The sequence below is a fragment of the Paenibacillus sp. J23TS9 genome (genome assembly GCF_018403225.1).
Taxonomy (GTDB): domain Bacteria; phylum Bacillota; class Bacilli; order Paenibacillales; family Paenibacillaceae; genus Paenibacillus_AQ.
Genome location: NZ_BOSG01000003.1, coordinates 1 through 57,671, shown reverse-complemented (window position 1 = coordinate 57,671; position 57,671 = coordinate 1). Strand labels below are relative to the sequence as shown.

The 57,671-nt window shown below is 49.4% G+C and carries 40 protein-coding genes, 1 rRNA gene, 1 pseudogene and 1 riboswitch (1 of these 43 running past the window's edge); of the genes and pseudogenes, 36 read left to right on the top strand and 6 right to left on the bottom strand.

What is annotated here, in order from left to right; all coding sequences use genetic code 11:
• The 12 genes from KJS65_RS18835 to KJS65_RS18780 all read left to right on the top strand — a co-directional run.
• Window positions 1-890 carry the 3' end of a class I mannose-6-phosphate isomerase gene (locus KJS65_RS18835; protein ID WP_213651422.1) on the top strand. Its footprint begins 910 nt before the window's first position, so 890 of the gene's 1,800 nt are visible here — the last part of the coding sequence; its start codon lies off the left edge, out of view; the stop codon is at window positions 888-890.
• Complete coding sequence (locus KJS65_RS18830) at window positions 883-1,803, top strand: ROK family protein (protein WP_213651421.1); 921 nt, start codon at window positions 883-885, stop codon at window positions 1,801-1,803. Before KJS65_RS18835 ends, KJS65_RS18830 begins: the two co-directional genes overlap by 8 nt.
• 55 nt (window positions 1,804-1,858) lie before the next feature.
• Window positions 1,859-4,303, top strand: coding sequence for a glycoside hydrolase family 38 N-terminal domain-containing protein (locus KJS65_RS18825; RefSeq protein ID WP_213651420.1), 2,445 nt, complete (start codon window positions 1,859-1,861; stop codon window positions 4,301-4,303).
• A gap of 209 nt (window positions 4,304-4,512) precedes the next feature.
• Complete coding sequence (locus tag KJS65_RS18820) at window positions 4,513-5,151, top strand: YhbD family protein (protein ID WP_213651419.1); 639 nt, start codon at window positions 4,513-4,515, stop codon at window positions 5,149-5,151.
• 3 nt (window positions 5,152-5,154) lie between these two features.
• Entirely contained in the window at window positions 5,155-5,874 is a 720-nt protein-coding gene (locus KJS65_RS18815) for a bactofilin (RefSeq protein WP_213651418.1), read from the top strand.
• A gap of 34 nt (window positions 5,875-5,908) precedes the next feature.
• A complete protein-coding gene (locus KJS65_RS18810) occupies window positions 5,909-6,652 on the top strand; it encodes a cytoplasmic protein (protein WP_213651417.1) in 744 nt (247 codons plus the stop codon).
• Window positions 6,653-6,676: 24 nt separating this feature from the next.
• Entirely contained in the window at window positions 6,677-8,203 is a 1,527-nt protein-coding gene (locus KJS65_RS18805; protein ID WP_213651416.1) for an MDR family MFS transporter, read from the top strand.
• A 99-nt stretch (window positions 8,204-8,302) separates the two neighbouring features.
• Window positions 8,303-8,458 (top strand): hypothetical protein, encoded by a 156-nt coding sequence (locus KJS65_RS18800; protein WP_202128829.1) that lies wholly within the window; start codon window positions 8,303-8,305, stop codon window positions 8,456-8,458.
• A 31-nt stretch (window positions 8,459-8,489) separates the two neighbouring features.
• Window positions 8,490-9,212, top strand: a complete 723-nt coding sequence (locus tag KJS65_RS18795) for a 4'-phosphopantetheinyl transferase family protein (RefSeq protein ID WP_374706198.1) — start codon at window positions 8,490-8,492, stop codon at window positions 9,210-9,212.
• A gap of 187 nt (window positions 9,213-9,399) precedes the next feature.
• Window positions 9,400-9,488, top strand: a riboswitch (cyclic di-GMP riboswitch).
• A 101-nt stretch (window positions 9,489-9,589) separates the two neighbouring features.
• A complete protein-coding gene (locus tag KJS65_RS18790; RefSeq protein WP_213651414.1) occupies window positions 9,590-16,459 on the top strand; it encodes a non-ribosomal peptide synthetase in 6,870 nt (2,289 codons plus the stop codon).
• 107 nt (window positions 16,460-16,566) lie between these two features.
• A complete protein-coding gene (locus KJS65_RS18785; RefSeq protein ID WP_136607098.1) occupies window positions 16,567-16,911 on the top strand; it encodes a hypothetical protein in 345 nt (114 codons plus the stop codon).
• A 64-nt stretch (window positions 16,912-16,975) separates the two neighbouring features.
• Entirely contained in the window at window positions 16,976-18,241 is a 1,266-nt protein-coding gene (locus KJS65_RS18780) for a methyl-accepting chemotaxis protein (RefSeq protein WP_213651413.1), read from the top strand.
• Between the two features lie 123 nt (window positions 18,242-18,364).
• On the opposite strand, the gene KJS65_RS18775 is transcribed toward KJS65_RS18780, so the two are convergent.
• Window positions 18,365-19,801 (bottom strand): VanW family protein, encoded by a 1,437-nt coding sequence (locus tag KJS65_RS18775; protein WP_213651412.1) that lies wholly within the window; start codon window positions 19,799-19,801, stop codon window positions 18,365-18,367.
• A gap of 210 nt (window positions 19,802-20,011) precedes the next feature.
• Here KJS65_RS18775 and ftsE point away from each other — a divergent pair, with 210 nt between their 5' ends.
• The 5 genes from ftsE to KJS65_RS18750 all read left to right on the top strand — a co-directional run bounded on the left by ftsE (window position 20,012) and on the right by KJS65_RS18750 (window position 25,928).
• Window positions 20,012-20,698 carry a cell division ATP-binding protein FtsE gene (ftsE, locus tag KJS65_RS18770; RefSeq protein WP_136607095.1) on the top strand — a complete coding sequence of 229 codons (687 nt, stop codon included), beginning with the start codon at window positions 20,012-20,014 and terminating at the stop codon, window positions 20,696-20,698.
• Window positions 20,688-21,602, top strand: a complete 915-nt coding sequence (ftsX, locus tag KJS65_RS18765; RefSeq protein WP_213651411.1) for a permease-like cell division protein FtsX — start codon at window positions 20,688-20,690, stop codon at window positions 21,600-21,602. The genes ftsE and ftsX overlap by 11 nt, the downstream gene beginning before the upstream one ends.
• A gap of 78 nt (window positions 21,603-21,680) precedes the next feature.
• Window positions 21,681-22,961: a murein hydrolase activator EnvC family protein gene (locus KJS65_RS18760; RefSeq protein WP_244864641.1), complete on the top strand. Its 1,281-nt coding sequence runs from the start codon at window positions 21,681-21,683 to the stop codon at window positions 22,959-22,961.
• 133 nt (window positions 22,962-23,094) lie between these two features.
• Window positions 23,095-24,513: a S41 family peptidase gene (locus KJS65_RS18755; RefSeq protein ID WP_213651867.1), complete on the top strand. Its 1,419-nt coding sequence runs from the start codon at window positions 23,095-23,097 to the stop codon at window positions 24,511-24,513.
• Between the two features lie 119 nt (window positions 24,514-24,632).
• Window positions 24,633-25,928 (top strand): PDZ domain-containing protein, encoded by a 1,296-nt coding sequence (locus KJS65_RS18750; RefSeq protein WP_374706204.1) that lies wholly within the window; start codon window positions 24,633-24,635, stop codon window positions 25,926-25,928.
• A 146-nt stretch (window positions 25,929-26,074) separates the two neighbouring features.
• Here the strand turns inward: KJS65_RS18750 and KJS65_RS18745 are convergent, their stop codons facing one another.
• Both KJS65_RS18745 and KJS65_RS18740 read right to left on the bottom strand, forming a co-directional pair.
• Window positions 26,075-26,887, bottom strand: a complete 813-nt coding sequence (locus tag KJS65_RS18745; RefSeq protein WP_213651409.1) for a flagellar motor protein MotB — start codon at window positions 26,885-26,887, stop codon at window positions 26,075-26,077.
• The gene (locus tag KJS65_RS18740; protein WP_213651408.1) at window positions 26,871-27,665 is read right to left on the bottom strand and encodes a flagellar motor protein; all 795 of its coding nucleotides are present in this window, start codon (window positions 27,663-27,665) and stop codon (window positions 26,871-26,873) included. The genes KJS65_RS18745 and KJS65_RS18740 overlap by 17 nt, the downstream gene beginning before the upstream one ends.
• Before the next feature lie 174 nt (window positions 27,666-27,839).
• On the opposite strand from KJS65_RS18740, the gene uvrB reads away from it, so the two are divergent.
• The 5 genes from uvrB to KJS65_RS18715 all read left to right on the top strand — a co-directional run bounded on the left by uvrB (window position 27,840) and on the right by KJS65_RS18715 (window position 36,652).
• On the top strand, window positions 27,840-29,831 hold the full coding sequence (uvrB, locus tag KJS65_RS18735; RefSeq protein WP_213651407.1) for an excinuclease ABC subunit UvrB: 1,992 nt from the start codon (window positions 27,840-27,842) through the stop codon (window positions 29,829-29,831).
• Window positions 29,832-29,958: 127 nt separating this feature from the next.
• Window positions 29,959-32,820 carry an excinuclease ABC subunit UvrA gene (gene uvrA / locus KJS65_RS18730; RefSeq protein ID WP_213651406.1) on the top strand — a complete coding sequence of 954 codons (2,862 nt, stop codon included), beginning with the start codon at window positions 29,959-29,961 and terminating at the stop codon, window positions 32,818-32,820.
• Between the two features lie 250 nt (window positions 32,821-33,070).
• Window positions 33,071-33,280 carry a hypothetical protein gene (locus KJS65_RS18725; protein ID WP_136607087.1) on the top strand — a complete coding sequence of 70 codons (210 nt, stop codon included), beginning with the start codon at window positions 33,071-33,073 and terminating at the stop codon, window positions 33,278-33,280.
• A 280-nt stretch (window positions 33,281-33,560) separates the two neighbouring features.
• On the top strand, window positions 33,561-34,697 hold the full coding sequence (locus KJS65_RS18720; RefSeq protein ID WP_213651405.1) for a S1C family serine protease: 1,137 nt from the start codon (window positions 33,561-33,563) through the stop codon (window positions 34,695-34,697).
• On the top strand, window positions 34,697-36,652 hold the full coding sequence (locus tag KJS65_RS18715; protein ID WP_244864640.1) for a copper amine oxidase N-terminal domain-containing protein: 1,956 nt from the start codon (window positions 34,697-34,699) through the stop codon (window positions 36,650-36,652). The genes KJS65_RS18720 and KJS65_RS18715 overlap by 1 nt, the downstream gene beginning before the upstream one ends.
• Before the next feature lie 70 nt (window positions 36,653-36,722).
• Here KJS65_RS18715 and KJS65_RS18710 read toward each other — a convergent pair.
• Together KJS65_RS18710 and KJS65_RS18705 are read right to left on the bottom strand one after the other, a co-directional pair.
• Window positions 36,723-37,900, bottom strand: a pseudogene (locus KJS65_RS18710) (MFS transporter).
• 70 nt (window positions 37,901-37,970) lie between these two features.
• On the bottom strand, window positions 37,971-38,249 hold the full coding sequence (locus KJS65_RS18705) for an ArsR/SmtB family transcription factor (protein WP_213651404.1): 279 nt from the start codon (window positions 38,247-38,249) through the stop codon (window positions 37,971-37,973).
• Window positions 38,250-38,523: 274 nt separating this feature from the next.
• Here KJS65_RS18705 and KJS65_RS18700 point away from each other — a divergent pair, with 274 nt between their 5' ends.
• The 13 genes from KJS65_RS18700 (at window position 38,524) to KJS65_RS18640 (ending at window position 55,594) form a co-directional block, all read left to right on the top strand.
• Entirely contained in the window at window positions 38,524-41,037 is a 2,514-nt protein-coding gene (locus KJS65_RS18700) for a U32 family peptidase (protein WP_213651403.1), read from the top strand.
• A gap of 339 nt (window positions 41,038-41,376) precedes the next feature.
• Window positions 41,377-42,120, top strand: a complete 744-nt coding sequence (locus KJS65_RS18695; RefSeq protein ID WP_213651402.1) for a sugar phosphate nucleotidyltransferase — start codon at window positions 41,377-41,379, stop codon at window positions 42,118-42,120.
• Window positions 42,121-42,149: 29 nt separating this feature from the next.
• Window positions 42,150-42,698 carry a dTDP-4-dehydrorhamnose 3,5-epimerase gene (rfbC, locus tag KJS65_RS18690; protein ID WP_213651865.1) on the top strand — a complete coding sequence of 183 codons (549 nt, stop codon included), beginning with the start codon at window positions 42,150-42,152 and terminating at the stop codon, window positions 42,696-42,698.
• A gap of 15 nt (window positions 42,699-42,713) precedes the next feature.
• On the top strand, window positions 42,714-43,733 hold the full coding sequence (gene rfbB, locus KJS65_RS18685; protein WP_213651401.1) for a dTDP-glucose 4,6-dehydratase: 1,020 nt from the start codon (window positions 42,714-42,716) through the stop codon (window positions 43,731-43,733).
• Window positions 43,733-44,605: a dTDP-4-dehydrorhamnose reductase gene (gene rfbD, locus KJS65_RS18680; RefSeq protein ID WP_213651400.1), complete on the top strand. Its 873-nt coding sequence runs from the start codon at window positions 43,733-43,735 to the stop codon at window positions 44,603-44,605. Before rfbB ends, rfbD begins: the two co-directional genes overlap by 1 nt.
• Window positions 44,606-44,782: 177 nt before the next feature.
• Window positions 44,783-45,655: a phosphatidylinositol-specific phospholipase C/glycerophosphodiester phosphodiesterase family protein gene (locus KJS65_RS18675; protein ID WP_213651399.1), complete on the top strand. Its 873-nt coding sequence runs from the start codon at window positions 44,783-44,785 to the stop codon at window positions 45,653-45,655.
• A 184-nt stretch (window positions 45,656-45,839) separates the two neighbouring features.
• On the top strand, window positions 45,840-46,517 hold the full coding sequence (pcrB, locus tag KJS65_RS18670) for a heptaprenylglyceryl phosphate synthase (RefSeq protein WP_374706203.1): 678 nt from the start codon (window positions 45,840-45,842) through the stop codon (window positions 46,515-46,517).
• Between the two features lie 44 nt (window positions 46,518-46,561).
• Window positions 46,562-48,892 (top strand): DNA helicase PcrA, encoded by a 2,331-nt coding sequence (gene pcrA, locus KJS65_RS18665; protein ID WP_213651397.1) that lies wholly within the window; start codon window positions 46,562-46,564, stop codon window positions 48,890-48,892.
• 76 nt (window positions 48,893-48,968) lie between these two features.
• Window positions 48,969-50,987, top strand: a complete 2,019-nt coding sequence (gene ligA, locus KJS65_RS18660; RefSeq protein ID WP_213651396.1) for an NAD-dependent DNA ligase LigA — start codon at window positions 48,969-48,971, stop codon at window positions 50,985-50,987.
• A 152-nt stretch (window positions 50,988-51,139) separates the two neighbouring features.
• A complete protein-coding gene (locus tag KJS65_RS18655; protein WP_213651395.1) occupies window positions 51,140-51,847 on the top strand; it encodes a response regulator transcription factor in 708 nt (235 codons plus the stop codon).
• A 20-nt stretch (window positions 51,848-51,867) separates the two neighbouring features.
• A complete protein-coding gene (locus KJS65_RS18650) occupies window positions 51,868-52,980 on the top strand; it encodes a sensor histidine kinase (RefSeq protein ID WP_213651394.1) in 1,113 nt (370 codons plus the stop codon).
• 125 nt (window positions 52,981-53,105) lie between these two features.
• On the top strand, window positions 53,106-53,729 hold the full coding sequence (locus tag KJS65_RS18645) for a hypothetical protein (RefSeq protein WP_213651393.1): 624 nt from the start codon (window positions 53,106-53,108) through the stop codon (window positions 53,727-53,729).
• Between the two features lie 14 nt (window positions 53,730-53,743).
• Entirely contained in the window at window positions 53,744-55,594 is a 1,851-nt protein-coding gene (locus KJS65_RS18640; RefSeq protein WP_244864639.1) for a transglycosylase domain-containing protein, read from the top strand.
• A 27-nt stretch (window positions 55,595-55,621) separates the two neighbouring features.
• On the opposite strand, the gene KJS65_RS18635 is transcribed toward KJS65_RS18640, so the two are convergent.
• On the bottom strand, window positions 55,622-56,869 hold the full coding sequence (locus tag KJS65_RS18635; protein WP_213651391.1) for a molybdopterin-dependent oxidoreductase: 1,248 nt from the start codon (window positions 56,867-56,869) through the stop codon (window positions 55,622-55,624).
• Between the two features lie 440 nt (window positions 56,870-57,309).
• Between KJS65_RS18635 and KJS65_RS18630 the strand changes: the two genes are divergently transcribed.
• Window positions 57,310-57,671 (top strand): 16S ribosomal RNA (locus KJS65_RS18630); the annotation flags it as partial.

Here is a 57,671-nt window from a genome sequence, read left to right as displayed (position 1 = left end):
ATGCCCATATGGACATGATCGGCGCCCGTAACGTTCAGTTGTTCGGCGATTATTTTCCCGTCCGGTTTGACTTTTTGGACACGATGGATGGTGATAACCTCTCTTGTCAGGTCCATCCGAAACAGGCTTATGTCCGGGAGCGATTCAATGAATTTATGGAGCAGCAGGAGTCGTATTACATTATGGAAAAACAAGGCGACGCCAAAGTATACCTCGGATTGACCGAGACCTGTGCGCCTGAGTCGTTCCAAGCAGCTGCAGAGCAGTCCCAAGCCACCGGAGAACCGATAGCATTTACGGACTATGTGCAGGAATGGACAAGTGAGAAGGGAGATCTGTATCTCATTCCGACGGGGACGGTCCACTGCTCGGGGAAAAACAATTTCGTGCTAGAAATTTCGGCGACGACATGGTGGTTTACATTCAAAATATACGACTATGTGCGAAAGGATTTGGATGGAAAGCCGCGTCCCATGAACATCGAGCACGCCTTCGAAAATATTGATTTTACGCGTAAAGGAGATTGGGTTCGGGATCACCTGATTCCGGGGCCGAAACTTCTGAATCAGCAAGGAAGCAATATGGAGTACGTACTTGGGGAAAGAGAGGATTTGCTTTTTTATGTCAATCGCATCCATCTGACCGATCGCTGGGAGGATGAAACGGATGACGAGTTCGTTCTGCTTAATCTGGTTGAAGGGGAATGCGTGCGTATTGTTTCGCTTGATGATGAAACGGTTTATGTCGAATTCCGTTACGCAGAGTCGTACATCATCCCTGCCTCGTTTGGTGCGTACGCCATTGTGAATCTTGGGAGCATGCCATGCAAACTGATTAAAGCAGGCGTTTCGAAAAAATGGAACATCAGCTTGGTCGACATACATGCGTGATAGCGTATTGGCCTTTGACGTCGGAGGCACTTATGTTAAAGCAGGTATTTTTGAAAGCAGCGGGAGCCTCCTTGAACCTGTTGCCGTCTATCCCGCCCGTTCGGGGGAAGAGAAGGAAGTGCTGCTGCGGCATTTTACCGATCTTGTCGAGGTTCAGGGAAAGCGGGTTCCGGCCGGATACGCGATCCGGGGTGTCGGGTTGGGGTTTCCAGGCCCTTTCGATTATGAAAGGGGAATTTGCCGGACACGTGGCTTGAACAAGTTTGAAGCGTTGTACGGCGTCAATCTCAAGGAAGAACTGACCGCCAGGATCGCGGGCATTCCTGAGCTGCGGGCAAGATGGAGTTCTCTGCCGGAAGTTGCCATCGAAAATGATGCAGCATTGTTCGCTCTCGGCGAATGTGCCTTTGGTGTCGGGCGAGGGTATGAGAAAACGATTTGTCTGACGATTGGCACGGGCTTCGGCTCAGCCTTCGTTAGCAGCGGACAGTTGGTCAAACAGGGCAAGGGGGTTCCTGAAGGTGGATGGCTGTATCGTTTGCCATACCTGGAGGGAATTATGGACGACTACATCTCGCGTAGAGGAATCGTTCGTCTTGCCAGAGAGATGGGGATTGAGAATGTAGCTGCAGGAGAAGAGGATGTGAAGAATTTGGCGGATCGGGCACGCTCCGGCGAAAGGCAGGTGGCACAGCTGTTCCGTAAATTCGGCGAAAGGCTGACGGAGGTGCTGCTCCCGTTTATCCGATCCTTTCAACCTGGCGCCGTCGTCATTGGGGGGCAGATTGCCCAAAGCGCCGATCTATTCGTTACTGATTCGATGGATAACATTCCGGTCCGCATCTCATCGGATATATCGGTGAGTGCGCTTAGGGGAGCATGTCAGCTTTTTACTGGAGATCAGGGCTGCTAACCGTTTTGGGCGCGTTGTTCCTTTCTTTTATTAATTGATGCTGGGAGATGTATTTATGAATGAACTTAGCCGTAAATGGCGTATCTTTGTGATTCACCATTCGCATACGGATATTGGTTATACGGAAAGACAGGAGCGAATTGAGCAATACCACATTGATTTTATTCGCCAAGCCGTCATGATTTCCAAGGCCATGCGGTCCGGAAAACGGGATGAATGGAAGGGGTTCAAATGGACCTGCGAGACATTTTGGGCGGTTGAGCAGTTTCTTCGCGAAGCTACTGATGATGAGAAAAGTGACTTTGCGGAAGCGGTTCGGCAAGGTGACATTGAATTATCGGGCACGTATCTCAACATGACGGAGCTCGCCGATGAAGACCTGCTCCGCTCCATTCATGCCAAAGCATCCGCATATGGACGTTCTATCGGCTGTCCCGTGGACTCTGCCATGACAGCCGACATTAACGGCTACAGCTGGGGTTACGCGAAGAGCTTGCTGGATGCCGGTGTTCAGCATTTGTTCTCCTGCATCCATACGCATCACGGCATGTTTGCTCTGGGGCGCAAGCAGACTCCATTCTGGTGGGAGACGCCGGACGGAGAGAAACTGCTTGTATGGAACGGGGAGCACTACATGTTTGGCAATGAACTGGGCTTATGTCCGGATGGAGTCGGCAGCTATATGATCCGGGACGAATTCATTACGCCGGCAATCGTAAACAACCGCGAGGAGATCATGGCGACGCGCATTGAGCGTTATTTGCGCAAGCTGGAAGAAGAGGGATATCCTTACGACTTCGTTCCGGTGATGATTTCGGGTCTGGCAACGGATAACGGTTCGCCGAATGGGGATATTGCACAGGCGATTCAGACGTGGAACCGGGAGCATGGGGACATGGTTCAGATCGAAATGTCCACGTTAAGCCTTTTTTTCAGCCACTTGAAGCAGCAAACCGTGGAAATCCCGGTGTATCGCGGCGATTGGCCGGATTGGTGGTCGGATGGTGTAACCTCTACGCCAATGCATACACAGATCTTCAAGGATGCCCAGCGTACGCTGCGGAAGGTCAAACGTCTTGATCCGCAGCAGCAGATTATCAGCCGGCAGGAGCTGTCGGACATCGAGCGGCAGCTTGTGATGTATGCGGAGCATACATGGGGATTCCATGCCTCTATCCATTCTCCTTGGGACTGGAATGTGCAAATGCTTGAAGTGCGCAAGCTGGCTTATGCAGCTAATGGAAGCCGGTTGGCACACGGGGCTTTGGACAAAGTGCGAAACGAACAAGGCGGTTCACTGCTTCGTCCCGGACGGGCTTTCCGTTACCGCGTGGTTAATACGGAGCCGCATGCATCCAGGCAATTCGCCGTGCTCGAATGGGATGGCTTTGAGAATGAACGTTTCAAGGACGGGCTAGAGGTTATTGACGAGGACAGCGGACAGGCGGTTCCGCATCAAGTTGGTAATCAGAGCGTTACGATTGAAGCGGAGCTGAACCCTGGGGAGCAGAAGCAGTATATTCTCCGGCCTGTGCAAACAACGAAGGCAAACACGACGAGTAATCTCAAGCTGGTCGGGGTAGATACGGTTTATGATATAGAGGATATTTATCCATCCGGAAGTAAGAAGGACGCCGTTTCGATTTCGGAGCATGGTGCCGAATCACCTTATGTGAAGATTCACTGGAGCGAAGAGGGGATCATATCCTGGGTCAACAAAGAAACCGGAGAAGAGCTCATTCGCAAGGATTGGAAGCATGGCGCGTTTACGCCTGTGTATGAACGTACCCCAGCGGTTGATTCGACAAATCCGGGCAGCCAGTATGCAGTGCGCAGCGGAATGGGCCGCAACAGAAAAGGGGTTAACGTGCAGCGCACTTCAGGACGGCTGGTGAAAGCCAAGGCTGTCTCAAACGGTCCATTGTTCGGGGTTGTGGAACTGCAATTCGAAACGCGCGGGATGAGCTATTATTCTGTGTTCCTCAAGCTGCATGCAACTTGCAGCAGAGTTGATTCAGCCGTCCGGTTGCACAAGGACAGTGTCTGGGAACCCGAAAATGTGTATATTTCCCTGCCGTTTACTTCTGGATCACCTGATGACGAAACATTGTGGCTGGATAAAGCCGGCGCTCCGGTTCGGCCATGGATTGATCAACTGCCGGGAACGCTGCTCGACTATACCTGCATTCAAGAGGGGTTGGCCTACGTAGGGACAAACGGTTCCCTCATGGTTGCTACACCGGATACGCCGCTTATTCAATTAGGATCCTTGGAATACGGAAAACGACTGCTCCATACCCAACAAGGCGAAGAGACGGAGCGCCATTTATATGTCTGGGCCATGAGCAACTACTGGGAAACGAATTTTAAAGCCACATTGGGCGGATTCTATGAATTCCGTTACGTCGTTCAATGGAGTGAGGGCATTCGTACAGCGCAGCAGGCAATCGGACAATGTCAGGCGACGAGCTCCGGATTCACGGTTTGGCGCATGAGCTGACTCATCATTTCATTCGTAAAAAGCATACCCATGCTGATTTTGCCGGCATATCACGTAAAACCACCCTTCATATTGAGCGGTGGTTTTTGCGTATTCTTTAAAACCTCCCCCCGATGGATATCAATTCCATAAAATAGAAAAATAAGTGAGTGTTTTTTATTTACAACGTAACAATGTTATGTTACATTAGTTTTCGAGGAGGCGGTGTCATGAACGAAGAGGATCTCATTTCGAAGAAAGAATTGCTGGAGCTGACAGGTATCTCCTACGGACAGCTGTACCGCTGGAAACGCAAAAATCTCATTCCTGAAGAGTGGTTTGTCCGTAAGTCTTCCTTTACAGGACAGGAAACCTTTTTTCCAAAGGATAAAATATTGCAGCGTATTGAACGAATCAAGAACATGAAGGATGGGTTGTCCCTGGATGAGCTGGCGGATGTGTTTTCACCAAGCTCGAATATACAATCTTTGTCACCTGAAAATATTGTCGAACGTAACATTGTTACGGTTTTGGCGATGGGATTGTTTGAAGAGGAACTCGGAAGCCAGGAGACGTTATCCTTTAATGATATTCTGACGGTCTATGTACTGCAGAAGCTGCTGCAAAGCGGTGAAATTACTCGGGAAGAAGGCAAAATGCTGATTACCGTCATGCGTGAGCATTATGGCACTTTAGCGGCAAAACCCTGCGAAGTGGTGTTAATCCGTAAAATGGGAGTTCCCCTGTTATTTTTGGCTGAATCGGCGGAACAGATTTATTTTGACAAGGATGTAAAATGGATTTTCCGGCTGCCCCTGGCCGCTTCAATGGAAGAATTAAAACTAAAGATCAATGAAACGGAGGCATGACAAATGGATACGAGATCAGATCTGCAAATGTCCGGCATTGGACGTTCGCAAGGTGGCAGCTATTCGCATGTTAGGCTTGATGGGATGTCAAAAATCAACGGGGATACGGACTGTATTTCGCTCGACAGCAACGGGACCATGACGATCGATGGCGCATTACAAAGCGAGTCTGTATCGATCAATGGAACGGCGAAGGTGGAAGGCGGGCTGAACACAAACCGGATGACCCTTGACGGGATGGTAACGATTAAGGAACATGCGGTTTGTAATGAACTGCTGACCGTAAACGGCCGCTTATCCATTGGCAGAGGGCTGGACGGAGAAAAGATAGAGATATTCGGCAGCTTGAAAACGAGAGATGATGTGCAGTGCGAAGTGTTGTCTGTTCATGGTGGATTCAGTATCGACGGGCTGCTGAATGCCGGTTTTATCGACATCAAGCTGAACATGCCATGCAGAGTGCAGGAAATAGGCGGAGAAAACATCACCGTCAGACGGTTGAAGAAGTTCAGTGTCATCGAGCAGTTCGTACCTGTACTCTCAGCCAAGCTGCAGGCACATACCATTGAAGGCGATGAAATCAATTTGGAATATACGGAAGCGGAAATCGTCCGGGGCAATGATATAAGGATCGGCAGGGGCTGTAAAATCGGACGCGTGGAGTACAAAAACCAACTGCTCCGGGATGACGATGCAAGCATCGGAGCCGTTCATCAAATATAGATTCAACAGTGTCTAAAAAGGAGGAAAGAAGCATATGGTGACAAACGGGAACTCAAAAGGAAGCCGCGGCGACATGAAAATAACGGGTAGCGGCAGTTCAAACGGCGGTTCTTTCAATAATATCAAGATCATGGGCGACGCTGTTATCAACGGTGATGCGGATTGTGAAATGTTCAAATGCATGGGGAGTTCGAAGGTAAATGGCTCGCTGTTTGCAGGCAGTGCCTCCAGCAACGGAGCGCTGAGTGTTTCAGAAAAAATGCATGGCGGAAGTGTAAAGGTGCAAGGAGAGCTGAAGATAGGGAATGACCTTTCAGCGGGTCATGTATCCATCAGCGGCGAGCTGGCTGTTGGCGGGCGGATGTCGGCAGAAAAGGCTAAAATCAGCGGTGAACTGCGGGTCAATGCAGATTGCCAAATGGAAGAAATAGTGGTTAGAGGAACGCTGGAGGTCAATGGCATGCTGAACGCAGAACAGGTGGATATGAAGATGTACGGACCAAGCCGCCTGCGCGAGCTCGTTGGGAGCCACATTATGGTGAAGAAGAGCATGAGTCTGCCGCTGATCGGCAAATTCGTTCCAGGCTCGGAAGGTTCGCTCACCGCGGAGACCATCGAAGGGGATACCATCGTGCTGGAAAATACCAAAGCAGCTGTTGTCCGCGGCAGAAGCGTTACGATTGGCAGCGGATGCCGGATTGGCCTTGTTGAATATAAGGATGAATTCAAGCAGGACAGTGGATCATCGGTTTCGCAATCGGCGAAAATTAGACTTTAAGGATAAGGAGGATGGGAGAGAGTCATGGCTGTAAAGAAGAATAGATTGGGCTTCATTGTTGCAGGGCTTCTGCTAGGCATTCTGATCGCGGCCATCGATAACACCATTGTGGCGACGGCGATGGGTACGATTATCGGAGATTTGGGAGGGCTCGACCAGTTTGTGTGGGTGACCTCCGCTTATATGGTTGCCGAAATGGCGGGGATGCCGATTTTTGGCAAGCTGTCCGATATGTATGGTAGAAAGAAATTTTTTATATTTGGTGTGGTCATGTTCCTGATCGGCTCCATGCTCTGCGGTACGGCACACAGCATCACCGAGCTTAGCATCTATCGTGCTATTCAGGGTATCGGAGGCGGTGCACTGATTCCAATCACCTTTACGATCATTTTTGACATATTTCCACCGGAGCTCCGGGGCAAGATGTCAGGTATGTTCGGAGCGGTATTTGGCGTAGCGAACCTGTTCGGCCCGCTGATGGGTGCCTATATTACAGATTATTGGCATTGGCGCTGGATATTCTACATCAATGTGCCGCTTGGTATTATTGCATTCCTGCTCGTCGTATTGTTTTACCGAGAATCACATGAGCATTCCCGTCAGAAAATCGACATTTGGGGTGCGGCCACATTGGTGGGCGCCGTGGTCAGCCTGATGTTCGCGCTGGAACTCGGTGGCAGTAAATATGCTTGGGATTCCCTCGTTATTCTCGGATTGTTTGCGGCTTTTGCTCTGCTGTTCATCATCTTCCTGCTTGTCGAGCGTAGGGTGGCGGAACCGATCATATCCTATGAAATGTTCCGTAAAAGATTATTCGCCGCCAGCAGCGCAGCCGCCTTGTTCTATGGTGCAGCGTTCATCACAGCAGCGGTATACATTCCGATATTTGTGCAGGGTGTCATGGGTGGTAGTGCGACTAACTCCGGATTAATACTACTTCCGCTTACGCTTAGTTCGGTTGTGGCTTCACAGGTGGGCGGCATGCTCTCCTCCAAAATGACGTTCCGCAGAATTATGATCTTTTCCGCCATCGTATTTCTGCTGGGGATGTTTCTGCTGACCACAATAACGCCAGAGACTTCAAGGCTTGTCCTTTCCTTCTACATGATGATTACCGGTTTTGGCATCGGGTTCTCCTTCTCTGTACTGAGCATGTCAGCCATTCAGGGCATGGAGCTGCGGCAGCGCGGATCCGCGAACTCGACGATTTCCTTCCTGCGTTCGTTAGGGATGACGGTGGGAATTACGATTTTCGGTATCATTCAGCGCAATGACTTCAAAGGCCAATTGACGGAAAAGCTGGGCGGAGCGGGTCAAAGCATGCCTGCGAGCGCCGATCCGCAGCAGCTGCTGTCACCCGAGACAAGGGCGCTTATCCCGCCGCAGGTGATGGAAAAGATCAGCGCAGCGCTGTCGATTTCGGTGGATCACGCTTTTTTCTGGGCGCTTATCCCGGTGTTCTTTGCTCTCGTGTCGGTATCCATGATGGGAGCCGGCCGCATGCAATTCTCCAAAGGCCCTACGGCTGCGCAGACGAAAAGCCAAGCGTAGCGGGGAGCAAGAAATCATACATTCGAAGAGCATATACGCATCAGAAGACATTTTTTAGGGTAATGCTGAATAAGTAGCGAATCAGGGAGGCTGATATTCATGAAAGTGATCATTACCCAAGAAGAAGCAGTGGAAAAGGGAATCTGGTCTGATGTGATGAAAATGTTCGGCGTGGATGATGAGGATGAAGTTTGGCCAAGCGAGGAGTATATTTTAACAGAGGAACAGGCCCGCCGGCTCCAATTGATTCCTTAACCATGACCGCTTTCATTCACAGACCAAGAGGGTGACTTCAATCGCAACGATTTATACTGTAAATTTGCAACATGGACATGACGAGCAGACATTCAGACATGTGCTTGAGTATTTACCGCAGGATGTCAGAAATAAAGTCGCCAGGTACAGGCAGGAACCAGATGCAAGACGAGAGATGGCTTCGGCTGTTCTAAAGCGGATTATTGCTTGCGAAATAAACGGAATCGAGCTGCGTGAAGCGGATTTTCTCAGGGATGGTTTCGGTAAACCATCCCTGAAGGGATTTCCGGACTTTCATTTTAACGTGTCGCATGCCATGGATTGGGTGGTTTGTGCTGTCAGCGCAGAGGGACCGATCGGTGTGGACATAGAGAAGATGGGCGAGGCAGAACCGGAGGTTGCCCAGCTTTGCTTTTCACCAAAAGAGCTTGCCGAATGGAATGAGCAGCCGGGAATTCTAAGGAATGAATTTTTCTATGAATTGTGGACGTTGAAAGAAAGCTACGCCAAGGCCATCGGAAAGGGGCTTTCTCTTGATTTTTCCTCTATTGAAAAGGTAAAAACAGGAGATTGCATTTACATATCACACCAAGGAGTTATCGACCCAGAGTTGTATCTAAGATCCATTTCATTCGACACCGATTATAAGTTAGCTGCCTGCCTGTCCATTGAAGATAGATACATAGATTTCCAAAACTATACCTTGGCTGAGATTATAAGCCGTTTTATGGAATTAATAGACAGAGAGCTGTAAAAATTCACGCAATGTTCATAGTCCTCATATCCTGTGAGGGCTCTCAACATTTAGGGATATAGACACTTTTATTTCTGCTTCAAGGTATAAAGATACCTGTACTTTAAGCATGATTATGGTATATATTAGTAATAGTTTTGGATAAGTATGACAATGTCGCTGGGTATCATGATTACTGCACTATGAAAACTTAAAGTGGTAAACCTCCTCGAAAGAGAGGGACACAAAGCTAAAGGGGCTCAAAGCGATTTATCGCCATGCCAGCCAGCTGCCGGATGATGTATTCGTTATTGAACTAACTCTACTCTCGGCAAGTAGGGTTTTTTTGTTTTTTCAGCCTTTTTTAGCAACTATGAACATGCAAAGGAAAGATGAAGATGTCGGTGTTAACAACGGAAAAATCTAATTTAGGGGAATGGAAATCGTATATCGAACAACTGGAAGAACGCACGATACTGCGCAGTCATTCCGGTAAGGCGCCCTTCCCGCTGCAAAAATTTGTTTATACATGGTCGAAGGAATTTCAGCGGATGCTTCAAAAGGGTTGCGAATCCGCGCGGATAGCTCCGGACACGCTGCTCAGTGCTGCCTGGAGCATGCTGCTCATTAAATATTTAAGAAGAGAAGAAATTGCCTTTGTTATGACCGGTTCCCCTGAAGAGGCGTATCCGTTGATCATGACGGCGAAGGGGGAGACAACACTCAAGCTGCTGCTGCAGCAAACAGCCTCCGCCGTAGATGGACACAAGCTCAAATCTGTGAATTTGCAAGAGATTTCTGATATATGCGGACTTGAAGGGTCATTACCTGTATGCAATACGGCAATCTGGACAGGCAATGAATTTGCGCGTGAAGAACTGCAGGGCAAGTTCGATGTATCCGTTTCGTATCACGGGAAAGACGGAAGCGGGCTTGAAGTTTTGTATGCGAATGATATCTTTTCGAGCGATTTTATCCGCCGCATGTGTATGCATTTGCAAAAAATCATGACGGAATGCCTGACCGTTCCGGGGGCCATGATCAGTGAGATCAGCCTGCTCTCTCGGGAAGAGGAGGATTTGCTGTCGGCTTGGAACCTTACGGAAGAACCTTTTGATCTGGACCGCACGATTCACGGGATGTTTGAGGAACAGGCGGAAAAGACGCCAAATCATACTGCGGTTGTATATAAAGAGGAATCTTTGACTTTTCGCGAACTGAATGACAAGGCAGATAGGCTCGCCCGTGTATTGGCTCGTAAAGGTGCCGGCCCGGAACGTATCATCGGCATCATCGCAACCCCTTCGATTGAGATGATCGTGGGTACTTTAGCGATATTGAAGACGGGTGCTGCTTATTTACCGATCGATCCGGCTTATCCGGCGGATCGTATTCTTTACATGCTCGAGGATAGCGGCACGAAGCTGCTTGTAACGGAGCCTAACGTAAAACTTGATGGGCAGATCCGTTTTAAAGGAGAAACCATTTGCGCAGCCCGGGCTTTGGCCTCCGGGAATCATAACGAAGCACAAGATGAAGGAGAGCAATTCGGCAATCCGTATGCTCTTGAAGCTCCAAAATCGAAGGATCTGGCCTATATTATATATACTTCAGGATCGACCGGACGGCCGAAAGGCGTGATGGTCGAGCATCGTACGCTCGTCAATCTATGTGCCTGGCACATCAAAGAATTCAAAGTGACTGACCAAGACCGGTCCACGAAATACGCGGGCTTCGGTTTTGACGCATCGGTGTGGGAAATGTTCCCGTACCTTGTTTCGGGCGCATCCATATATGTAATTCCAGAAGAGATCCGGCTTGATTCCGGGCAATTACATGCGTATTTCATTCAGAACGACATTACAATAAGCTTTTTGCCAACGCAATTTTGCGAGCACTTCATGACGTTGGATAATCCGTCACTGCGAATCCTGCTTACAGGCGGGGACAAGCTGAAGACGTTCAGAAAGCAAAACTACGAGCTGTATAATTGCTACGGTCCCACGGAGAACACTGTTGTCACGACCGCCTACAGAGTTACGAAGCTGGAGGAGAACATCCCGATCGGTTATCCGATTGATAACTCCCAGGTACACATTGTAGATGCTTACGGCCATCCGCAGCCTATCGGCATCGCCGGAGAATTATGTATTGCCGGTCAGGGGCTCGCACGCGGTTACTTGAATCAACCGGAGCTGACGAATGAGAAGTTTATTGTCACTGCGTTAGCTGGTGGTGGACGGATGTACCGGACGGGCGACTTGGCGAGATGGACAGAGGATGGTGTCATCGAGTTCCTCGGACGGATCGATCATCAGGTGAAAATCCGCGGGTTCCGGATCGAAATCGGTGAGATTGAACACCGGCTGCTGCAGCATCCCCATGTCTCTGAAGTCATTGTCGTTGATCTTGACGACGCCTCAGGTGCGAAATACTTATGTGCCTACGTGGTTGCAGACGAACCATTTTCCTATGATGAAATGAGTGCGTTTTTGTCGGAGAACTTACCGGATTACATGGTGCCGGCTAAGCTGGTACAGCTGATGGAGCTTCCGCTGACTGCCAACGGCAAAGTGGATCGGCGGGCGTTGCCTGCTCCTGCGGCGGCTTCGTATGATGAGCAGAATTACGAGGCTCCGGCAGGCGTTTGGGAAGAGGGAGTCGCTTCACTGTGGGAAGAAGTACTTGGATTAAATCGTATCGATGCTTGTGAATCGTTTTTTATGGCAGGCGGAGACTCACTGAAGATTGTCATTTTGCAAACCAAGTTGCAGCGGCGTTTTGGCGTTTCCGTTCCGGTTAACATTTTGTTCGGGCGCTCAACCGTTCGCGAGCAAGCCGAGTGGATTGAACAAGCCGCACAGAATCGGCAGTCCGAAGGTGAACTGGCTGTAACAGCCGAGCTTCAAGCGGCAGATGCCGACAAAATGGTGAGAAGGCCTGTCCAGGATCATTATCCGGTTGCTTCAGCCCAGCGGAGACTATATTTTATCGAACAAATGGATCAGATCGGTACGGCTTACAATGCACCGTTTGCCTTCCGTATTGAAGGCTCAGCGGATCCGCAGCGTCTTGAACAGGCGTTTCGTTCAATGATCGTAAGACATGATGCGTTCCGCACGTCATTCCACTGGGAGAACGACGAGATCATACAGCGGATCCACAAGCAGGTTCCGTTTGAGCTGAACGTGATGGCGGCACCGGAGGAAGGATTACATGATCTGCTCCACTCGCTTATCCTGCCTTTCGATCTCACGAAAGCACCGCTGCTCAGAGCGTGGCTCATTCGGTGTGGATCTGAGAATAGCTCTGTACTGCTGGTCGATTTCCATCATATAGCTGTAGACGGGGTATCGGCTAATGTCTTTTTCAATGAGCTGTCGAGGCTGTATCGCGGGGATACATTGGAGGATCTGCCGATCGGGTTTGCTGATTTTGCCGTTTGGCAGTCGGAAACTGCGGGAAGCAGCGGCGAAGAGCAAAGGGCCTACTGGGAGAAAACATTATCGGGAGAACTGCCGATACTGCAGCTTCCGGCGGATCTGGAACGTCCTGCCAAGCAAAGCTTTCAAGGCGAGACGGTGACCTTGCGGCTTGACGCAGGCGCTGCCGAGCAGCTGAAAAAATTTGCCGTTACTACGGCGACAACGCCGTTTATGGTGCTATTCGCCGGTTACCACGCGCTGCTATCCCGTTACACGAATCAAGAGGATGTCATTACGGGCGTTCCGCTTGCGGGTAGGATGCACGAAGAAGTACAGTCCATTATCGGTATGTTCGTCAATACCATGCCAGTACGCTGCTATCCGGAGAAACGCAAACCGTTTGCTCAACTGCTGCAGGAAGTGAAAGCTGCATTGCTGGATACTTTTGAGCATCAGAATTACGAATTGGAGGAGCTTGTCCGTTCCCTGAATATCCCGCGTGATCCAAGCCGTAACCTGCTGTTCGATACCTTGTTCGTCATGCAAAATACAGGCAAGCTTGAGCTTCAGCTTGAAGGTACAGCCGCTTCGTATTATCCATACATTCATCCGATCTCCAAGTACGACCTGATGGTAGACGTAACGGAGGAAGAAAACGGAATCCGTATTGATTTGCAATATTGTACGGATCTGTTCGAGCGGCAGACGATTGAAGCGTTTGGCAGCCGGTTTTTACGCATGCTTTCTGACGCGATGATTCATCCCGGCAAGATGCTGTGTGAACTTGAAATGCTGAGTGCCGAAGAAGATGACTTCGTCGTCAATACACTGAATGCTACCGCCTCGGCTTACGCGGACCAGATGACGATTCACGGTCTGTTCGAGGAGCAGGTTCGACTTACGCCTGACAAGGCTGCGCTCGTCTTTGGCGATCAGACAATGGACTACCGCGAATTAAATGAACGGGCGAACCAGCTTGCTTACACGCTCCGGTCAAAAGGTGTAAAGCCGGATCAGGTTGTCGGACTGATGGTTGACCGCTCGTTTGAGATGATCATCGGGCTGTTGGCCATTCTGAAGGCAGGTGGAGCTTATATGCCAATCGACCCTGAGTATCCGCAGGACCGCATTGTCTACATGCTGGAGAACAGCCATACCACGCTGCTGCTGACGCAGGCCCATCTTGCGAGCAACGTTGTATTTGCAGGTGAAACGCTGCTTATCGATAAGGAAGAGGCATACAGCAGCTTCTCGGATAACCTGCCGCATGTGAACAGACCTGCTGATCTGCTGTATGTTATTTATACATCGGGTACAACGGGCAAACCGAAGGGAGTCATGATCGAGCACCGGAATATCGTGAATCTGCTCCATTATGAATACCGTGCCACGAACGTTGATTATAGCGGCAATGTGCTTCAATTCACCACAATCAGCTTCGATGTCTGCTCACAGGAAATATGGTCGACACTCGCTGCCGGCGGCACATTGCATATGATTCCAAGTGACTTGCGGATGAACGTTGGAGATCTGTTGGCCCATATCGAACGTATGGACATTCAAATTTTGTTCATGCCGGTCTCGTTCCTGAAATTCATTTTGAATGAAAAAGAGTATGCTGACCGTTTTCCGTCATCCGTGAAGCATGTGATTACGGCCGGGGAACAGCTGATCGTTCCTGAAAAATTCCGCGCGCATCTTACGCGGTACGGTGTGTATTTGCATAACCATTACGGGCCGTCGGAAACGCATGTCGTAACGACGCATACAATTGATCCATCCGGCGTTATTCCGGAGCTGCCGCCAATCGGGAAGCCAATCGCCAACACCCGGATTTATATCGTGAACGATAATCTGCAGCCTCAGCCGGTTGGTGTAGCCGGAGAACTGTATATTGCCGGGCATAACGTTGGCCGGGGATATTACAACAACGAAGAGATGACGCAGGAGCGTTACGTGCGAAGCCCGTTCATCCAAGGCGACCGTATGTACAAAACGGGCGATTTGGCAAGATGGACGAAGGAAGGAACGATCGAGTTCTTGGGACGACTGGATCATCAGGTCAAGATTCGCGGCTTCCGTATCGAGCTGGGTGAGGTTGAGAATTGCCTGCTGAATCAGCCGGCCGTGTCGGAAGCCATCGTCGTTGCCAAAGAGGATGGCAAAGGCGGGCACTACCTATGCGCTTATTTCACAGCAGGGGCCGAGCTGGGAATTGGGGAGCTGAGAGAGCATATAGGCAAGCAATTGCCGGATTATATGATTCCCTCTTATTTCATGCAGCTTCCGGAGATGCCGCTGACGCCAAACGGAAAAATAGACCGCAAAGCTCTCCCGGAGCCGGATGCATCACAAGCGCGGAGCAAAGATTATGTGGCTCCGCGAACCGATATAGAACAAGCAGTTGCTGACGTTTGGCAGGCTGTACTGCAGGTGGACAAAATCGGCGTTCAGGACAATTTCTTTGAACTTGGCGGACACTCGTTGAAGGCGACTATCGTCGTGGCAAGGCTGCAGAAGCAATTCGAAATCGGTATGAACGATATTTTCGAATACCAGACCGTTGCGGCGCTGGCGAACAAAATCAAACCGAAAACCAATCATCTGCACACCAGGCTGGAACAGGTCAAGCAGCTGTATGCCGGTTTGAAAAACATTGACTTTTCTAAGGAAGAAGCAAGCTATGCAAACCGGAACCAGTCCTATGACTCCTTGGATGTCACGGCTATGAACGGCTACCAGAATGTGCTGCTCACGGGGGCTACGGGCTATCTGGGTGCTCATTTGCTCTACGAAGCGATAGGCAGCAAGGATTGGAGCGTACATGTGATCGTCCGCGCCGGATCGGATCATGAAGCGGAAGCGCGTTTGAGACAAAAATACGCATATTACTTTGGTCCGGACTGGTTTGAGAGATATGAGGACCGTATCCACGTGTATGCAGGCGACATTACCAAGGATCACCTGGGTCTCCCGGATCACCGGTATCAGGAATTGCTGCAGCGCATAGATGCTGTATTTCATGCGGCAGCGAATGTGAAGCACTACGGAAGCTATGCTGATTTCGAGCTGCAGAACGTGAAGGCGACAGCGAACCTGCTTGATTTTGCTGCGGAAGGCAAGCCAAAGCATATGCATCATATGTCCACGCTAGGTGTGGCGACAGGAGTCGTGGAAGGGGAGCGGCATGTCTGCTTTACGGAATATGATCTCGATCTGGGACAGCAGTTTGAGAATTATTATGCCAAGACCAAGTTCGAAGCGGAGCGTCTCGTATTGGCTGCGCGGGATAAGGGAGTCGTCACCAGCATATACCGCCTTGGCAATATCGTTTTCCACTCCCGAACGGGCCGGTTCCAGGAAAATATTGCGGATAATGCGTTCTATACTACGTTGAAGTCATTCCTTGAGCTCGGGACTGTGCCGGGCGAGGACAACGACATTGATTTTACTTATGTCGACCAAACGAGTAAAGCGATTCTGCTGCTTGCCGATTGCGAGGCCTGCAATAATGAAGTGTTCCATATTACCAATCCGCATGAAGCCAATGTCGGTGCTGTGCTGCAGGACAACCCATTGGATATATCCGTTGAATTGCTATCATTCGACAAATTTGTCGATTATCTTCATGATCACTACGACGACGAGAATTTCAAGCATGTCATCGAACAGATTATGCTGCATTACGGATGGATGGAAGAAACCATTTTCACTACGTATTTCAAGGTTCTTTCTTCCAAAACGACACTTCTATTGTCACGGCTTGGTTTCGACTGGTCTCCGCTAAATCAAGAGATGATCCATCAAATGTTTGAACATTGTAAAGAAGAAGGATTTATGTAATTCGACATATTTCTACATAATTCGGTAAATAATTCTTTACAAATCTTTCTTTTTTGCTTATCCTTTTGCTAAACCAATATATTCTAATTACAGATAGGGGAAATAACATGTACACAATTACTTATGATGCTGCACTTAACCGACTTACTGTTAAAGTACAGGAAATTAACAAGGACAATGTGAATGATTACATCACTGACTTCACGAAGTCGCTTGAGAGTGTAAAACCTGGTTTTACCGGAATGACAGATTTGAGCGAAGGAAAATTGTTCACGATGGATGTGGCTGAGAAATTGAGTCATCTTGGACAGCTTTCCGTTGATAAGGGGCTTACGAAATGGGCCTATTATACGGGTTCAGCCGTATCCAAGCTGCAAATGAAGCGGATGTTTGGCGACGTAGTTGATTCCTTTGAAAAATTGGACGAAGCAGAAGCATTTCTACAAAACTAATAATTTATTATGCACCCGGTGTCCCAAGACATCGGGTGCAACCAGATAGGTGGAGAGATACACCATGAAAGACAACCATCCCAACATACATATGCAGTATAGAAAGATGGGCCTGCAAGGCGCAGGGTTGTTCTCAGGAGCTGTAGTCATTATCAATCTAGTTTGCTTTTTACTAGGGGTTCCTGCGTTAGTCGGATTGATCATTAGTCTGGTGCTGACTGTGCCGATCAGCTATGGGGTCGCTATGTGGCTGCTGCGGTCGGCCGGGAATCAATCGAAGCCGGATCAGACAGCAGATGTGGAAGATTTGCATATTTATAATAGTGGCAGCAATATAGAAAGCATTCAGAATAAGGATCTTTCGGATCAGGTAAGTGCCCACATTTCGAAAATCGCAGACACCATTGAGCAGGTCAAGTCAAACGCAGAAATGGGCTTCTACGTCTCCGATATGATTAAGGAAGCGACACTGGGCGTATCTGCAGATTCCAATGAGCAGACCGATATGATTCGTACCAGCTCGAATACCGTAAGCGATGTCGTCGGTGCAATCCGTCATATCTCAGGAAGTGCCGATGAAGCTGCTGAAGCAGCGAATGAATCTTCGGTAAAAGCGACCAAAGGTCAGGATTCGATCTTGACTGCCATTGAACGAATGGATGAGGCGAATACAACGGTCCATTCCTTGGTCGACACCATGAGCCGGCTGGATAAAAGTTCCCGGGAAGTTGTCTCGTTCGTCTCCATGATTAGAGAAATTGCCGAACAGACACATTTGCTGGCACTGAATGCAGCTATTGAAGCGGCGCGTTTTGGGGATGAGGGTCGGGGATTCTCGGTTATTGCCAGCGAAGTACGCAACCTGGCTGAACAATCATCGCAATCGGCCAAGCAAGTTACGCAGGTCGTTTCCGTGATATTAAAAGAAACCGCACAAGCGGTTAACTCCACGAAAGTAGTGGCAGGGCAAGTGGACGATGGTCTTAGAGTCGTTAATGAAGCCGGAGAATCGTTCGAATTCATTAAGCTTTCCATCGGCGAGGTGGCAGGTCAAATGCAGGAGGTGTCCTCGTCCGTTGAGGAGATCGCCGCAGGTGCCGAGCAATTGGTCGTTGCTATGCAAAAAACGGAGCAGATTGCCGTTAAAACAACAACAGAAATGAACAACGTAACGCAAGCGGTAGAAGAGCATCATGCCATTATGCAGCAGATTTCAAGTGCTACCGAATCTCTGAATGATTTTTCAGATGAACTTGGGCTTGCCATTAACCAGTATCGCGAATTGCTGCATGATTCTCAAGAGAACGAGACCCAAGAACAAACTCACTAGAAAACTACCCGATGGAACGAAACAAGCCAGGCGACCTCCTTTCCGCTGAGAAGCGAAAGACAGGTCGCCTGGCTTGTTGTTAAACGTTAGGCTGCTGTACGTGGGATAAACCGGTATTCCGACTCAGAAATTAGGTCCGCTCACACCGTCCTCGACGATTTGGTCTTTGCTGCCGGAGGAATCATTGCCGCTGCCAGGATCTACAGAATGAACGGCGATCAACCGACTCTGAGCACGGTAAGTGTCGCTGGAAATCCGTTTGCGTTCGACAATTTTACCGTTAACCTTTTTAATCTGATAGGTTTCCACAATATATCCTGGTTTGCCTTCCTGCAGCACTTCCTGTGCCCCAACCCGAATATCCTTGTTCTCGACGAGCTTCTCCGTTACGGGAAGAGTCTGGACGGTGCGTGATTCCAGCGAGTACTCCGTATTTTTAGGGAAGGTGCCGAAAAATTTTACGGTCAATGTGTTACCTTCTACAAAGGCACGGATGATGAGCGATTTGCCGGTTGTATTTTTAAAGCGGAAATTGATGGAGCCTTCGGCAAAGGTAGCATCCTGGCCTTTTGGCAGATAGCTGACCGGGAGTGAATGATTGCGCCGTTCCACAATTTGAAGCCCGGTTCGCAGTGCCGCGTTATATACGGTGCTCGATACCTGACAGATCCCTCCACCGATGCCGGGAACCAGCTTCCCGTTCAGAATAACGGGGGCTTCGCGGAAACCGTATTTCTCTTCGGCTTTGGCAATTACCTTGCTGTAATCGAAAATATCGTCCGGCTTCAATATCATCCCATCTATGGCCATGGCGGCAGAACTTACATTATATATGCGACCCGCTGCGCTTGAGCCGAGGCCGGTGTTGAATTCTATAATTTTACGGTCGATGCCCTCTTCCTTCAGGCTGCTTATCGTAACCTCTGGTTTCAATGTATATAAAGGAAGCTTTATTTTCAGGGGCGATGCGGACTCATCCGGATTGAGGAAACTCTTGGGAATGAGGTTGGTCATGGTTTGGATAAAAGTTTCCCAATCGATACGGAGAACGGATAGTTCCGGCGTATATACAACTTCATCTGCTTTGGTGATCCGGCGTGTGGCATCCACAGGCTTGCCGAAATTCTTTTCTTCCCAAGCAGGACCAAATCTTTGCTTGATCAAGGCTGTATTCCAGTGCGGGGTTATGCTCCATTCCTGCTGAAAATGTCTCCGTGCGTTCATCCGCTCAGACCAGCTTCCATCATACAAACGTGCAACCGCGCTGCGGAAGGCATCAGCTTCAAACATGATTCCGGCATTTTTCAACGTGATCGTAACGTCAGGCACATCCTTAGCTTCCACGGACAGTGTAAGAGGCTGCTGCTGTAGACCATTCAGCTTAGCGTCAAGTTCCTTCAAGGCATCATCTTTCTTCTTACCGCCCACATCCCAGCCACCCACCTGTACATGATCGGGGATGGTATTCTGGCTGATATAAAGATGGATCCATCCGGCGGTGACGGAACCGATCAGCATGATACTGGCGGTGATGATCAGAATAAAATGAAATTTTTTCATGGCTCCCACCTTTTTTGGCTTCTTATTAAACACGGTTGAGTCTATTTTTCATATATATGTAAAACATTTGGAAAAATTTCGGGTACTCAAAAGGTAACAAATTTGTTACAATAAAAAACATCGTGATGATTTCTAAAGTTTTTTAAAGGAATTAGCTGGAACGTGTCGAAATTATAATGGCTAATTATGTAATTAGGAAGTGATAATGAAGTGATTGAAATGCAGGATGTGTGGAAGACATACCCAAATGGAACCCATGCGCTTCAAGGGGTGTCCGTCAAGATTGACCGTAATGAATTTGTATATGTCGTCGGCCCGTCCGGCGCAGGTAAATCGACTTTTATGAAGCTCATTTATAGAGAAGAAGTACCAACGAAAGGGCAAATCTCCGTAAACGGGTTTAATATAGGCAAGCTGAAGCAGCGTAAGATTCCTTACGTCAGACGCAATATCGGCGTTATATTTCAGGATTTTCGTCTTTTGCCCAGGCTTACGGCTTTCGAAAATGTAGCTTTTGCCATGGAAGTTATTGAAGCCCCGAAACGGCAGATGAAAAAACGTGTGATGGAAGTGCTGGACCTGGTGGGACTCAAGTCCAAAGCAAATCGTCAGCCTGCCCAGCTCTCAGGCGGGGAGCAGCAGCGTATCGCCATTGCCCGTGCCATCGTGAACAACCCCTCCGTTATTATTGCGGACGAGCCTACCGGCAACCTTGACCCTGAAACCTCATGGGGCATCATGCAGCTGCTGGATGAAATCAATTTCCGCGGAACAACCATTGTTATGGCCACCCACAACAAAGATATCGTGAACACGATGCGCAAACGCGTCATCGCGATTGAACAAGGCAACATTGTGCGCGACCAGCTGAGAGGAGAATACGGTTATGACTTTTAACACCTTCTTGCGACATCTGCGGGAAGGAGCGAAGAACGTATTCCGCAATGGTTGGATGTCTGTCGCGTCCGTAGTATCCATTATCGTATCTCTATTCATTTTGGGCGTATTTATTCTGCTTGTACTGAATGTGAATGCTGTCGCCGACAAGGCGGACAAGCAGGTACAGATCCGGGCTTACCTGAATTTGAACGTGGATCAGAAGCTGCGCGAGGCGGTACAGAAGGAAATCGCCGCAATGCCTGAGGTCAGCAAGATCGATTTTATTTCCAAGGAACAAGGATTGGATGATTTCCGTAAGAGCATGGGTGAAGAAGGCAAGGATCTTCTCGAAGGCTTTGACAAGGACAACAATCCGCTGCCGGATGCGTTCAAGATCGAAGTATACGAACCAACGACCGTTCCTTTCGTAGCCAAGAAAATCGAAGCGCTCAACACCAGCCATGCCGAGCAGCAGCCGATTATGAAGGTGAAGTACGGCAAAGGAACGATTGAGACGCTCTTCAAGGTGACGCGTGCGGTGCGCAACATCGGCTTTATTTTCGTGGCCGGAATGGCATTGATGTCAATGTTCCTTATTTCCAATACGATCCGGGTAACCATCCTGGCGCGGCGCAGGGAGATCGGCATTATGAAGCTGGTGGGTGCGACGAACGCCTTTATCCGCTGGCCGTTCTTTGTTGAAGGAACGCTGATCGGATTGATCGGCTCAGTAATTACAGTATTGATTCTGTTCTTTGGTTACGACCGTCTGGCCGCATCTGTCGGCTCGGATATTTCACTGCAAATGTCACTGCTGCCTATCAACGAGATGTGGCAGTGGGGCGGACTTCTAATGATTCTCGGTATACTCATCGGTATGTGGGGAACGACCCTATCTATTCGCAAATTTTTGAAGGTATAGATCAATCACGGAGCAAGTTGTAACCATGTCGGGATGACTCCATACGGAAAATTATTTGAAAAGGATGGGGAGCGCAAGTTGAAAAAAAAGATAGCTTCTGTACTTGCCGTTATCTTATTGGCGGCCGCTGTTTTTCAGCCCACTGAAGGGTATGCCAAAAAGAGAACCGTTGACCAGATCGAACATGAGCTGAATCTCCTGCAGCAGCAAGCGAAGTCTGCCAAAGTGCAGAAAGAAAAGGCGGATTCACAAAAGCAGGAAGCGCAGCATTATAAAAATAAAACAACGCAAAATTTACAATATGTGCTCGATCAGATCAACCAGGTCAGCAATAAGATGACAAGTATTTCGGTTCAGATCGACGATACACAGGATAAGCTCCATACGACAGCGACCGAGCTGGATGCAACGGAGGACCGGATTCAGTCCCGGGAAAAAATGCTGGAGTCACGTGTTCGACTGATGTATACCGATGGCAGCGTTTCTTACCTGGAAGTGCTGATGTCTTCCACAAGCTTCTCGGATTTCCTGGAACGGGCGGATTCGCTCAAGAATTTTGTGGATCAGGACAAGGATCTGCTTGAGCAACATAAGAAGGACAAGGCGCTGGTGCTGGAACAGAAGAAAGAACTTGAGGGTCAGTATGCCAAGGCAAAGGATCTGTACGCCGAGATGGAGAGCCAAAAATCCATTTTGGACGAGAACGAGAAGCAAAAACAGATCCTGATTGCCAAGTACGATCAGCAGATTGAGGAAAACGATGACATCAGCGAAGAGCAGAATGAAATGCTCGTGAAACTGGTGAGCAAGCGTTCCGCGCTGCAGCAGGAGAAAAACAAGCTGAAAGCGGAAGCAGCGGCAAAACGCGCGGCTGCAGCTAAGGCTGCGGCGGCGAAGAAGGCGGCGGCAGCGAAGAAGAGCGGCAAAACGTCGATCGCAAGCTCCGGAGGGTTTAGTGGAAATGGCGGTCCATTGTATATGCCGGTAAGCGGAGCCCGCATTTCCTCGGGATTCGGACGAAGAGTTCATCCGGTTACGGGTGAAGTTGGAAAAATGCATACAGGCGTCGACTTGGCAGTTCCGCAAGGAACACCAATCCACGCCGCAGATGAAGGAACGGTGACCCTGGCTGAATGGTGGAGCGGCTACGGCAACTGTGTTATTATCGATCATGGAGGCGGTATGTGGACGCTTTATGGCCATATCCGCACCGGCGGAATCAAGGTTAAGGTTGGCGATCATGTCAGCCGCGGCCAGGTGATTGCGGAATCCGGAGCGACAGGACAGGTTACAGGTCCCCATCTGCATTTCGAAGTACGTGAGAACGGTACCGCTGTGAATCCGATGCCTTATTTGTAGGCGTATAAATATTCCGTACAAGCCGGACATATACTAGAATGGTTGGAATTGGTCCTGTAAGGCTTGGACGGAGACTAAAAGGCGGTGATCACACTTGAAAAAACGTACAGTCGTATTGTTGGTCCTTCTGGCCATGCTAGGCGGAAGCGTACTGACACTGGCATTGACAGGTTCAAGCTTTGCCACTCAGGCTACGGGGCAAGGAGTGCTTGCGAGCATAACCGGCGGTCTGAAGCAGGATGAAGCTAAAAAAATCGGTACAGCTCTGGATCTCATCCAGTCGAATTATTATCAGGATGTGGACCGCAGCAAACTGGTGGACGGTGCGATTAACGGGATGATGCAATCCCTTGATGATCCTTATTCCTCCTATATGGGCAAAAAAACAGCGGAAGAGTTCGAGGAAACCATTGAAGGCTCCTTCAGCGGTATTGGCGCTGAGGTATCCTCCGAGGACGGCAACGTTGTGGTGGTTTCTCCGATTAAAGGCTCACCGGCTGAGAAAGCCGGCATACGTGCGAAGGATGTTATCCTTACCGTCAACGGTGAATCGCTCCATGGTCTGGAATTGAATGATGCTGTATCGAAAATTCGCGGTCCCAAAGGCAGTGAAGCCAAGCTGACGATCAAGCGCAGCGGTTCGACTGCTCCGATCGAATACTCCATTGTCAGAGGGGACGTAGATGTAGAGACCGTTAAGGCTCATATGGAACCAGGCAAAATTGGAGTCATTGAAATTACCCAGTTTTCCCTGAATACGGGTGAACGCTTCAAGCAGGAGCTGTCCAAGCTGGAAAGCGAAGGCATGCAAGGCCTTGTGATCGATGTCCGGAATAATCCGGGTGGCGTTCTGTCGGTTGTTATCGATATTGCAGAACAGTTTGTGCCTAAAGGCAAGCTGATCGTGCAGGTCGAAGACAAGAACAAGAAACGTGATCAGAACTTGTCCAAGGGAAGCGGTAAGTCCTATCCGGTAACCTTGCTGATGAATAAAGGCAGCGCCAGCGCTTCGGAGATTTTGGCAGGGGCACTTCAGCAGTCCGCAGGGGCGAAGCTGATGGGTGAAAATTCCTTCGGCAAAGGCACCGTGCAAACAAGCTTTAGCAAGCAGCTGGGCGACGGCAGCTTGTTGAAGATCACCATTGCGAAATGGCTGACACCTAACGGCAGCTGGATTCACAAGAAGGGCATTAAGCCGGATATTGCGGTAGCACAGCCGGATTACTTCTCGGTGGCACCGATTAACAAAGAGAAAACCTTGAAGTACAACATGAACAATACGGATATCAAGAGTGCACAAATTATGCTCGATGCTCTCGGCTTCAAGCCGGGACGCAAAGACGGATTCTTTGACCAGAAGACGGAGACATCGGTTAAGTCATTCCAGAAAGCGCAAAAGCTGAGCGAAAGCGGTAGTGTTGACGCGAAGACAGCGGAAGCTCTGGAAACGGAACTGATCAAGCATATACGCGATCCGAAAACCGATAACCAGCTGAAGGCAGGGATTGCCGAGGTTCAGAAGGAAATCGCAGCTGCTGCGTCGAATCATTAAAGAAGGCTCTTGAGCCTTCTTTTTTTTCTTTGTTTCATCCATCGTTTGGCTTCGATCGATAACTAAAGTAACGTTTCATCAGGGAAGGGGAGTGACATGACTTGGAAGTCGCTTTGGAAATGCTTTGGCATTGGACGGATGCATTGGTACAGCTCCTGCTGCAGCCGTTTTACTATATCTCCATATTGTTTATGATGCTGGTGTACCGAAGGCAGGTGCTGCTGGAACGCAGGCTTTTCCATGTGCGGCTGCACAGCTGGGTACTGCAGACCTTGAGGACCTTCATCGGAGGCCTGCTTGCGGGGATAAGCGTATCCGTCGTCATTGCTTTTCTTGGTATTTCACTTTCACAGCAGGCTGTGTGGTGCATTTGGATTGTTGCAATCATTCTGCTGCTCTTCCGCGTACGTTATTTATGTTTTGCATATTCAATAGGTATTCTTGGCGTCATTCAGTTTGTTCTGGGCTTCTTTCCAGACTGGAAGCCGGAAGCATTGGCGGGGACGGCAGCAGACACCATTAGAGGTTTGGATATCCCGGCACTGCTGGCTCTTGTAGCCGTTTTGCATCTGGCTGAAGCACTTCTCGTGAAGCTGCAGGGCGCCGGATTCGCCAATCCCGTCTTTATGGAGAGCAAGCGGGGAAAGCTGGTCGGAGGCTATCAAATGCAGGCTTTTTGGCCGATTCCGCTCTTTCTGTTGATCCCGGCTCAAACAACGGGTGCGCTGCTGCCTTGGACTCCGCTGCTTGGTGGAGATGGCTGGAGCAGCGGCTTCAGCATGGCGGCACTGCCGGTTGTGATCGGCTTTAGTGAAATGACCCAGAGCATGCTGCCGCAGGTTAAGGCTAACAAAACCTTCAAGCGGCTCCTCGTGTACAGCATCGTACTGCTGGCACTCAGCCTGCTGGCAGCCTGGTGGAAGCCGCTGATCATTGCTGCGGCCCTCGTCAGCATCCTGGTGCATGAGGGACTGCTGTGGTACAGCCGCCAGGAAGAGCAGCAAAGCGGAGCGCTGTTTGTTCACCCGCAGCTGGGTCTGAAGGTGCTGGCTGTCATTCCTGGCAGTCCAGCTGAAAGCCTGGGGATCCTTGCGGGGGAGTCGATCGTGAAGATTAACGGTATTTCCATCCGTAGCAAGGAGCAGATGCATGCCGCTTTGCGGAAAAATTCAGCCTTTTGCAAGCTGGAGGTCCGCAATCTGCAGGGGGAAAGCAAATTCCTGCAGCGTGCGATCTACGCCGGAGAACATCATCAGCTCGGGGCGATTCTCGCGCCGGATCCGGATGCCGGAGTCGCACTGGTGATGAAGCCGGTCAGTATCTTTCAACTGATCGCTATGAAGGTACAGTCGAAAAATAAAACCAACGAGGCACAGCTCACTAAAGCCAAGGATGGCAATGCTGCTGAGATGTAGCCTGAATTGCAAAAGAAGCTTGGATCCATACCGGATCCAAGCTTCTTTTCGTGAATAAGAAAAGGCGGAAACCCTGGGGGGTGCCCGCCTTTTTAACATATCAAGAATGATTATCATTTGAAGATTTCAGCTTCTTCTTAACCTATCTATTCTTTGAGCTGACGCAGCACGATGATTTCTACGCGCCGGTTTTTCTGCCGCCCTGCTTCGGTTGCATTATCTGCAGCCGGACGGGTGTCAGCATAACCTGCGTACTGGAATTCCTCAGCATTCAAATGCCTTTGATCCAGGAAATAACGCAGAACCGAGAGCGCTCGTGCACCTGACAGCTCCCAATTGTCTTTATACTTGGAGGCATATACAATGGGCAGGTTGTCCGTATGCCCTTCAATGCTGATGATGGTATGCAGCTCTTTGAACAGACTGGCGAGCTTGTCCATTACCGGAACGGAACCGGTCTTTAGATCTGCTTTGCCGACGTCAAATAAAAATTTGTCACTGAGCGTGATTGAGATGCCCTGTGGCTGGTCGGCGACGAAGATTTGATCCTCCAGCTTGTTGTCCTTCACGTAATTCGAGATGACCTTCATCAGGTTCTGAAGCTCCTGCTCCTGCTTGCGGAAGGCAAGCTCCCGATCCGTCATCTGATTCACGTCTTTGCTTGGCTGCTGCTGCGGTTTCGCGGCAATATCCGGATTTTTGTGATTGTACTTATCCGCTGTGCCGGTAATGCCGGATCCTTGATCGAGAATAGAGTCGCCGCTTTTAAAAGTAAGCTGGAGAGACTGGGTAATCTCCTTGTACTTTTGAGTATCCAGCCGGCTCATGGCAAACATCATCACGAAGAAAATAAGAAGCAGGGTGATGAGATCTGCATAAGTGATCAGCCACCGGTCCTGTCCATTGTCGCCGCCTTTTCCTCGTTTGCGTCGCCCAAGGCGGTTAGTCCGCTGTCTCATTGAATCCCTCCTTCACCGCAGGGACATGATAGCGTTCCACGGGCGTGAAGGATATAAGCTTTTTGCGCACCAGATTCGGGTGCTCGCCGTTTTGAACGGCAAGAATGCCCTCAAGCAGAAGCTCCATATTCTGAATTTCATCGGCGCTGCGTGACTTAATTTTAGACGCAATGGGTAAAAAGATAATATTGGCGCTGGCAACACCATATAGCGTGGCTGTAAAAGCAACGGCTATGGAAGGTCCCAGATCCGTTGGCTCGGACAGGCTGCCAAGGACATGAATCAGCCCCATGACAGTACCGATGATGCCCATGGTGGGGGCGTAACCGCCGGCAGATTCAAATATTTTCGCATAGCCTTCATGCTTCTGTTCCACGGCGTCGATCTCGAGCTCCATGATCTGTCTCAGAAGGGTATCATCCGTTCCGTCGACGACCATTTGAATGCCTTCGCGTAAAAAAGAGTTCGGATGATCCTGCACCAGCCGCTCCAGGGATAATACCCCGCTGCGGCGAGCCGATGTTGCCATGTTGACCATTTCTTCAATCAGCTGCTCGGTATTATCCGGCTGCCGGGTAAAGGCAAAGCGCAGTGCCTTGGGAATTGTTTTGAGCCGTGTCAGCGGAAAGCTGATCACGACAGCGGCGAACGTGCCCCCAAATACGATGAGCGCCGCCGCTCCTTGCATAAGTCCGTTAATTCGACCTCCTTCCCATAAAAAGCCTCCTACCAGCGCAGCTAGGCCGGCCAGTATGCCGATGATGGTTGTTATTTCCATGTTGTTGATATCACTCCTATCCACGAGTTTGTGTTTGCATAGAGCAAACGATCAGAGTATAATAGACGGGAACAAATATTCCTATTTCAACAAGGATTTCCTATTCATATTATCGGGAAATCTCGACATATAGTTTAGAATATCTATTTTAGATGATAAGGGTGATGTTGGGCAATGAGTGATATTGTCGTCAGTACCGATCCGTTCGAACTTTTATCGGAATATACGCCTCAAGGCGACCAGCCCAAAGCGATTACGGAGCTGGTAGAGGGACTTGAGCAGGGGAAGCGTCATCAGACTTTGTTGGGAGCAACCGGCACAGGGAAGACGTTTACGATCGCGCAGACCATTGCCAAAGTAAACCGTCCGACGCTGGTCATTGCCCATAACAAGACGCTGGCAGCCCAGCTTGCGAGCGAATTCAAGGAATTTTTCCCGAACAATTCAGTGGACTATTTTGTCAGCTACTATGACTATTATCAACCTGAGGCATATATCCCTTCATCCGATACTTATATCGAGAAGGATTCAAGCATAAACGAGGAAATTGATAAGCTGCGCCACTCCGCGACCAGCTCGCTGTTTGAACGGCGTGATGTGATCATCGTAGCCAGTGTTTCCTGCATCTACGGCCTCGGTTCTCCAATAGAGTACTCCAGTTTGCTGTTGTCCCTGCGCGTTGGCATGGAGAAGCCGCGGAATCAGATATTGTCGCGGCTCGTGGACATTCAGTATCAGCGCAATGACATTAACTTCGTGCGGGGGACATTCCGCGTCCGCGGTGATGTCATTGAGATATTCCCTGCGTCCAAAGGCGAACAAGCCGTTCGCGTGGAGCTTTTCGGGGATGAAATCGAGCGGATTACCGAAATTGATGTGCTTACCGGCGAGCTTGTCGGCGAACGCGATCATATTGCCATCTTCCCGGCTTCTCACTTCGTAACGAAAGAAGAGACGATGCGGGTTGCACTGGTGAATATCGAGAGAGAACTGGAAGAGCGTCTGGAATATTTGCGCTCAGAAGGGAAACTGCTGGAGGCCCAGCGTCTGGAACAGCGTACCCGCTATGATATAGAGATGATGAAAGAGGTCGGTTTTTGCTCCGGGATCGAGAACTATTCCGGTCCGCTCACATTCCGTGAACCGGGAGCGACGCCTTATACGCTGATGGATTATTTCCCTGACGACATGCTGATCGTGGTGGATGAATCCCACGTCACGCTGCCTCAGATCCGCGCGATGTATAATGGTGACCGGGCGCGTAAGACAGTGCTGGTGGATCACGGCTTCCGTCTGCCATCAGCACTCGATAACCGGCCGCTGAAATTTGAAGAGTTTGAAGACAAGGTCAATCAGATCATCTATGTATCTGCAACGCCGGGTCCCTATGAGATGGAACATTGCGATACGATGGTTGAGCAGATCATTCGTCCGACAGGACTCCTTGATCCGGTGATCGAGGTACGCCCAACCGAAGGGCAAATCGATGACCTGATCGGTGAAATCCGTGAACGGATTAACCGGGACGAGCGGGTGCTGGTAACGACACTTACGAAGAAGATGTCAGAGGATTTGACAGATTATCTGAAGGAGATCGGCATTAAAGTCCGGTACCTTCATTCGGATATCAAAACGCTGGAGCGGATGGCGATTCTGCGTGATCTTCGTTTGGGTGTATTCCACGTGCTAATCGGGATTAATCTGTTGAGAGAAGGCCTGGATCTGCCGGAGGTATCTCTGGTTGCCATTCTGGATGCGGATAAGGAAGGCTTCCTTCGTTCGGAACGTTCCCTGATCCAGACGATCGGGCGGGCTGCGCGGAATTCCGAGGGCTATGTGCTCATGTACGGAGACAAGATTACCGATTCCATGGATAAGGCGATCAAGGAAACGGCCCGACGCCGCGCTTTGCAGATCGCGAATAATGAAAAGCATGGCATTACACCGCAAACGATCCGTAAAAAGGTACGTGATGTTATCGAGGCGACCAAGGTTGCAGAATCGAAGGCTGACTATCTGACCGGAGCCGCTGGCAAAATGTCGAAGAAGGATCGTCAATCGGTAATTCAGCGTCTGGAAGCAGAGATGAAGGATGCAGCGAAGAACCTGCAGTTCGAACGCGCCGCGGAGCTTCGCGATGCGTTGCTCGAGCTGAAGGCGGAATAAAGATAGATACAATACACAAGGGAACGGCCCGGATTTTAGGTCGTTCTCTTTGTGGATATTATAAACTAACCATGCCATAAAGCTCGGGAGATGTCGGCTTTATGAACTAAAAGGAGATGAACGAGCAGTGGCGAGTGAAAACATCGTAATTAAAGGTGCAAGGGCTCATAATCTGAAAAATATCGATATTACCATTCCGCGGGACAAGTTTGTCGTGCTGACAGGACTCAGTGGATCCGGTAAATCTTCATTGGCTTTTGATACGATCTATGCCGAAGGCCAGCGACGTTATGTGGAGTCCTTATCCGCTTATGCGCGTCAATTCTTGGGACAGATGGAGAAGCCGGATGTCGATTCGATCGACGGCTTGTCTCCGGCGATTTCGATCGACCAGAAGACAACCAGCCGTAACCCGCGTTCAACGGTGGGAACCGTCACGGAGATCTATGATTATCTTAGATTATTGTTTGCGCGAATTGGCCATCCCCATTGCCCGGAGCATGGCATTGAGATTACCTCCCAGACCGTTGAGCAGATGGTAGACCGGATTATGTCTTATCCGGAGAAGACAAGACTGCAGCTGCTTGCGCCGCTGATTTCGGGACGTAAGGGTGAACATAAAACATTATTTGCCGATGTAGCCAAACAGGGCTTCGTACGGGTGCGTGTGGACGGCGAGCTGCGCGATCTTTCTGAAACGATCGAACTGGAGAAGAACAAGAAGCATACGATCGAAGTTGTTGTAGACCGGATTGTTATTAAGGAAGGTGTAGAGTCGCGCTTGGCCGATTCCATTGAAACGGCGCTCAAACTTTCCGGAGGACAGCTGCTGGTGGATATTATGGGCCAGGAGGAGCTGCGCTTCAGCTCGAATTTTGCCTGCCCAATTTGCGGTTTCAGCATGGAAGAGCTGTCTCCGCGGATGTTCTCGTTCAACAGCCCGTTTGGTGCCTGCCCGGAATGTGACGGACTTGGCGTTAAAATGATCGTCGATCCGGATCTGCTCATTCCTGATACAGACAAGTCCATTGAAGAAGGAGCCTTCTTGGCATGGACCGGGAGTACTTCCAACTATTATCCGCAGTTCTTGAGCTCTGTATGCGAGCATTACCATATTCCGCAGGATGTGCCGGTCAGCCAGCTGAAGAAAGAGGATATGGACAAGCTGCTGTACGGAACAGGCAACCAGAAGGTGCGTTTCCGCTACGAGAATGATTTTGGCCAGAAGAAAGAGGCATACGTTGTATTTGAAGGTGTCATACCGAATCTGGAGCGTCGATACCGCGACACGGCTTCAGAAGGGATTCGCGAGTTTATCGAAAACTTTATGAGCGCCAAACCTTGCGAGGTATGCAAAGGGCATCGTTTGAAGAAAGAAGTGCTGGCGGTTACCGTGAACGACAGCAATATTGCTGATGTGACAAGCTTGTCGATTGGGGACGCCATGAAGAAGTTCGATTCACTCGAGCTCAGCGAGAAGGAACGTGCTATCGCACACTTGATTTTGAAGGAAATCAACAGCAGATTGGGCTTTCTGGTTAATGTCGGACTGGAATATCTGACATTGAGCCGAGCGGCAGGGACGCTATCCGGCGGAGAAGCCCAGCGGATTCGTCTTGCTACCCAGATCGGTTCCAGTCTGATGGGTGTATTGTATATTTTGGATGAGCCGAGTATCGGCCTGCATCAGCGTGACAATGACCGGCTGATTTCCACGCTGGAGCACATGCGTAATCTTGGGAATACGCTCATAGTCGTTGAGCATGACGAGGATACCATGATGGCAGCTGATTATATCATTGATATTGGACCGGGAGCAGGGATTCATGGCGGCCGGGTAATCGCACAGGGGACGCCGAAGCAAATTATGGAGGATCCGAACTCTCTGACGGGACAGTACTTGAGCGGACGTAAGTTTATCCCGGTTAACACCAAGCGCAGAAAGCCGGATGACCGCTGGCTTGAAATACGCGGTGCGAAGGAAAACAATCTTAAAAACCTGAATGTGAAAATTCCGGTAGGCGTCTTTACGGCTGTTACAGGCGTGTCGGGTTCCGGTAAATCCACGCTGGTCAACGAGATTCTATATAAAACACTGGCGAAGGAATTGAATAAGGCCTATAAGGTCAGACCGGGAGCGCATAAGGAGATCAGAGGGCTTGAGAACCTGGAAAAGGTCATCGATATCGACCAATCTCCAATCGGCCGTACACCGCGTTCCAATCCTGCAACCTATACGGGCGTGTTTGATGATATCCGCGACATATACGCACAAACGAATGAAGCCAAGATTCGCGGCTACAAAAAAGGCCGCTTCAGCTTTAACGTCAAGGGCGGACGATGTGAAGCCTGCCGCGGAGACGGCATCATCAAGATCGAAATGCACTTCCTGCCGGATGTTTATGTGCCTTGTGAAGTTTGCAAGGGCAAGCGCTATAACCGCGAAACTCTGGAAGTGAAATATAAAGGCATGAATATCTCCGATGTGCTGGAGATGACGGTGGAGGATGCGACGGAATTTTTCAAAAACATTCCGAAGATACACCGCAAGCTGCAAACATTGCTGGATGTAGGCTTGGGCTACGTTACCATGGGCCAGCCGGCCACCACACTCTCCGGCGGCGAAGCTCAGCGTGTGAAGCTGGCTTCCGAGCTGTACCGCCGCAGCACTGGTAAAACGCTGTATATTCTCGATGAGCCAACGACAGGTCTTCATGTGGACGATATCGACCGTCTGTTAACGGTACTGCATCGCTTGGTAGAATCAGGAGAATCCGTGCTTGTTATTGAGCATAATCTGGATGTGATCAAGACAGCCGACTACCTGATTGATCTGGGACCGGAAGGCGGCAGCGGAGGCGGAACGATCATCGCAACCGGTACGCCGGAGCAGATCGTGAAGGTGGAAGAATCATATACAGGCAAGTATCTGAAACCGGTACTAGAGCGGGATACAGCCCGTACTGAAGCGCTGCAGGTCAGCAGCTGATAGAAGCTGAATTGAATAAAGCCCCTCCATGGAGGGGCTTTTTCAAATGATAATAAATGTTAGATTCTTAAACATATTTATGTTGTTTTGGGTAAATACTATATGAAAAGATACAAAAACCATATCCAAAAATAGGCAATTTTATGACAATTTCAATTTTTTCTATGGGAAGTCTTGCATCTATCCCCGTGGAAGGATAACATGTAGAGAGATATGTAAAATTGAGCGAAGACATAGAGGAGGTCCAATCATGTTGCTTGCAGAAGCTGCTGCATCGGCTGCATCTAAATTCAATACCTTTGATATTTTTATGATCTTGTTTACGCTGCTTATTCTCATCGGGACGATTCGCCTCGTGACTCAACCGGTTAAGAACAAGTTTGCAATCGGATTCAGCGTGGTTTGCCTTCTGGTATTCCTTGCTTCTGATTTCGCAATGGTTCAGAACTGGATGAGCTAGGAAGACGCAGATAAACTGATGATACGACGAATGAAGACACCTTACGCCTTTCGGCGCCGCAAGGGGTCTTTTTTTATTGCCTGTTTGCATTCAAACGGAAGATCGAGCACAACCTGTTCCCGCAGTTCGTAAAGTTCGTCGAAAGATGTTTTCGTAAGCTCGAAAAGATAGGGCTTCGGAGCAATTGTGCAGTTACCCGGATGTGTGTTACAGTGGGCTAAGATTGAGGGTGTGTAACCCAGTATTGTGTATAAATAGAAAAATAAGGCTAGGTGAACATATGAAGCCTATGGGGAAAAAGAGGGTCATTTTGCTGTTTTGCAGTCTTATGCTGCTTGGCGGGGCTGCTGAAGCCGGTGCGCAAAGTGCGGTGAAAACACAAACGGCTGCCAAGACAAAAGCGACCACGACAGCTGCAGTGAAAAACCAGAAAAATACGGCCAGCACCAAAGTGCAGGTTCCTGTGGATCCAGTACCGCAGATCATAAAGGATGTCTCACCGTCGGTTGTCGGCATTATCGGCCGTTCAACGGATCCTGCGGATAAAGCAGCCGCAAACCGCAACAATCTGACGCATGGTACGGGTGTCATTATCAAGTCGAATGGCTGGATTGTAACGAATGCGCATGTCGTCAACGGGCTGCAGAGTACAGTTGTTGTAACAGCGGACGGCAAAACATATAAAATTACGGATACATATGTAGATGAAACAAGTGACCTTGCAGTGGTCAAAATCAATGCATCGAACCTGGTACCCGCTGTATTCGCTAAGTCGGCGCAAAGTGCGCAGGTCGGGGAAAAGGTCGTAGCCATCGGTACGCCCATCTCCTTTTCATTTCGCAATTCGGCAACGGTTGGTGTGGTCAGCGGTTTGAACCGGGCGATCAATGCCTCCTACCGTTTGATTCAAAGTGATACAGCCATCAATCCAGGCAACAGCGGAGGTCCGCTGGTGAACATGAAGGGTGAAGTGCTGGGCATTAATAGTATGAAGTTCGCGGCCGTAGGGGTGGAAAACATGGGTTTCTCCATTCCTGCAGAGACGGTTCAGTATGTCATCAATCAGCTTTTTAAATACGGAGAAGTAAAGCGGCCTAGCCTTGGACTCAATATGGAGGAAAGCTGGTCCGCCATTGTAGGTCTGCCAACGGATGATCCTTTAACCATTACCAAAGTCATCTCTGATGAAGCGAGGAAGGCCGGGATTCATGAAAATGACGTCCTGTACAGCATTGATGGCAAACGCGTAACCTCTGTCGTGGATATCAACGAGATGTTCAAGTCTTACATGCCGGGGCAAACCGTCAAGCTGTTGATGCAGAGTGATGGAGACATCGTGGTTCGTAAGCTTGTGCTTTCACAAGATAGCGGTGAGAACGATGATCTGCCAGCAGACGATTCCGGAGATGAATTTTAATGGGGAAGAAGGGACATGCACGGATGAAGAGAACTGCGATTCTCAAAATGGGCTCTGCGCTTCTGGCGTGCAGCGTAATATTCTCCGCGGCTGTACCCGCTTGGGCGGATAGTGCGGCAGCGGACAGGCTGACATTCAAAGTGAAAACAGGCAGCACATCGGCTTTCATGAACGGTAAAGAAGAGAAGATCATCAAGCCTTACAGTGATCACGGAGTCGTGATGGTACCGCTTGGCCTCTTCAAGCGAACCTTTGGCAGTGAAGTACGGCTCGAGAACAGCAATGTGGTCAAAGTGATGTATGGAGCGCATACGATTTCCATGACGATTGGCAGTCATATCGCTTGGGTGGACGGACGCAAAGTGAAGCTTGACGCTGCACCTGCCATGGTTTCCGGCACACTGATGGTACCACTAAGACTGGTTGCTGAAGGGATCGGAGCGAGCATAGCTCCAGAAAGCACCGGATCGCTTACCGTGAGTCTCACCCCGTCCGAAGATGCTGTGGATGATGAAGATGTAGGAATTGATGCGGATCTTGGTAAAACCAAAATCGGCAACAGCTTCTATCAATGGACGATGAATTATCCGAGCGGTTTGATTCTTGGCAGCGGAGAGCAGGATGAGAGCATTGTCTCGTTCAGCGATTCGGAGGATACCTACTATTTTGAGGTACATGCCAAGGATCAGGATGTGAAGCTGGGAGCAGACGAGCTTCTGGAACAGCTGGTAGAGGACGCCAAGGATGCCGGAGAAATAGTGGTGGACCGGGAGAGCTTCCCGCAAGCCAAGGTGCCTTATGCCCGCATCATCGCTAAAGATGGTGACGGAACGTTCTGGGAAAGCCGGATGTACTATAGCAATGATCGCGTGTATGAAGTGTATTTTGCCGATCTGAAGGCTGCGAACTATAAGGATCTCAAAAAATACGCCGGACTCCTGAATTCCTTCAGTCCCGGTTACAACGCTGCCGATAAAACGGTTAAGGACTTGTCCACCGTCAAAAACGGCATGTGGCGCGAATATAACGATGACTACGGTGTTTCGCTTGACGTGCCAGCCGGCTGGAGTGTGGACAACACGAATATGTATTACGAAAGCAAGGATGGAAGCTATCTGAAGCTGAATGTGTCCTCCTCTCCAAAAGGCTCGAGTCTGGAGCAGTGGAGCGAGGATATGAAGACATGGCTGAAGGAATCCTTCGTGCAGGATGCATATCAGATCGTGAATACATATCCAATGGAAATTTCCGGTGAAAAGGGACTTGTGAATGAGGTCAGATATAATTATGGTGACGGCTGGGCAACAGAATATGAGGTCATGATACTGCATAACGGATATCGCTACTATACCGAATACACTGTACCTGAGGATCAAAAGGGTGATTTGAGCAAGTTCAAGGATTTGATGAATTCCATTGATATTGACTTCAAGGTGGTCTCCGACACCTTCGGTAAGATGGAAGAGGACGCGTTCCTGATCAGCAAATCCAAGACAACGACCAAGACATCCAAGGCATTTCAATATCAAATCAATATCCCGCAATACTGGACGGCGAATCAGGATAAATTCGAAAAATCACCGATTGAGTATCAGTTTGTAGGTGGACGATTCCGCATAACGGCTGAAAAATCCACTTCACTGGAGGCAGCGGTCAGCCAGCTGAAATCTTACTATACCGAAGCGGCAAAATATCAAAAGGATCTCAAGCTGGAAAAGACGGAAAACATCACATTTGCAGGTGAGCCTGCCGTGTCGATTACACTGCATCAAGTGAAGGATGGCATACCATACAGCGCGCGCCAGATTTTGCTGCAAAAGAATGATATTGTCTATACGATCAGCACATCTCTGAATGATGCGAATGCAACGGCTTCGCAAAAGGATGCACTCGAGCAAACCCTGAAATCTTTTGCATGGACGCCGTCTAAGAGCGACTTAATCAAACAGCCGTAATCATAAAATAAATCATCAAAAAGCAGCTCGCTAATCCGAGCTGCTTTTTATATTGGATTATATAATTTATTTAATGGATTGGATCTGCCTTTTGAATCGCGGGCTGTCGCGGGGTTATACCCGATAACACAAACGTCGCAATTACGGCGATAATAACACCAGCAGCACCAAACCAGGTGATCGAAGCCAGAGACACATGTCCGATGACAAGTCCCCCAACCGCCGCTCCGACAGCCATGGCAAGCTGCATCGTGGACTGGTTAAGGCTCAGCATAACGCCCGAGGATTCGGGAGCAAGAGAAATCAAGTTATACTGCTGGGTCGGCCCAGAGGACCAGGCGGCGAAAGACCAGAGAATTAGAATAGCAAATATGGCAACCACGGAATGGCCTGCAAACGACAGCAGAATCAGGGAAATGATATGGAGCACCATGCCGGAAGCAAGTGTGAACAGGACTCCCCGTTTGTCTGCGCTGTAACCTCCAACCTTGGAGCCAATCAAACTGGCAATACCGAAAACAAGCAGCGCGGCACTCAGCAAAGAATCATTTAAATGCGTCACTTCAAGCAAAAAAGGCGAGATGTAAGTATACGCAAGTGAATATCCCCCCAGCCAGAAAAATGTAATTCCTAACGCAATTGCGACTTGCGGTCTTTTTAACAAAGCAAACTGCTTCATCAGTGGAATCGGCTCATCACCCTTAATGCGTGGAATGGACAGGGCAATGACAACCATAGCCAAACTCCGACAAGAGCGATGGCCAGGAATACCGCTTTCCAGCCCAATGCTGTGGATATCATTCTGCCGAGCGGGACGCCGATAATGAGCGAGGCGGTAAAGCCCATCGTTACAGTGGCAATAGCTCCGGCTTGTTTGCCGGGTGGAGCGATTTTGGCGGCAATGCTGAGCGCAGTAACGACAACCATGCCAGCTCCTAGAGCCATGATGATTCTGGCCGCGATAAAGAGCTCAAACCCAGGCAATGCGAATGAGAGCAGATTCGCCACAATAAAGAGCCCAAGCGAATAGAGCAGCAGCTTGCGCCGATCTATTTTTGCGGTTGCCGCCATCAGGATAGGGGTCCCAATCGCATAAGCAAGAGAAAAGACCGTGATCAGCTGGCCGGCAGCGGCTACACTGGTACCCAGAGTCACAGCAATCCGGTCCAAAATTCCGGAAATAATATATTCAGATGTTCCTACCAAAAAACTAATCAGTGCAAGGACATATACTTTCCACGTTCCCATGTTTCCACTCTCCCAGTATGTTTGTTAAAAACTATATTTCTAAAAATATCGAAATATAAATTAAAAAAAATTAATCAAGCAGGTATGGAGCGTACTTAGCAGCGACTTCCTTGTCTAAACTATAGTATATGAAGGTTCCTTCTTTGCGGAAGGTCAGCAGTCCGGATTCTGCCATTTGCTTTAGGTGGTGGGACAAAGTCGAGATAGCAACGGTTTGCAGCTTGTCACCTAAGACGGAGCAGCATTGATCGCTTTCTTCTCTCAAGAGCAGAGCGATTTTGAGACGGGTAGGTTCACCAAGCGCTTTATATATTTTCACGGCCTGCTGCTGATCATTAGGTGCTTTCACTTGGTTCGAACCTCCTGAATAATTTATATTTCGATATTTGTAGAAATAATGTATCACAAGGATATGGATTCGTAAACCCTTATTTGCCTCATCATCAAGAGTACTTCTGCACCGAATGAGATGTTAGACCTTTCCTTTAGTTCAATTTATATTAGGTAGAAGGATCGCTGGATGTCTGGTAAACTAGTTAAGTTACGGCGGGGATTATAGATTCCTGCGTTTTAACGATAGAGATTCAAGTACAGCCGGCCGCGGCCGGTTTGGGAGGATATAGATGAACACGAAAGATTTACGTAGGGAAGATGTGGAGCTGCTGGCACCTGCTGGTGATTGGGACTGCATGCGGGCGGCGGTAGCGAACGGAGCGGATGCCATCTTTTTCGGTGTGGAAAAGTTTAACGCCCGGGCACGTGCCAACAATTTTCTGATGGCCGAGCTCCCGGAGATTATGTCATTTTTGCACAGCTATGGAGTAAAGGGCTTTTTGACGTTTAACATTTTGGTGTTTGAAAACGAACTTGAGGATGCCAAGGAACTGATCGATGCTTGCGTTGATGCAGGCGTCGATGCTGTCATCGTTCAGGATTTGGGATTGGTCAAGCTGATTCGTGAGATTTCACCGGACTTTCCGATTCATGGATCGACACAAATGACGATTACTTCCCCGGAAGCGGTGGAGTTTACGAAGCCTTGGGGCATGGAACGCGTTGTTTTGGGACGCGAAAACAACCTGAAGCAAATTCAAAAAATCGGCGAGCAGGCCAAGCTGCCGATGGAAGTATTCGTTCATGGAGCGCTGTGTGTATCCTATTCGGGTCAGTGCCTGACCTCGGAAATGTGGGGCGGACGCTCGGCAAACCGCGGCGAATGCGCGCAGGCCTGCCGCCTGCCGTATGACCTGATGGTGGACGGCGAACAAAAGCCGATGGGAGACGTCGCTTATTTGCTTTCCCCTAAGGATTTGGCCGCCATTGATCTGATGCCGGAACTGATTGAAGCGGGCGTCACTTCATTCAAAATTGAAGGCCGTTTGAAGACCCCGGAATATGTTGCAAATGTAGTGAGCAAATACCGCAAGGCGATTGACCGTTATTTTGAAGGGGATCAGACGAAGCCAAGTGAGGAAGAAATGCGTGAGCTGCAGCAGAGCTTTTCACGCGGATTTACGCATGGATTCCTGGAAGGCACGAATAATAAAAAGCTGGTGGACGGAACATTCCCGAAAAGCCGTGGTGTCTATGTCGGCCGTGTAGAGCAAATTTTGCGTGATGGCGTGGTCTGCAAGATTGAAGCCCCGCTTAAGCGTGGCGACGGTATCGTATTTGATGCAGGAGATCCGACCAAGAAAGAAGAAGGCGGACGTATCTATGATCTTCGCCGTAAAGGCGTGAAGCTCGAAGGTGAAGCAGGCGAAGGCTGGATCGTTGATATCGTTCCTGGCCGCAGCGATGTGGATCTTCAGAAGCTTCATGTAGGAGACCGTATCTGGAAGACGAATGATCCGGCGCTGGACAAACGCCTGCGTCAAACTTTCGAAACGGAGAAGCCATACCGGGTTTTCCCGGTGCATGTGAAGGCATTCGGCCATGCCGGCGGCCTGCTGACCACGGTTTGGACCGATGTGCAAAAAGGCACGACGGTCCAGGTGGACTCGGAGCTGGAACTGGAAATCGCCAAGAAACGGCCGATGGACTATGCACTCCTGGAGGAGCAGTTCGGCCGTTTGGGCGGCACCTTGTTCCAGCTGGAGCAGCTTGACGTCGACCTGCAGGGCGACGTCATCGTGCCTATGCGCGAGCTGAACAGCATCCGCCGCCGTGCGGTGGAGCTGCTTGAGGGCGAGCGTCCGAAGGCGCCCGTATATGTGAAACGGGCGGCAACGGTGTACAGCGATGCCGCGCATAGCGCATCGCCAGTGCCACGCGGTGAGGCGAAGCTCACCGCGCTGTGCCGCAGCCTCCCGCAGGTGGAGGCTGCGCTGGAAGCCGGCGTCGAATTCATATACGCCGACTTCGAGTTCATCAAGCAGTTCAAGGAAGCGGTGGAAACCGTTCGTGCCGCCGGCAAGCGAATTGCGCTCGTAACCCCGCGCATTCATATGCCGATCGAGAACGGTATCCATAAGAACATCCTGCGCCTCCAGCCGGATGCCGTGCTGGTGCGCAACACCGGCGCGCTGTATTTCTACCTGCGCGAACGGATGCTGAATCCGGATGCCAAGCATCCGCAGCTGATCGGCGACTTCTCGCTGAACATCGCCAACCATAAAGCGGTGGATTTGTTCCTGGAAGCCGGCTGTGACACGGTCACACCGTCTTATGACCTGAACATCCAGCAAATGGTTGATTTGCTCGGACGCTCGGATACCTCGCGGATGGAAATCGTCATTCATCAGCATATGCCGATGTTCCATACTGAGCATTGCGTGTATTGCACCTTCCTCAGCGAAGGCACGGACTACACCAACTGCGGACGCCCTTGCGAAGAGCACCGGGTATCCCTGCAGGACCGGATCGGCATGTCCCACCCGGTTCGGGTGGACGAAGGCTGCCGCAATACGGTCTACAATGCCATCGAGCAGTCCGGTGCCGAGTACCTGACCAATTTCATGGAGCTTGGCGTATCCAATTACCGCGTTGAGTTCCTCGAAGAAACACCGGATCAGGTGCATGAGGTTATCGAGCTCTACAAACGTGCGCTGCGCGGCGAAATCAGCGGCACGCAGGTATGGAAGACGCTGAAAGCAACCAACCAGCTCGGCGTAACACGCGGGCAGCTGGTGAAATAGATTATTGAGATATATTAGAGAGCCTCTCCTCTGGTCACGAATTTGTGATTGAGGAGGGGCTTTCATGTTTTCATTTTTATTTATCCAACCGATTCCAAAATAAATTTTATTTGCTATAATAAACCAAAGGGATACAATTTGTATCTTTTTGATGTATCCATGCGACGAATAAACATAGACAATCACCTCAGGACGTATACTCCAGTATCTTCTCCAGCTTATCTTATCTTCATTGGCAAGGACCTTCACGAATAACACATCCAGCGCTGACATTTCTAATTACATCAAGTGTATGCTTGCTTGTCATTTTCACTTAATCATTCGATTTAGGGGGCATTTATGAAAGCAATCATTTTAGCCGGAGGTACGGGTTCCCGCTTGTATCCCTTAACCAAAGTGACGAATAAACATCTTCTTCCTGTGGGTAAGTATCCTATGATTTTTCATTCTGTATCGAAATTGAAGCAGGCTGGCCTAACGGATATTCTGGTTGTCACAGGGAAGGAGCATATGGGAGATGTCGTGAGCCTGCTTGGAAGCGGCCGGGACATGGGGGTTTATTTTACATACAAGGTTCAGGATGAGGCAGGAGGCATTGCGCAGGCCTTGGGCTTGTCCGAGCAGTTTGTGGGCGGAGATCAGATGGTGGTTATTTTAGGAGACAATGTCTTCGAGGATGATATTACGCCATTCGTTGAAAAGTTCCGTTCACAAAAAAACGGTGCCAAGATTTTGATCCAGGAGGTCCAGGATCCTTGCCGTTTTGGGGTGCCTGAGCTTCAAGACGAACGTATTCTTTCTATTGAGGAAAAACCGGAGCAGCCCAAAAGCCAATACGCTGTCACGGGAATTTACATGTTTGACAGTCAGGTATTTGATATTATCCGGACATTAGAGCCATCCGCACGGGGCGAACTGGAAATCACAGACGTAAATAATTCATATATTAAACGTAATGAGTTAACTTTTGATGTTTTGCGCGGCTGGTGGACGGACGCGGGTACTCATGCCTCGTGGTCCCGGGCGAATGAATTAGCGCAGGAAATCATGTTTAGCGAGGAATTTGGCAAATTCAAATTGTAACGAAACGATGGAGGAGGAGCCGAAAAATGTTGAAAGTCACGTCTTTACCTTTAAAAGGCGCTTGCCTGCTCGAACCGGCTGTCCATGGAGATAACCGGGGTTTCTTCATGGAAAGCTACAATGAGGCTGATCTGAAGCAGCAGGGAATAACACTCCAATTCATACAGGACAATCAGTCCTTATCTGCGGAGCCGGGCGTGATTCGCGGTCTGCATTACCAGCTTAATCCGAAGGCACAGACTAAAGTCGTGCGTGTTGTCAGGGGAGCCATCTATGATGTCATTGTTGATGTCCGCAGAAGCTCATCTACTTTTGGTCAATGGGTCGGGGTCATTTTAAGCGAATATAATCATCGTCAGCTCCTGGTTCCAAAAGGATTTGCTCACGGGCTATGCACGCTCGTTCCAAACACCCAAGTGTTGTACAAAGTGGACGAATATTATTCCCCCGAGAATGATCGCGGCATATTATGGAACGACCCTGCGCTGGGAATCGATTGGCCCGCTTCCAGTCCGATTCTTTCGGATAAAGATCAGCGTCACCCGCTTCTGAAGGATGCGGAACTGAATTTCGATTAGGAGGCCGCTTCTGTCATGAGACTACTTGTTACCGGCGGTGCCGGTTTTATCGGCAGTAATTTTATTTTATACATGCTTCAGCGTCACCCGAATTATAAGATCATCAATGTGGACTCGCTTACGTATGCGGGTAATCTGGAGAATTTGAAGACTGCTTCGAACAACCCGAATTATTCCTTTTCCAAAACAGATATTACGGATGCGCAAGGCATCGATCTGTTGTTTCAGCAAGGCATTGACGTGGTGGTGAATTTCGCTGCTGAATCCCATGTCGATCGGAGCATTTTGGAACCGGATATATTTGTAAAAACGAATGTGCTCGGTACACAAGTACTGCTGGATGCTGCCAAAAAATATGGCGTGACCAAATACGTTCAAGTATCTACGGATGAGGTATACGGCTCTTTGGGTGATGCCGGACTTTTCACAGAGGAAACACCGCTCGCCCCCAACAGTCCGTACTCGGCAAGTAAGGCCGGAGGAGACTTCATGGTTCGTGCCTATTACGAAACCTTTGGTATGCCGGTAAATATCACGCGCTGTTCGAATAATTATGGACCTTACCAGTTTCCTGAAAAATTAATACCGCTTATCATCTCCCGCGCCTTAAACGATGAACCTTTGCCTATCTATGGCGATGGACTAAATATCCGGGATTGGCTCTATGTCGAGGATCATTGCAGCGCGATCGATCTTGTTATCCATAACGGCCGCATCGGGGAAGTGTACAACATTGGGGGCAATAACGAGCGCACCAATATCCATATCGTAAAGACGATACTTCAGGAGCTGGGCAAGCCGGAATCTCTCATTACGTATGTACAGGACCGCCCCGGACATGATCGCCGCTACGGAATTGATCCTGCCAAGATAACTCAGGAGCTGGGCTGGAAGCCGAAGCATCATTTTGAGACAGGAATTAAGGAAACCATCCAGTGGTATCTCCATCACAAGGATTGGTGGACCCGCATTCAGTCTGGAGAATATAAATCCTATTATGCCAAGCAATACGGTGAACGGTTAGGGGATGCGTAATGAAGGTTTTAGTGACGGGGGCGAACGGACAATTAGGGAAGGATATGGTCCTTCTATTGCTTCAGAAAGGGCATGAGGTTCAAGCCTGCGGCCGTACCGAGCTTGATATCACCAGCCAGGAGCAATGCATGCGAATGATGGCAGCCTTTCATCTGGATGTTGTCATTCATTGTGCCGCCTTTACAGCTGTGGACGCTGCCGAAGACGACATCGACAAGGCCTACCAGGTCAATGCGGACGGAACAAGGAATATAGCTGTTGCTGCTGAGAAGGCGGGAGCCAAGCTGGTCTATATCAGTACGGATTATGTTTTCGACGGTCAATCCATGCTTCCCTACAGGGAGTATGACAACACAGATCCGCAGGGCGTGTATGGTAAATCCAAGAGAGCGGGCGAACTGCTGGCGCAGACCCTGTCTTCCCGTTACTTTATCGTCCGGACATCATGGGTATATGGCATGCACGGGAATAATTTTGTGAAGACGATGCTTCGCTTAGGTCAGGAAAAACCGCTTGTCCAAGTGGTTCATGACCAAAAGGGATCCCCTACCTATACGATGGATTTGGCGGGATTTCTGCTGGAGCTGATCCAGACGGAGAAATACGGGATCTACCACGCATCGAACCGCGGGGAATGCACTTGGTTTGAGTTTGCTCAGGCTATTTTTGAGGAAGCTCAACAAGTTGGGCTTACGATCGCTGCTCAGCTCGAGCCATGCACAACAGCGCAATTTCCACGGCCTGCCCAGCGTCCGGCTAATTCAGTCATGGATCATGTGTCGATCAGGACCAATGGTTTTCATGATCTGAGGCATTGGCGTGCAGGACTCAAGGATTTCATTCACTTGCTTAATAAACCAGTCTCTGAATAACAATTTTGAGAGGTCTCCTGATATACGGGAGATTTTTTTATTTTCATATGAAAGAGCTTCGCCATGCCTATCCCCATATTTCTCCTCGTTTGACCCCACCTGCGGCAGGGTAATTCTTTATTACAGGTGCATCTTAATACAATTTAAACCAAGACGCTGCAAAGGACGTGGACACTCATGCGAAGATGGATTGCCCTCATTCTGCTGGTGGGTGCTGCCGGGCTGCTATTCTGGGTTCCCCAGAGCAGTTCGGAGGAATCAAACGGCGATTTTACAGATTACAAGGTGATTTCCCATGCTATGGGAGGTATCAACGATCATGCATATACGAATTCTTACGAAGCTTTTATCGCCAACTATGAAAAAGGAAACCGTGTGTTTGAGGTAGATTTGCTGCTGACCGAAGACGGCAAGCTCGTGGCCAGACATGAATGGACACAGCATATGACCGAATTGCTGCAGCAGGAGGACAAGCTCCCGAAAGACCGTCAGGCGGTGCGGCTCAGTTATGAGGAGTTCAAGCAGAGCAAAATTCTCGGAGGTTATGATCCGCTGAGCTGGACAGATATCATGGATTTAATGGAGCGCTATCCTGATATATATATCGTGACAGACACGAAAGAGCAGGAAGCAGAAGATATGAAGCATGAACTTGCCATGCTGGTCAACTCGGCAAAAGCACGAAACCCGCAGCTTTTAGAACGGGTGGTGCCGCAGATTTATAACCAGCCAATGCTGCAGACGGTGAAAGAAATTTACAATTTTCCTTCCTTGATCTATACGCTGTACGCAACCAAGGATACAGATGATGAAGTTATCGATTTTGTCTCCAAAAATGCGATTGAAGCGGTAACGATACCTGAGCAGCGCGTGACACGCACATTTTTATCCAAGCTGAAAAAGGCGGGGGCTGCGACCTATGTGAACACGATCAACGAAACATACGATGTCAGCAAGCTGAAACGGATGGGCGTGAATGGCTTCTATTCGGACTTTTTAACGGAAAAAGAGGTCGAATCTACGAGCTGGCTGTATGCCTTTGGGAAATAAGATGGCATAGATAAGAAATAACAATAAAGATATGCTTCGTGAATGAAGCATATCTTTTTGTGTGGGATCTGGAAATTCCATAAAATTGTTCGTATTCCATACGAACAAGAAATTGACACTACCCCTGCGCTGACATAGACTAGATTTATGAAGAAAAGTCGTGGAGGAATGACGTTTGAAGCAGATGATTAAACCCTGGAGACATATCTTTAAGCTGGACCCGGACCGGGAAATAGATGATAACGCACTGGAAGCGGTATGTATGTCCGGGACGGATGCGATCATGGTAGGCGGCTCCAGCGGGGTGACGTACGACAATACGGTAGATTTGATGTCGCGGGTCCGCCGTTATGAGCTTCCGTGTGTGCTGGAGGTTTCGAATCTTGAAATGATTGTACCCGGTTTTGATTTGTATATGATTCCGATGGTAATGAATACCGCGGATACCATGTGGATTACGGGACAGCATCAACGGGCCGTAGAGGAATACGGCTATATGATTCCATGGGATCTGCTTATTCCTGAAGGCTACATTATTCTTAATCCTGACTCTACGGTGGCTAGATTGACTGGAGCCCAAACGGATCTTGATGCGGCGGGTGCTGCTGCTTATGGACAAGTCGCGGACAAGCTGATGTCACTTCCGGTGGTTTACGCCGAATACAGCGGCTGCTTCGGGGATATGGACACGGTCAAAAAAATTCATCAATCTCTTCATACCGCCAAGCTGTTCTATGGGGGCGGCATACATGATCCGGAAACCGCGGCCAAAGCGGCGGCTGTCTGCGACACCATCGTGGTCGGAAACGCGGTATATGATAATCTGCAACAGGCGCTGCTCACCGTCAAGGCTGTGAAGTAAGCGCGGAATAAGCGCAAATAACATTCAGGAAGGAGCATGCCCGCATGCAACCGATTGATATACAACAAGCTATTAAAAAATTGAACCCGCCGCAGCAGCAGGCCGTCGAAGCGACGGAAGGCCCGCTGCTGATTCTCGCCGGAGCGGGAAGCGGCAAGACCAGGGTGCTAACGCACCGTATTGCCTACTTGATCGCCACCCGCAAAGCTCCGCCATGGGGTGTTTTGGCGATAACCTTTACCAATAAAGCAGCACGTGAGATGCAGGAACGTGTAACCAAGCTCGTCGGCAATGAAGGCCGGGACATCTGGGTATCGACTTTCCACTCCATGTGCGTACGTATTCTCCGTAAGGACATCGACCGGATCGGCTTTAACTCCAACTTCACGATTTTGGACTCGACGGACCAATTGTCTCTCGTGCGGAACTGCATGAAGGATTTGAACCTGGATACCAAAAAGTTTGAGCCTAAAGCCGTTCTTTCTCTGATTAGTACGGCTAAGAATGAACTGATCACTCCTGCACAATATGAACAAAAAGCCGGAGACTATATTGAGAGCATCGCAGCCAAGGTATACACCATGTACCAGCGCCGGATGAAAAGCAATAACTCCCTGGACTTTGACGACCTGATCATGTCCACGATTCAGCTGTTTAAGGAAGTACCGGAGGTTCTCGATTTCTACCAGAAAAAATTTCAATACATCCATGTCGATGAATACCAGGATACCAACCGTGCCCAGTATATGCTCTGCCGGATGCTCGCTGACGGTCATCACCGGATTTGCGTGGTTGGTGACAGCGACCAGTCCATCTATCGCTGGCGCGGAGCCGATATCAGTAACATCCTTAATTTTGAGGAGGACTATCCTGAAGCACGGACCATTTTGCTCGAGCAGAACTACCGGTCGACCTCCACGATTCTGAACGCGGCGAACGAAGTGATCAAGCAGAACGGCGGTCGCAAGCCGAAGAAGCTGTGGACTGACCAAGGCGATGGCGACAAGATCAAAGTTTACCGGGCTGATTCCGAACATGATGAGGGGTATTTCGTCACCTCGGAAATTAGTAAAAACGTTCAACTGAATAAGTCTTATCAGGACCATGCCATTCTGTACCGTACGAACGCCCAGTCCCGGGTTATTGAGGAAATTCTGATCAAGTCGGATATTCCGTACCAGATTGTTGGCGGCATCAAGTTCTATGATCGTAAAGAGATCAAGGATATCCTCGGCTACCTGCGCCTCATTTCCAACCCGGATGATGATCTCAGCTTGGCGCGCGTGATCAATGTGCCGAAAAGAGGGATTGGCGACACGACTGTAGCGAAATTAGGCGCAGCTGCCGCCGAGCGGGGAACATCTATATTCCAAGCACTAGCGGTCGTTGATGATCTGGGTTTTGCCGGGCGGACGCGAAATGCGCTGGTGGAATTTTATGATATGATCGCAGCGCTGAATCAAATGGTAGAATATCTCTCCGTTACAGAGCTGACCGAAAAGATTCTGGAAATGAGCCAATACCGGATTGAGATGCAGCGGGAAAATACGATTGAATCGCGTTCACGCCTGGAAAACATCGATGAGTTCCTGTCCGTTACGATGGAATTCGAGAAAAATAACGATGATAAGTCACTCGTTTCCTTCCTGACCGACCTTGCCCTGATTGCCGACATTGATTCGGTGAACGATGAGGAAGAGGATAAGTCGGATGCCGTTATTCTCATGACCATGCACAGCGCCAAGGGTCTGGAGTTTCCGGTTGTCTTTATCGTAGGTATGGAAGAGGGCGTCTTCCCTCACAGCCGCGCATTTTCGGATAATGAGGAGCTGGAGGAGGAACGCCGACTGGCTTATGTAGGGATTACGCGGGCTGAACAGCAGCTGTTCCTTTCCTGTGCACAGATGCGTACTTTATTTGGCCGCACGACAGCGAACCCGCCTTCACGCTTCCTGGATGAAATTCCTGAAGAGCTGAAGGAAGAGACAGGCGTAGCCCGTGACCGTTACCGCCGCGGCGGTAATATTGGCGGCTCCTATGGAAGCCGTGGATTAGGCAGCGGAAGCGGCAGCAATTTTGGCCGCAATGCCGGCAACTCATCCCTGAGCGGGTCGACAGCTACAGCATCCGGCTCGCAATCCAAGGTAACCGTGACGACTTCGGTACCGCATCAAGCGGCTGCCGTGGGCAGCAAGGCAGATCTGACTGCACTTAAAGCTGGCGACAAAGTGTCTCACGGTAAATGGGGTACGGGAACGGTTGTATCTGTTAAAGGCAGCGGCAATGATACGGAGCTGCAGATTGCTTTTCCGGCACCTGTCGGGGTCAAACGGCTGCTCGCAGGGTTTGCACCGATCACCAAAGTGGAAGACTAGAATCATAGAGTGTTTTTCTTGCCGCTTTTCTAATATATATTTAAAAAATTAATTGCGACGGAGGGATGATCCCCGCATGGATCCGATGTTTACCATGGAGCAGCTCGTCGCCGAGCTGAATAAGTATAGCTATCATTATTACACGCTGGATAAGCCGCTGATCAGTGATAAAGAGTACGATGTTTTGTATGACCAGCTGGTAGCCTTGGAGAAGGAGGGCGGCATTGTCCTGCCGGATTCTCCTACCCAGCGCGTCGGCGGCGAGCTGCTTAAAGGATTTGTGCAGCACCGGCACCTGGCTCCTCTATGGAGTCTGGACAAAGCGCAAAATATTGAACAGCTTGGAAGCTGGAACGCACGTGCAGCCAAGCTGGTGGCCGATTATAACAGCAAAAATCCGGATAAGCCGCTGCCTGAGCTGAGCTATGCGGTGGAGCTGAAATTTGACGGGCTGACACTGAACCTGACATATAATGGCGGCAGACTGGTACAGGCAGCAACCCGCGGCAACGGAGTCGTTGGGGAAGGAATTTTGGCACAGGTAAAAACGATCAAATCCGTACCGCTCAGCATCCCGTATACCGAGGGTACGATCGAAGTGCAGGGCGAAGGGATTATGAATTTGTCCGTCCTGGAAAGCTATAACCAAACTGCAGCCGAGCCGCTGAAAAATGCCCGGAATGCGGCAGCGGGGGCGCTGCGCAACCTGAATCCGAAGACGACCTCCGAGCGCCGTCTCAGTGCTTTCTTTTACAATGTGGGTTATGCGGAAGGCATCCGCTTTGACAGTCACAAGGAAATGATGGATTTCCTGCGTGACAATCATTTTAAAGTGAATCCGTTCATTACCTACTTCGAAAAATTTGATGATGTTATGGAACAACTCCAGGATATTCAGGAACGCCGTTCGAGCCTGGATTATCTCATTGACGGTGCCGTTATTAAAATCGTGGATATGCGTACCCGGGAAGCCCTGGGCTATACGGACAAATTTCCACGCTGGGCTGTTGCGTACAAGTTTGAGGCGGAGGAAACAACAACTGTACTCGAATCTGTGTCCTGGGAAGTGGGACGTACAGGCAAAATCACACCGGTTGCGCGTGTCGAGGCTGTCGAGCTTGCTGGCGTAACGGTGCAGAACTGCACTCTGAATAATATCGGGGATATCGAACGGAAAAACCTGAAGCATGCCCTCGGTACGCGCGTCTTTATTCGCCGTTCTAACGATGTCATCCCGGAAATACTGGGCAAGGTAACCGAGGATAGCGACGGTGAAGAAATTGTTTATCCGGAGCAATGTCCTGCCTGCGGGTTTCCCCTGGAGCAGCGAGGCGCCCATTTGTTCTGTAACAACAGTCTGGACTGTAAGCCTCAGATTATTGGGCGGATTACCCACTTCGCGTCTAGAGACGCCATGGATATTGAGACATTTAGCGTCATGACAGCCGAGCAGCTGTACAACGAGCTGAACGTTCGTGAGCCTGCTGACCTCTATACCCTCACGTTTGAGGATCTGATCAAGCTGGATCGTTTTGGTGAGAAGAAAGCTAATAATCTGCTTGCTTCCCTGGAAAAAAGTAAAAGCAGAGACCTTGCTTCATTCCTTTTTGCCTTGGGGATTCCGAATACAGGAAAATCAACGACCAAAATGCTGGCCGAGCATTTCCGCGATTTGCATGCTGTGATGAACGCAACCGTGGAAGAGCTGATAGCTCTTCCGGATGTGGGTGGCATTGTCGCAGACAGCATCGTAGGCTTTTTCGCAGATCCGTTTATTATGACGGGGATCGAGAAAATGCTCTCTCTGGGCGTTGAAGCTAAAGCTCCGGAAGCGCCAAGAGTCGTGAACACCGATTCATTCTTTAGCGGTAAAACGGTCGTACTGACCGGCACGCTCCATCAGCTCACCCGTGATGAGGCTGCTGATAAGCTGGAGGCACTCGGGGCGAAAGTCACTGGCAGTGTATCTGCGAAGACAGATCTGGTCATTGCAGGCGAGAAGGCGGGCAGCAAGCTGGCCAAGGCCCAGCAGCTGGGGATTCAGGTCATCGAGGATGAGGATGAATTTATCCGTCTTTTGAATACAGAAGCCTAGTTCCCTAGTTCCATACCCATAACAAGTAGAAGTCCTGGTTCATTGAACAATGATCCCAGGACTTTTTTTATTATGGGGTGATAAAACTGGGAGTTCTGCTAATATGAAGAAAATGATGTTTCATTTAATAGATTTGAAAGGAAACCTTCCCTGTGAAAAAAGAAACGATATTGCTCGTGGATGACGAGAAAGAAATTGTGGAGCTGCTCGATATTTATTTTAGCAATGAAGGATACCGGCTGCTGAAGGCTTATGACGGAACAGAAGCGCTGAACTGGCTGGAAAATGAAGAAGTCGACCTCATTATTCTGGATGTTATGATGCCAAGGATGGATGGAATCGCCGCCTGTATGAAAATTCGCGAAGAGCGTCATGTACCGATCATCATGCTGTCTGCAAAAAACACGGACATGGACAAAATTAACGGACTCAGCATCGGTGCCGATGATTATGTCGGCAAACCCTTTAATCCGCTGGAGCTGGTGGCCAGGGCCAAATCGCAGCTGCGCCGCTATCATAGATTCAACAAAGATACTCCTGTTCAAGTAGAAGAGCATACATTGGTATTCGAAGACCTGGTTATAGATACAGGCAAACATGAGGTTCACATAGATCGGCAAAAAGTAAAACTGACTCCCCGGGAGTTTGCGATTCTTGAACTGCTGGCAAGGCATCAAGGACAGGTGCTCAGCATGGAGCAAATTTACAACAATGTTTGGAATGAGCCTTTTCTGGATGGAGGGAACACGGTCATGGTTCATGTACGTAAAATCCGTGAGAAAATCGAAATCGATCCGAAACGCCCGCGTTATGTGCAGACGGTTTGGGGAGTTGGTTATAAACTGGACGGACCGTCCTGAAAGCTGGAGGGAGCTGAACCATGAACGCTAAATACATAAGCACGATCCGCTGGAAGTTTATCTGGGCATTTATATTGAGCATTTTATCGGGAGCAGGACTGCTGACTGCCGGATATCAGCTGGTAAACGCCTCTATTTATGTGAATCCGGAGCCTGAGCCCTCTCCATACACGCTGATGCTCAGATGGGTTATTAATCATATCGGCTCGGCACCACTGCTGTTTGCTGCCGGCGTTGTCAGCTTTCTTATTTTCTTTTTTATATTCACCCGAAAAATCATCTCCTATCTTGAAGAGATTACATCGGGGATTCAGCAAATCACCAAGCTGGGAGAGTCACACCGGATCGAGGTTAGGACATCGGACGAGCTGGGTGTGTTGGCGGAGAACATTAACGTGATGTCCGATCGGCTGGAGCATTCCCTTTTGGAAGAGAGATCAGCAGTTCAAGCGAAGAACGAACTGATTACGGGGGTATCCCATGATTTGCGCACCCCTCTGACATCCATACTGGGCTTTTTAGAGTACATTGAGCAGGACCGCTGCCGGGACGAGATAGAAATGCGCTATTATGCCGATATTGCTTATCAAAAAACGCTTGTGCTGCGTAAACTCATAGACGATTTGTTCGAGTACACACGAGTGCACAATGGAGGACTTCCGCTTGTGCTGGAGCGGCTTGATCTTAAAGCTTTCATCCGGCAGCTGGTAGAGGAGGCGGTTCCGGAATTGAACCTGGCAGGCATGACTTATAAAATCCATGACAACACGGATAAGTCCCTGTGGATCCAGGCTGCGCCTTATGAATTGGTAAGAGCCTATGAGAATCTGATAGCCAATGCAATCCGATATGGTCAAGCAGGTAAAGGATTGGAGATCAGCTTTGACCGTGAAGGGGATGAAGCGGTTGTACGGATCAGCAATTTTGGCGAAATGATTGCGGAAAGCGATCTTCCGCATATTTTTGAACGCTTTTACCGGGCGGAGCGCTCCCGCTCGCACCATACAGGCGGCTCAGGGCTGGGGCTCGCGATTGCTAAAGGAATCATCGATCGTCACCATGGCCTGATTTCGGCCCAAAGTGATATGTATCGCACTGACTTTATCACCCGGATCCCGGTATCCAAGGAATAGCTGAATCTTGATTTCGGGTGATATTAAGAGAATGTTAAGAACTTTTGGGGTGTTTCTTAAGATTTGGCCGATATCCTTTTGTACATAGGGTGATAACTACCCATATGCAAGGAGGGATTGAGGTTTTGAAAAGGTTGCTAACCGTACGCAGCGGCTATCTATACATCGTTGTAGGAAGCGCGCTAATCAGTGGTATTTCACTTTTTATTGTATATAGAGCCTTCGTTTTTCTGTACTCCCATAGCGCGCCGGATTCGTTGTTGGTCCGGTTATCGCATTGGCTGATGAATCATATCGGTAAAACGCCAATAGCCGTCCTCATTTTTTTAACGGTGTTCACAGGGATGTTTATGCTGCGTTCGCAAAAAACAGCAGATGATATCAAGTCGCTGCTGAGCGCAGCGGAAGAGCTGGCTGACAAAGGCTCCTTTGAGAAATTGGAGGTCATGTCAGGAGGAGAGTTAAAGGAACTTGCGGCTCATCTCCGTAGAATCAATCGAACAGAAGCATTCTCATCGAAAAATGACCTGCAGACATCCAATATGGAAATGGAAGCGTCCGGCGCTCAATTGGGAAATGAAGAAGTCATGGCTCTGATCTTAAGAATGAAATCTTTATTGCGAATTGTGGAAGATGGAGAGGCAGGCGGGGATAATCCGGAGAAAACCGAGCAGCTAAGGGTAGAGGCGATCAAGCGGGAGGCGCTTGGAATGGAACGGTTCCTGGAGAGCCTGATCACTTCGTCATGAGCGGTCTGCAGGCTGTGGTTAAACGTAAACTCCTGAGAAGCCTTTACTTCGCTTTTGACCTGGCAGTGATGAGTGCTGTGCTGGTATTGGCCGGACTGTTTTACGTTCATGAATATGGAGAAACCGTGGTGGACCGCCATTCGGAGAACCTGGTTCTGCAGGAATCAAGTATCGTTGTTGCCGCGGATGGAACGGTACTCCGGAGGATCCCGCTGCCCGAATCGGGGTACAGAATGACGGCAGAGCTTGAAGAGATGCCGGAATTACTGGTCGATGCCTTTTTGGCAGTGGAGGACCGCCGCTTTTATAGTCATCATGGACTGGATTATAAGGGAATAGCGCGTGCTTTTCTTAATAACACGCTTCAGATGCAGCTGTCGGAAGGAGGAAGCAGTATCACCCAGCAGCTGGCCCGAAATCTTTTCCTGAACCGGGATAAAAATATGCTGCGTAAGCTGAATGAGGCATCTATTGCTTTGGCTTTGGAGAAGCGGCTGTCCAAACATGATATTTTGCAATTATATCTTAACCAGATTTATATGGGGGAAGGACAATATGGAGTAAAAGCGGCAGCCGAGCACTATTTTGGGGTCACTCAATTGAAAGAGCTCAATATCATGCAAATTGCCGCATTGGCTGCCATCCCTAAAGGACCTTCCATTTATAATCCGGCAGACAATAGCGGGCTTTCTGTGAAGAGACGGGAGCTTGTGCTGAGTATGATGTGGAAGCAGGGATTGATTACTCATGAAGAAATGAAGGCTGCTGTTAAAGAGAAGTATCAACCTCCTTCTATTGTAAGAGAAAGGTTGGTAGGGGCTTCTTATATAGATGCCGCATTGACAGAAGCCTCCCAGCGCACAGGCAAATCAAAGAAAGACCTGCAAACAGGTGGTTATACGATTGTGACGGGAATGAATACGGCAGCGCAGAAAGCACTGGAAGAGTCGTTTCTGAATCCCGATTTATTTCCGCCGGATGGGAAAGATCAGCAGGTGGAGGCCGCCATGGTAATGATGGATCACCGGACCGGCGAAGTTGTGGCGTTGACCGGAGGCCGGAATCCAAGTACGGGGAACCTGAACAGGGCGGTGGTTGATGCCCGGCAGCCAGGATCCGCCTTCAAGCCCATTATTGATTACGGACCGGCCCTGGAAAGCGGTCTCTATACACCAGATAGTATCCTTCCGGATCGTAAGGCTGCTTATGGCAGTTATAAGCCTGAAAATTTGAATGGTGTGTACCGGGGCCAAACGACCATGAGAATAGCTCTCCAGCAGTCGATCAATGCACCAGCTGTGTGGCTGCTGAAGCAGGTGGGCATTTCCAAGGCACGCGGGTTTGCCGCGAAGCTCGGTATAGATCTACCCAAGGAGGATAATAACCTGTCCATTGCGCTTGGGGGATTGCATACAGGAGTGTCGCCATTAAAAATGGCGCAAGCATACAGTGTATTTGCCAGCGGCGGTGTCTTTCGTGAGGCGCATATGGTGCGTCAAGTGATAGACCACAAGGGGCATGTTCTGTATACGTATAATGCCGGACAGCGTCAAGCTATCTCACCTCTGACAGCAGAGAGAATGACCGGGATGCTGCGAAGTGTAGTCGATGAGGGCACCGGCAAAAAGGCGAGGTTGAACCGGCCGGTCGCGGGTAAAACGGGTACCACTCAACTGGATTTACCCGGAATTAGCAGTAAGGCTAACCGGGATCTCTGGTTTGTCGGTTATACACCAGAGTGGACAGCCGCAGTGTGGATGGGCTTTGACCGCACGGACAAGGATAACTTCATGACCGCTGGCAGCGGGATGGCCGCTGCCTTGTTTTCCACAGTCATGAGTAAAGCGTTGGAAGGCCAAAGGTGAAGAATACAAATGGAGATGAGATAGGGGTTAACTCTGCTTTGTGCCTGAAAGCCACGCATTTTTATCGTATCCGCGTTCTTCCCAATAGCCGACATGATCCTCGGCAATGAGCTCGATACGGTTCAACCATTTCACAGACTTGTAGGTATACATCTGCGGGACGACGAGCCGTACAGGTCCGCCAAGATCACTCGGGATTGGCTTTCCATCCAGCATGACAGCGATCATAATATCCTCCATTTGAGCCTGTAACATCGTTAAGGAATCGGTGTATACGCCATCTCCTGAGTAGAACTTGACCGTTTGGGCTGAGGATTGAATGCCCGCCTGATCGAGGAAATGCTTAAGCGGTATGCCTTCCCAGGTATTATTGTAGACAGACCATCCGGTAACGCAGTGAAAGTCACTGACCTGCACAGTACGAGGGAGCTTCACAAATTCTTCCCAGTTCCACTTCATCGCCTGATTCACCAAGCCGTCCACAGTAAAGGACCAGTTAGAATTATCAAACGAAGGAATTGGGGTTACCGTGTAAATGCGAAAATTGCCCTTGGAACCCCCACCTATCGGCGGGAGGGAATCTACAGCAGGCTGGGGGGCAGGAAGAAGATGGTTGCTATCTTTTTGAACGAGATTCTCGACATTGGCACCAGAGCTCAGACTCGAAGCTACCCATTTAATAAAAGAAGGACCCAGTGTAACAGCAAAACCGAGACCGATTGCGGAACGGATAAATGCTCTGCGTGTATATAACGGCTCTGTCGCTTTAGTAGGTAATTCTGTTTTTGGTTGGTTGCCGGTACGGACGGATCGGCGGTGAGGTTCCTTTAACCAGCGGGTGCGGGTAATCGAATGATAGATCATATAAGGAAGACCGATCCATGTAAAAACATCGTGAATGATTAATGCAGGATTGGACCATGCCGGACCAAAGGCGCGGAACTGCCAGAGAACGACACCGGAAAGAAACCAGCCAGCCATCATAAATAGAACAATAAATACATTCCATTTTTGAGCGGGACGTTCTTTCAGCAGACTCCAGTGTTTGCCGGCAAGGAGTAGGTAATACAGAACAGGTAGCAGCAGTGCGAGGCCAACACCGACATGAAGCCACTTGAGCCACACGCGGCCTGCTCCCAAAATCTCTCTCCAGGCTCCCCAGGGGAGAATCAATCCGCTGAATGCTAGAAAGGCGACCATCCAGGCGTTCCAGCGGTGCACGGCAGCAAGCTTTTTGCCAATACCCTTTCGAATCTTGTTCAGCCAATTGTTCATGTTTAGCCTCCTGCAATTTGTGATTTAAAAAGGTACCGGATCATATGGACTTCATTGATGTAAAACATACCTCAGGAGCTGCGTGAAAAGTTATGTTTATGATGTAACCCTCTGAAGAAAATTTTAACATATTTAAAATTTAAAAAAACAGTTGCCTTATGTAGGACATCCATGATATATTATTTCTTGCCGCTAAACACGGCAGGCTTTCAAAACAAACAATGCTAACTAAATAAGTGTTGACTTGATTGAAAGAAAATGATATAATTAAATCCTGCTTCGGTAAGAAATTTGTCGAATGAAGCAGAAAACAAGTTCTTTGAAAACTGAACAAATAGATGATGTTTTAAAATGAGATTAACAGTAATGAATATTTTGATTAGCATTGCTTAATTCAAAATTTCATTATATCTCGTCAGTTTCAAAATGAGCTATCAACTTTCTTGGAGAGTTTGATCCTGGCTCAGGACGAACGCTGGCGGCGTGCCTAATACATGCAAGTCGAGCGGAGTTGATGAGAAGCTTGCTTCTCTGATGCTTAGCGGCGGACGGGTGAGTAACACGTAGGCAACCTGCCTGTAAGACTGGGATAACTACCGGAAACGGTAGCTAATACCGGATAATTTATTTCTTCTCCTGGAGAAATAATGAAAGACGGAGCAATCTGTCACTTATAGATGGGCCTGCGGCGCATTAGCTAGTTGGTGGGGTAATGGCTCACCAAGGCGACGATGCGTAGCCGACCTGAGAGGGTGAACGGCCACACTGGGACTGAGACACGGCCCAGACTCCTACGGGAGGC

Excerpts from the sequence above, each read along its gene's own strand:
- KJS65_RS18780 (WP_213651413.1), top strand. The coding sequence starts at position 16,976 with ATGAAAGACAACCATCCCAACATACATATGCAGTATAGAAAGATGGGC.
- KJS65_RS18635 (WP_213651391.1), bottom strand. The coding sequence starts at position 56,869 with ATGAACAATTGGCTGAACAAGATTCGAAAGGGTATTGGCAAAAAGCTT.
- KJS65_RS18825 (WP_213651420.1), top strand. The coding sequence starts at position 1,859 with ATGAATGAACTTAGCCGTAAATGGCGTATCTTTGTGATTCACCATTCG.
- KJS65_RS18815 (WP_213651418.1), top strand. The coding sequence starts at position 5,155 with ATGGATACGAGATCAGATCTGCAAATGTCCGGCATTGGACGTTCGCAA.
- KJS65_RS18810 (WP_213651417.1), top strand. The coding sequence starts at position 5,909 with ATGGTGACAAACGGGAACTCAAAAGGAAGCCGCGGCGACATGAAAATA.
- KJS65_RS18740 (WP_213651408.1), bottom strand. The coding sequence starts at position 27,665 with ATGGAAATAACAACCATCATCGGCATACTGGCCGGCCTAGCTGCGCTG.
- ftsX (WP_213651411.1), top strand. The coding sequence starts at position 20,688 with ATGACTTTTAACACCTTCTTGCGACATCTGCGGGAAGGAGCGAAGAAC.
- KJS65_RS18720 (WP_213651405.1), top strand. The coding sequence starts at position 33,561 with ATGAAGCCTATGGGGAAAAAGAGGGTCATTTTGCTGTTTTGCAGTCTT.
- KJS65_RS18820 (WP_213651419.1), top strand. The coding sequence starts at position 4,513 with ATGAACGAAGAGGATCTCATTTCGAAGAAAGAATTGCTGGAGCTGACA.
- KJS65_RS18675 (WP_213651399.1), top strand. The coding sequence starts at position 44,783 with ATGCGAAGATGGATTGCCCTCATTCTGCTGGTGGGTGCTGCCGGGCTG.
- KJS65_RS18725 (WP_136607087.1), top strand. The coding sequence starts at position 33,071 with ATGTTGCTTGCAGAAGCTGCTGCATCGGCTGCATCTAAATTCAATACC.
- KJS65_RS18745 (WP_213651409.1), bottom strand. The coding sequence starts at position 26,887 with ATGAGACAGCGGACTAACCGCCTTGGGCGACGCAAACGAGGAAAAGGC.
- KJS65_RS18695 (WP_213651402.1), top strand. The coding sequence starts at position 41,377 with ATGAAAGCAATCATTTTAGCCGGAGGTACGGGTTCCCGCTTGTATCCC.
- uvrB (WP_213651407.1), top strand. The coding sequence starts at position 27,840 with ATGAGTGATATTGTCGTCAGTACCGATCCGTTCGAACTTTTATCGGAA.
- rfbB (WP_213651401.1), top strand. The coding sequence starts at position 42,714 with ATGAGACTACTTGTTACCGGCGGTGCCGGTTTTATCGGCAGTAATTTT.
- rfbD (WP_213651400.1), top strand. The coding sequence starts at position 43,733 with ATGAAGGTTTTAGTGACGGGGGCGAACGGACAATTAGGGAAGGATATG.
- pcrB (WP_374706203.1), top strand. The coding sequence starts at position 45,840 with ATGATTAAACCCTGGAGACATATCTTTAAGCTGGACCCGGACCGGGAA.
- pcrA (WP_213651397.1), top strand. The coding sequence starts at position 46,562 with ATGCAACCGATTGATATACAACAAGCTATTAAAAAATTGAACCCGCCG.
- KJS65_RS18755 (WP_213651867.1), top strand. The coding sequence starts at position 23,095 with ATGCTAGGCGGAAGCGTACTGACACTGGCATTGACAGGTTCAAGCTTT.
- KJS65_RS18715 (WP_244864640.1), top strand. The coding sequence starts at position 34,697 with ATGGGGAAGAAGGGACATGCACGGATGAAGAGAACTGCGATTCTCAAA.
- ligA (WP_213651396.1), top strand. The coding sequence starts at position 48,969 with ATGGATCCGATGTTTACCATGGAGCAGCTCGTCGCCGAGCTGAATAAG.
- KJS65_RS18830 (WP_213651421.1), top strand. The coding sequence starts at position 883 with ATGCGTGATAGCGTATTGGCCTTTGACGTCGGAGGCACTTATGTTAAA.
- KJS65_RS18650 (WP_213651394.1), top strand. The coding sequence starts at position 51,868 with ATGAACGCTAAATACATAAGCACGATCCGCTGGAAGTTTATCTGGGCA.
- KJS65_RS18805 (WP_213651416.1), top strand. The coding sequence starts at position 6,677 with ATGGCTGTAAAGAAGAATAGATTGGGCTTCATTGTTGCAGGGCTTCTG.
- KJS65_RS18790 (WP_213651414.1), top strand. The coding sequence starts at position 9,590 with ATGTCGGTGTTAACAACGGAAAAATCTAATTTAGGGGAATGGAAATCG.
- KJS65_RS18785 (WP_136607098.1), top strand. The coding sequence starts at position 16,567 with ATGTACACAATTACTTATGATGCTGCACTTAACCGACTTACTGTTAAA.
- KJS65_RS18700 (WP_213651403.1), top strand. The coding sequence starts at position 38,524 with ATGAACACGAAAGATTTACGTAGGGAAGATGTGGAGCTGCTGGCACCT.
- KJS65_RS18750 (WP_374706204.1), top strand. The coding sequence starts at position 24,633 with ATGCTTTGGCATTGGACGGATGCATTGGTACAGCTCCTGCTGCAGCCG.
- KJS65_RS18775 (WP_213651412.1), bottom strand. The coding sequence starts at position 19,801 with ATGAAAAAATTTCATTTTATTCTGATCATCACCGCCAGTATCATGCTG.
- KJS65_RS18800 (WP_202128829.1), top strand. The coding sequence starts at position 8,303 with ATGAAAGTGATCATTACCCAAGAAGAAGCAGTGGAAAAGGGAATCTGG.